The following is a 55,951-nucleotide window of genomic DNA, read 5'->3' on the forward strand; positions in this document are numbered from 1 at the left end:
CATTGACTTCGCGTTAATAAACTTGCGGACTTTTTCACGCGCCCCTTCATAACCGTCTGTCGCTCTGGTTCCAAGTGTATGGACGCCCCGGTGAACATTGGAATTGTAATGATTATAATACTTATCCAATGTTTCAATGACAGCACGCGGCTTCTGGGAAGTCGCCGCGCTGTCGAGATAAACGAGATCATGTCCGTTCACTTGCTGATGAAGGATCGGGAACTGTTCACGAATATCTGTGATATTCATTACTTCACTTTCCTTTCGATAACAGAAACCAATTGTTTCTTAACGCCTTCAATCGGAAGTTCGTTTACTACCGGCGCAAGGAATCCGTAGATGACTAAACGTTCTGCTTCTTCTTTCGCAATTCCGCGGCTCATCAGGTAGTAAAGCTGAATAGGGTCAACACGGCCGACAGATGCCGCATGTCCTGCAGTTACATCGTCTTCGTCAATTAAAAGAATAGGGTTTGCATCTCCGCGTGCTTTTTCGCTTAGCATCAGCACACGTGATTCTTGTTCCGCATTCGCTTTTGAAGCGCCATGTTCAATTTTTCCGACTCCGTTAAAGATAGAAGAAGCGGAATCCTTCATCACACCGTGCTTCAAGATATATCCTTCTGAAGCTTTACCGAAATGGATGATTTGTGTTGTGAAGTTCTCTGTTTGCTCTCCTCTTCCGACTACAACCGTTTTTGTATCGCCGTATGTGCCGTCACCGTAAAGGTTTGTTGTGTTTTCGGAGATCGTGTCGCCGTCATTCATCAGGCCGAGAGCCCACTCGATTTTGCTGTCGCGTCCGCGCGCGGCACCGCGGCGGTTCACATATGTGGTCACACCGCTGGACAGAGTATCAACCGCACCGTATGTCACGCTGGCATTATCACCTGTGATGACCTCACTGATAATGTTGAACACGGCATCTTTCGGATTTACAGTGCTGATGTAGTTTTCTACATATGTGACAGAGCTGTGGTCTTCAGCCACAATCAGCACGTGGTTGAACAGAGCCGTATCGTTGCTTTCGTGGACATAAACAGCCTGAACCGGCGTCTCCACCTGAACGTTTTTCGGAACATAAAGGAATGCTCCTCCGTTAACAAGAGCCGCGTGAAGCGCAGTTAATTTGTGCTCATCAACCTTCACGCCGTCTTTCATAAAGTATTTCTCCACTAAGTCACTGTGCTCGCGTGCAGCCGTCAGAATATCAGTGAAGATGACGCCTTTATCCTTCAATTCCTGAGAAAGAGAAAGGTATGCCGGCGTCTGGTCACGCTGCACGTATAATGTTTTATCTTCGTTTTCAATATCGATCAGCGCTTTTGCTTCATCAGTCAAGTCTTCTAATGAAGAAAGCGGTTCGTTATCAACTGTATGCTTCGCGAAGTTTGTGAAGTTCCAGTTTGTGATTTTTGTTTTATCAGGCTTCGGCATCGGCAGATCCTCAGCTTGTTCAAGAGCCTGTAAGCGCAAGTTTTTCAGCCAGGCAGGTTCTTGATGCTTTTCGGAAAAGCTTTTGAGATACTCCTGATCTACGGATAGTTTTGTATCTAGTGTCATGTTAATCCCCCTAACGCTTACGCTTCTTGGCCTACAGTTTCGTCTTCAATACCAAGTTCTTGTTTAATCCAGTCATAACCTTCTGCTTCGAGACGCTGTGCAAGCTCTGCACCGCCAGATTTCACCACGCGGCCTTGCATCATAACGTGAACAACATCCGGAGTGATGTAGTTTAACAGGCGCTGATAGTGAGTGATCATCAGGCAGCCGAAGTTTTCGCTGCGCATTCTGTTGATCCCTTTAGATACGACTTTCAGAGCATCAATATCAAGGCCTGAGTCGATTTCATCAAGGATGGCGATTTTCGGTTCAATCATCATTAATTGAAGGATTTCGTTGCGTTTTTTCTCCCCGCCTGAGAATCCTTCATTAAGGTAACGTTGTGCCATTTCAGGGTCCATTTCAAGGAACTCCATGTTTTCGTCCATTTTGCGGATGAATTTCATGAGAGAAATTTCATCGCCTTCTTCTCTGCGCGCATTGATTGCTGAACGAAGGAAGTCGGCATTTGTTACACCGCTGATTTCACTTGGATACTGCATGGCTAGGAATAAACCCGCCTGCGCGCGCTCGTCCACTTCCATCTCCAGTACATCTTTGCCGTCAAGCGTGATGCTGCCTTTTGTTACTTCATATTTAGGGTGCCCCATAATAGCAGCTGAAAGAGTGGATTTACCAGTTCCGTTTGGTCCCATTACTGCGTGGAACTCTCCACCTTTTATTTCAAGGTTTACACCCTTTAAGATCTCTTTCCCTTCGATTTCAACGTGAAGATCTTTGATCGTTAATGTTGAAGCAGCCATATCTATACCTCCAAAAATATATAATCATTATTCTCATTTTATTCTCATTCTAATTTTATAACAAATGAAAAGTAAATACAACTTTTTATCGTGCCTCGCACATTTCTCAAGTTTAACAAAGATCAGCACTTTATTAAAGCGATTGAAAAAGAAAAAGAGTGGATTCCCACCCTTTTTTAGAAGATTGATTTTCTCAATAAGCTCCCGCAGAAATCCGCTTGCTCTTTTTATAATCAAGCTCTCTCTGCCGCTCTACTCTCAGTCTTGTTTCCAGCCGGCGTCCGTATTCCTCGTATCCAATTCCGTGAGACAGCTGCATCGCTTTTTCCATTTCTGACGTATAATCGAGGTTCAGTCTATCCTGGCTGTTACAAATAATAAATCAATCCCTTCATTTATTTGCTTCTATTGTAACAACGCTGCGATGGAAGCTGCAAAAAGGAAACGGCTCGAAATAACGGCAGATGAGACGAAAGCATCCTTTCAGCTCAAATGAGAATGGTTTTTCGGAACATTCCTTCTCTTAATGCGTGGTGCTTCCAAATTCCTCTATGCACTGCTGGACGACTGTTACGCCTTGGCTAAGAGCCGCGCCGCCTCCGAATGCCGCTGCCACACTGACGGCTTCGAGAATATTCTCCTCTGTCGCTCCCTCATCAAGACAGCCTTTTGTATGATAGATCATGCAATATTCATCCTGGGCATTGATTGCGATTCCGAGGGCGATCAGCTGTTTTTCTCTCTCAGTCAGTGAATTCCCGGCAAAGCATTGTTCGGTAAACTCATTAAACTTTCTTCCCATCAGCGGCATCTTTTGTTCAAATGTGCCTAAACCTAATTTATATTCTTTTAGCGCGTCCTGCATGCTTCCTCTGTCTTGATTCAAAGAAAATCCCTCCATCTGTTTAACATTCCTTTTTATTATGAACAGCTTTTAGGAAAATACCCGAAAAAAACCCCGGATTTCTCATCCGGGGTTTCAGTCTTATTCAGAGACAGGAAGCACAGCTCCGTCGTATTTTTTCTCGATGAAGTCTTTGATCTCTTTAGAATGAAGAACTTCCATCAGCGCTTTAATCTTGTCAGAATCTTCTTCGCCTTTTCTTACTGCGACGATGTTAGCGTATGGGTTGTTTTTCGTTGCTTCCACTTCAATCGCGTCTTTTTTAGGGTTTAATTTATTTTGGATCGCATAGTTTACATTGATGAAGACCGCGTCTCCTTCTTTGTTTTCATATGCTTTTGCCGTTACTTCAGGCGCTACTTTTTTGAATTCAAGGTTTTTCGGGTTTTTCTTAATGTCTTTCAAAGTTGCGTCAACTGTTTCCACTTTAGAATCAAGTGTGATTAGCCCCGCATTTTCAAGCATTGCAAGCATACGGCCTTGTTCAGCCACGTTGTTTGTCAGAATAATTGTCGCACCCTTTGGAAGGTCTTTCAGCGATTTGTATGTTTTAGAGTAAATACCGAATGGCTCTAAGTGAACAGCGCCGGCATTCACAAGTTTGTAATCTGTGTTTTCTTTCATTTCTTGCTCAAGGTAAGGAATGTGCTGGAAGTAGTTCGCATCCACTTCTTTATCAGATAAAGCTTTGTTGTACATCTTGTAATCACTAAGCACTTTCACTTCCAGCGTATAGCCTTTTTCTTTCAACAGTGGTTCAGCTTCTTTTAAAATTTCCGCATGCGGTGTTTTTGTCGCAGCAACGACAATTTCTTTCTTGCCAGACTCTGCGCCTTTATTCGAACCGCAGGCAGCCAAAACTCCTGCAAATACAAGCAATAGTGCACCTAAAAATAGCTTTTTCATTGTAAATCCTCCCTTATCGTTTATCTATAATATTTGTTATGACATCACCGATGATTTGAATAATAAATACGATGATTAAAATAAACACAGTAGCAATGAAGGTAACATCAGCATTGTTCGACTGATAGCCTTCTACGTACGCAAGGTTTCCAAGGCCGCCTGAACCGATGGCCCCGGCGATTGCCGTTGAGCCGATCAAAGCGATCGCCGTCACCGTGATGCCAGAAATGAGAGCCGGCATAGATTCAGGAAGCAGCACTTTGAAAATAATCGTAGACGTCTTGGCTCCCATTGATTTGGCAGCTTCGATAACACCTTTGTCTACCTCGCGCAGCGCGATTTCAGCGAGGCGCGCGTAAAACGGTGCCGAGCCGATCACCAGCGCCGGCAATGCGGCGTTTGGCCCTAAGATCGTGCCGACTAAAAACTTCGTAAAACCAAGCAATAAAATAATTAGAATGAGGAACGGAATCGATCTGAATATGTTGACAACAGCCGCAATCACAGAGTTGACCGTTTTATTCTGCCAGAGGCTCCCTTTGCTTGTCAGAAAGAGCAGCAAGCCGAGAATCACCCCGATAACAAAAGCAAACAGCAGAGAGATCAGCGTCATATAAAGGGTTTCATATGTCGCGTTCCACAATTCAGTTAAATCAACATTCGGAAAATATGTTTCAAACATTCGTGATCACCTCTGCTTTTACCTGTTTGTCATTAATGAACCGGATCACGTTTTGCACTTCTTCCTCGTCACCGTCAATGTGGATGAACAGTGAACCGTAAGCTCCATCCTTCGTTTGCGAAATTTTCCCTTGCAAAATATTGACGCTGACATTAAAGTTTCTGATCATCTCTGTAATCAGAGGCTGTTCAGCCGAATCACCGACAAATGTGAGCTGAACCGTTTTTCCTGATGCTGTTTCATCAAGAAGGTGCTGAAGCGTTTCTTTCGTTTCTTCCGGCTCTGTCACCTGCTGAACAAACCGTTTTGTCATGTCTTCTTTCGGGTTTTTGAAGACATCAAGAACTTCGCCTTCTTCCACAACCTTTCCGTTTTCCATGACAGCGACTCTGTTGCAGATTTTGCGGATCACATGCATTTCATGCGTGATCAGCACAATTGTCAAACCGAGTCTATCATTAATATCGGACAATAGATCCAAAATTGAATCAGTCGTTTGCGGATCTAATGCTGATGTCGCTTCATCACAAAGGAGAACCTTCGGATTGTTTGCGAGCGCTCTGGCGATTCCGACACGCTGCTTTTGTCCGCCGCTCAGCTGAGAAGGATAAGATTTTTCTTTTCCTTCTAAACCTACCAGTTTAATCAGTTCATTGGCGCGCTTGATACGCTCGTTCTTTTTCACCCCGGCAATTTCCAGAGGAAACATGATATTATCTCTGACCGTCCGCGACCACAGCAAATTGAAATGCTGGAAAATCATGCTGATGTTATGGCGTGCTTTTCTTAACCCGCGTCCGTTTACTTCATTAATCTTGGTTCCCGCTACTTCCACGGTTCCTGAGGTTGGTTTCTCAAGGCCGTTCAGCAGACGGATTAAGGAACTTTTTCCAGCTCCGCTATATCCTATAATTCCAAAAATCTCACCTTTTTTGATGGAAAGCGAGACATTTTGGACAGCATTGACATCTCCATGTTTCGACTTATAGACTTTTGAAACATCTTGAAGATTGATCAAAGCAATCACCTGCCTTAACACTATTCTAAGAAATCTTCCGGGATTTTCTGCAAAAGAAAAACCTTTCTGCACATGTGAGCAGAAAGGCTTATATAAAACGCCTTTCTCTCATCTTTCAAAGCTGAACGCTTCGTGTGAATTGGCACCATTTCAACAGCGTTGATGGTTGCCGGGCTTCATAGGGCACTTCCCTCCACCTCTCTTGATAAGAGAAATATATAGTCTTTTTCGTCCGGAAATTCTTAATGTAGAATAGCATGGCGGATGTTTGCATGTCAATAAAATAAATGATGTCAACTTTTACTATTATAATAATTTGCTATTTTTTAATTCTTTGCAATCCTCTGAAAAAAACCATTCGTCAGCCAGAGAATCGCTTCTAGCTTTAACAGGGCTCTGAAGGACCCCTTAACTTTCAGGCTTCCGCTCTGAATCAGATGCTGAAGGGAAATATCTCCGTGCAATAAATGAATGATTTCGGATTGGTTTCCGTAAAAGGTCAGGTTGGACGTTTGGCGCTGAGAAATTTCTTTCATTTCTCCCTGTTCGTTTATTGAGACGGTTAAGGCTTCTGTTTCTCCTTGGAAGGTAATGAGCAATGTTGAAGCGCTCAAAAGGGGTCTTAAAAACAGATGCTGATACTCATCTTCTAAAACTTCCGCTTTCTCCATATGTACAACCTCCTATTTGTTGGTCATACATAGACATTTCTCTCTTTAGCATATGAACCCCTTTATAAAACGAACGACAATTTCATTGGAATGCGCTGAGAAATATGTCATAAATAGGATGCGGAAGATGATTTTTGTTTTATCAGCTCATATAAATAAGAAACGGAATGAAACGCATATCCTCTTTCGACCACTTTTCCGCCTTTAAACAGCAGAAAACAAGGAACGCTCTCAATTTGATACGCTTTTGCGAAAGTCGGAGAATAATTGACATTGTTTTGATAGAAGGCGACATCAGGGAGCATTTCTTTCACGACTGTCAGCATTTTGCTTGCAAGCTGGCAAGTGCCGCAAAATGGAGTATATAAATATAGAAGATACACATCATCAGAAATGTGCTCAAGTTCATATTCCTGGAGTTCTTTCATGCTATACACCTCGGGGCTTTCTTTCAAGAAAAATAGTATGGACATTCAAATTCGCGCGCAGCAATACAGAGGCGACATGGTGTCTGGGCGCAGCCTCGACTTCTTTATAGGCTCTGTCGATATGCAGATGGCAGGCTTCGTTAAACTCTCTTTTCAGCTGTTTTCTCAATTTCTCGCCTGATTCATCAGCATCAACCAATATATAGACGTCTTTATCGTAAAGCTCGTCAGCCAATTCTTCAAGCTTCAGCTGGCTGATTGTTCCGTTTGTGCAGATAATGCGCACCGGTTCATTCAAGACGCTTTCGATTTTCTCTTTATCTGATTTCCCTTCGACAATCAAAACCTTTTCCAGCTCATCCATTTTCTTCACCTGCCGCGTCAAATTTGAAACGTTCAGATTGTAAAAGAAGGCAGTGAAATTCACCGCCATCATTAACACCAGCCATTTTCGTAGTCACAGTCCACATATTTTGCGTCATTTCCTGAGACCACGTCAGCTGTCTTATAAAACTTCTCATTTTCAAAGGAATAACCGGATTTAAGCTCATATTCATTCATGCTTGTCATTTGTCCGATCCTCTCATTTTCATGATATAACGAGAGCCGGCCATTTTGAAAGCGGCCTGTCACATCATTGGTGACATCGAGCTTTTGTTTGCTGAAAGCCATATTGGACACCTCCCATAACGTTAGCGTGTCCAATTGCCTTTACAGCTATCCTGTTTTAGTCTTCCTGTGTCATCTCTTCGTATTGTTCTGCTGTCATCAGTTTTTCAATTTCAGAAGCGTCAGACGGCTCAACGACGATCATCCATGCTTTTTCGTACGGAGATTCATTGACGAATTCCGGACTGTCATCAAGATCTTCGTTTATTTCCACAACAGTTCCGTTAATCGGCGCATAAAGCTCAGATACCGTTTTAACGGATTCAACGCTGCCGAATGGCTCGTCCGCTTTGATTTCAGCACCCACTTCAGGAAGTTCGACAAACACGATATCACCTAGCTCGGACTGGGCAAAATGTGTAATCCCGATTCTGGCTTTTTCTCCTTCAACTTTTACCCACTCGTGTTCTCCTGAGTAACGCAAATCTTTAGGTATGCTCAATTGAATCCCTCCATTTTTTACAGCACTATAATAAGAAGATACCATACTTTTCAAAAAAAATTGACCTTAAGCCCAGTTTTCTTCAAATTGGTCTTCTTTAAAACCGACTGTCACTTTTTCGCCGTCTGTTGTAAGCGGGCGTTTGATCAGCATTCCGTCTGAAGCAAGCAGTTCAAGCTGTTCGTCCTCTGACATGTGATACAGCTTTTCCTTGAGATTCAGCTCACGGTATTTCATGCCGCTCGTGTTGAAAAATTTCTTGAGCTCCAGCCCGCTTTTTTCATAAAGCGCTTTTAGTTCTTCTTTGCTTGGAGGCTGCTCTGCAATATGTATTTCGTTTATTTCTTTTCCATGATCTTCAAGCCATTTCTTTGCTTTGCGGCACGTTCCGCACTTAGGGTACCAGTAAAAAGTTAACGACATCTCTTCTTCCCCCTCGATAAAATAATCGTGGTTATTTTAACACAGTTTGTTTTAAAAACCTAAAACAGTGCTTCTTAAAAAGAGCTCCGCGTACGCGGAGCTCTTCGCCAATCAAACAATATATTTTTCAGCTTCGAAAACGCCCGCTGCCGCTTCGCGTTTTTTCTGAATCACGTTTTTAGGTGTGACGCGCGTCAGCTTGCGCAGAGCGGAAAGCATCATGCGGAGTGAATCTCCTTCTTCCATTGCGATGAGGGATTCCTTCGCGTGCGCTTCAATTTCGTTAAAGGCCTCCTGAACGAAAATTTCAGTATACAGCACTTTTTGCGCCGCTTTTTCTCCGCCTTGCGCGGCAATGGCCTTTTCCGTTCTCAGCACGGCTGATTCCATTGCGTACACATTGCTGACGATATCCGCCACGTTGACAAGAATTTCTTGTTCGCGGTCGATGGCTTTTCCGTACTTCTGCGCGGCGAGACCGGCGGCGAACAGCGCGATTTTTTTCGCTTGCTTCACTATATATTTCTCCTGCTCTAAAACGCCGCTGCCAGGCTCTTCAGGCATAAGCATCATGAGTTCTTCTTGAAGCGACTGTGCTTTTTCAAATAGAGGCAATTCACCTTTAAGCGCTTTTTTCAGGAAGGTGCTTGGCACGATTAACCGGTTGATTTCGTTTGTGCCTTCAAAAATTCGATTGATCCTTGAATCCCTATAAGCCCTTTCCACTTCGTACTCCTGCATAAAACCGTAGCCTCCATGAATCTGCACGCCTTCATCAACGATATAATCAAGCGTTTCGGAGCCGAATACCTTATTTAGAGAGCATTCAATGGCGTATTCAGCAATTGACTTGGCGATTTGCCGGCCGTCCTTGAGGTTTTCGGCCGTAAACTGGCTCATATTATCTTCAAACAGTCCGACGGTTCTGTACACAGAGCTTTCCATCGCGTACAGCCTTGATGCCATTGTCGCGATTTTTTCCTGTGTCAGCGAAAAGCCCGCAATCGGCGTTTTGAATTGGCGGCGCTGATTTGCGTATGCCGCGGACAGCTCGATCACCCGCTTAGACGCGCCGATTGTGCCGACCGCCAGCTTATAACGGCCGATATTTAAAATATTAAAAGCGATCACATGCCCTTTGCCGATTTCGCCAAGCAGGTTTTCTTTTGGCACTTCAGCTTGATCTAAAATGAGGGTTCTTGTCGATGATCCTTTGATTCCCATTTTCTTTTCTTCCGGACCTGTAGATACACCCGGGTAATCTTTTTCTACAATAAAGGCTGAAAACTTGTCACCGTCTACCTTAGCGTACACAACAAACACATCAGCAAAGGCTGAGTTGGTAATCCACTGTTTTTCTCCGGTTAACACGTAATGCGTTCCCGCTTCATTCAGCACGGCAGTTGTTTTTGCCCCTAGCGCATCAGACCCAGAGCCCGGCTCAGTCAGTGCATATGCCGCGATCTTTTCGCCTGAAGCGAGCCCGGGCAGATATGTTTTCTTTTGTTCTTCTGTTCCAAAAAACACGATTGGCAAGGACCCGATGCCGACATGCGCGCCATAAGAAAGCGAAAAGCTTCCCGCACGCGAAAACTTTTCAGTGATGAGCGCGGAGCTGATTTTATCAAGGCCGAGCCCTCCGTATTCCTCAGGCACATCAGCCCCAAGCAGCCCAAGTTCGCCCGCTTTCTTTAACAGCCGGACTGAATGTTCAAATTTGTGGTTTTCGATATCATCTATATGAGGGAGAACATCTTGCTCAATATAGTCCTCTGTTGTTTTCGCGATCATTTTATGTTCGTCAGTGAAATCCTCTGGTGTATACATTTGCTCGTATGAAACATCCTCGATTAAGAAACCGCCGCCTTTTTGTACTTCAGCCGTTTTTTTCGCCATTTGCTTTTCCCCCTTTAGCATAATTCAAATACACCGGCCGCTCCCATCCCGCCGCCGATACACATTGTGACGACACCGAATTGCTCGTTTCTCCGTTTCATTTCATGAATAAGTGAGAGTGTAAGCTTTGTGCCTGTACAGCCAAGCGGGTGCCCAAGCGCGATTGCGCCCCCGTTGACATTCACTTTTTCTTCATCAATTCCGAGTACCCTGATCACTTGAATAGCCTGTGAAGCAAAAGCTTCGTTCAGTTCAAACAAGCCGATGTCCTGCAGCTGAAGCCCGGCAAGCTTTAAAGCACGCGGGATAGCTTCCACCGGCCCGATGCCCATCACTTCCGGCGGCACGCCTCCTACTGCAAAGGAGCGGAATTTCACAAGCGGGGCCAAGCCCAGCGCATCAGCTTTTTCCCGGTCCATCAGCATAACTGCCGCCGCTCCGTCACTCGTCTGCGAGGAATTGCCCGCAGTAACCGTTCCATCAACGGAAAAAGCCGGGCGCAATGTCGCTAAGATGTCTGTCGTCGTCTGCGGGCGAACGCCTTCATCCTGAGAAAACACAAACTGTTTTTCCCGCGGTTTATGGTTTTCTCCGATTTCTGTCACCGTCACTTCGACGGGAACAGTTTCATCTTTAAATTTCCCTTCTGCAAGGGCTTTCGCCGCATTTTGGTGGCTGCGAACGGCAAACGCATCCTGATCCTCGCGGGAGACGCCGTATTTTTTCGCGACCTGCTCGGCTGTGTGTCCCATGCTCATGTAATACTCCGGCGCCTTTTCTGCCAATGCGAGGTTCGGACGGGTCACATGCCCCATCATCGGAACCTGCGACATCGATTCTGCGCCGCCCGCGATCGCTGTATCATAAGCGCCGAGCATGATCTTTTCTGCCGCATATGCGATAGACTGAAGGCCAGATGAACAGTAGCGATTGACTGTAATCGCCGGAACCGTGTACGGCAGCCCCGCGAGCGCGCCGATATTTCTCGCCATATTTAATCCTTGTTCCGCTTCAGGTGTCGCACAGCCGATAATCAAGTCGTCAATATTGCCCTCGTAGCCGCCTGCCCGTTTCAGTGTTTCTTTGACGCAAATCGCTCCCAAATCATCCGGGCGAACGGTGGCCAGCGATCCTTTTTTTGCTTTCCCAACCGGTGTTCTTGCACCTGACACTATGACTGCCTCTTTCATAAGCTCCCTCCTAATTCCGTAAAGGTTTACCTTTCACAAGCATATGCTGCATTCTCGCTTGAGATTTCGCCTCTCCTGCCAAACTCAAAAACGCTTCTCTCTCGATCTCCAATAAATACTCTTCATCAACATCTGTACCGAACGGCACTTTTCCGCCGGCAATGACATAAGCGAGTTTTTTCGCGATCTTGAAATCATGCTCAGATATATAGCCGGACAGCTTCATTTGCTCGGCGCCAAGCAAGAGTGCCGCATAACCGTTTTCTCCCGCCACCTTCACCTTTTCTTTTACAGGCGGCCGCCAGCCGGTGTCGTATAAAGATGCGGCCATCCGCTTTGCATCGTACAGCAGGTGGTCCTGATTCACGCTGATGTGATCCGTTTCTTTTAAGATGTTCATCTCACGAGCCTCTTGAGCGGATGTGGACACTTTCGCCATCGCAATCGTTTCAAATGTGTTCATCGCCGCTTTCATTGGATCAAGACCTCGGCGAAGATGGTTGATGTACAGCTCTTTGTTTCCGCCTCCGCCAGGGATGAGGCCGATGCCGGATTCCACAAGCCCCATATAGGCTTCGCTTGCTGCTTGAATGCGCGCCGCCGGCAAGCACACTTCCGTTCCACCGCCGAGCGTCATGCCGAATGGAGCGGCGACAACCGGTTTCGCGCTGTATTTGATGTTCATCATCGTCTCTTGAAAGCGGCGTATCACAAAGTCCACTTCCAGAAAATTATCATCTTGGACTTCCATTAAGATCATGGCGAGATTTGCGCCGACGCAGAAATTTTTCCCTTGGTTGCCAATCACAAGTCCTTTGTAGTTCCGTTCTGTTTCCTCTAATGCTTTGTTAATCATTTGGATGATATCGAGGCCAATCGCATTGCTTTTCGAATGAAATTCAAGAAGGGCCACATCATCTCCAAGGTCGATCAGGCTTGCTCCGCTGTTTTTCGCAATCACGCCGTTCGTTTCCTTGAGCGTTTGTAAATGAATTCGTTTCTTGTTTTCTTTCACGGCTCTGTATTCGCCGCGGTCATAATAAAATACCGTTCCGTTTTCTCTGATGTAGAAGGTTTCATTTCCTTTGGCCAGCATGTCTTTGATCCAGCCGGGCATTTCTGCTCCAAGCTGCTCAAGCTTTTCCGCCGACTGTTTGAGGCCGATAGCGTCCCACATTTCAAACGGACCCAGCTCCCAGCCGAATCCCCACTTCATGGCTTGGTCAATCGAATGAATATCATCGGCAATCTCCCCAAGCAGTTCGGCTGAGTACAGCAGCGTTTGAGTTGTGATATTCCACAGCAGTCTGCCGGCTCTGTCATCCGAATAAATAAGCGCTTTCATTTTGGCTTTTGTCCCTTTTGCCTGTTTTGCCGCTTCAAGTGCCGGTGATTTCATTTTTGTCCGCTCGCCGTAAGTAAGCGTCACGGGGTCAAGCTCATAAATCGTTTTTCCTTCTTTTTTATAAAAGCCTTGGCCCGCCTTGCTTCCGATCCACCCTTTTTCAAGCATATCGTTCATGAAAACTGGCAGGCGGAACACTTCTTTCTCTTCCCCATCCGCTTTGTCATACACATTTCGGGCGACATGGGCGAATGTATCGAGCCCGACAACATCAAGCGTTCTAAAGGTCGCGCTTTTCGGCCTGCCGATCAGCGGGCCTGTGATCGAATCGACCTCCCCGACCTGATAACCGCCATTGAGCATTTCTTGGACTGTGACGAGAAGCCCGTACGTTCCGATGCGGTTTGCGATAAAGTTCGGTGTGTCCTTTGCTGTGACGACGCCTTTGCCGAGGACATTTTCGCCGAAAGCTGTCATAAACTTTACAATGTCAGGGTCCGTTTCCTTAATCGGAATGACCTCCAACAGTTTCAAATAGCGGGCGGGATTAAAAAAGTGCGTTCCGAGAAAATGGGCTTTAAAATCTGCCGATCGCCCTTCAGCCATCTCCTGCACAGATATGCCGGAGGTGTTGCTTGAGACAATGCTTCCAGGCTTTCGATGTTCATCCACAAGTGCGAAAATCTGCTTTTTGACTTCTAGATTTTCGACAACGACCTCAATGATCCAATCCGCTTCGTTCAGCTTCGCTGCATCATCCTCCAGATTGCCTGGCGTGATATAGGATGTATTTTCCGCTGATGTGAGGGGAGCGGGCTTTTGTTTCAGCAGTTTTTTCACCGCCTGCCGGCTCAGCCTGCTGCGCACCTCCGGACTGTCCATCGCCAGCCCCTTTTTTTCCTCTTCCTTTGTCAAATCGTTCGGCACAATATCAAGCAGCAGGACAGGAATGCCGATATTAGCCAAATGCGCCGCAATCCCGGAACCCATTACCCCCGATCCTAAAACGGCTGCCTTCCGAATATGTTTGTGCATGAGATATCCCCCTTGAACATTGAATGAATAGTCATTCATTTTTTGGCCAAAAAAAATGAAACCCGTTTCTTCTTTCATCTTAAAAGATTTCCGCTTCGACTTCAATAGCTAATTTGTATTTTTTGTATGAAGCTTATAAAAGACGGGCAACTTAAACCCGGAGGTGAAGGGAATGGTGCGAGAGAAAAAAAATCCGTCTTCAGCGGCAGTCAGCACGGCGAGCGTAAAGGGCGATGCCGGTCCGACACAGCATTACGGCGGCGGAAAACGGACAAGTCAAAATCAGCAGTATAAAAAACAAAACATGGATCAATCATGACGCAGCTGCTTCCCGCGGCTGCTTTCACTTTTTCAAGATCCCTTTTAACACAAACGCTGCATTGGCGGGCCGTTCGGCAATTCTTCTCATAAAGTAGCTGAACCAGTCCGTTCCATACGGGACATACACACGCATTCTGTACCCTTCCTTAGCCAGTTCCTTCTGCCGCTCCGGCCTGATGCCGTACAGCATTTGAAACTCAAATTGTGACGCTGGGATATGATGTTCAGCAACGAGTTGTTTCGTATACGCAATGATATCATCGTCATGTGTGGCGACAGCCGTGTAGTTTCCGCTTAACAGCTGCAGCTTTATTAAACTCTGAAAATGAAGGTCTGTTCCTTTTTTGTCAGGGAACGCGACCGCCGCAGATTCTTTATAAGCGCCTTTCACAAGTCTGAGATTTGGCTTTAAGCCGCGCATCAGCCTGATATCTTCTGCCGCCCGGTACAGATATGCCTGAATGACCGTGCCGAGCATCTCAAATTCTGGTTTGCATTGCCTGTAGATGGCGAGTGTCTGTTCATAATGAGAATAGTCTTCCATATCAATCGTCACAGCAACACCATATTGCTTCGCAGCAGATAGAATCGCTCGCAAATGAGAAAGGGCAAGTTCTTCTGAAAGATCGAGCCCGATTGAGGTCAGCTTGAGTGAGAGCTCTGAGTCCAATTGATGCTCGGCAATGGCTTGAATGGCTTTCTTGCATTCCTCTGCGACTTGCTTCGCTTCTTTTTCCGAAGCTGCATACTCGCCTAAATAATCAATTGTTGCGCGCAAACCGGATCTATTTAGCCTTTTGACCGCCTTAACCGCCGATTCAATTGTATCCCCTGCGACAAACCTTCGTGCTCCAAGCCGCGCCCCATATGCTTTTGCGAACTTGGTAAGTGCTTTATTTTGAGATAAAAATAAAAACACACGTCTCAACATCCGACTCCCTCCTGCCTTCATCTTCAAAACATCTGTATATAACTCCCAGACTGAAGGAAACTATACATGAACAAAAAACCAAAGGAGGATTACAATGGACAATCAGCAGCAATCCAATATGCCGCCTTCCGTCATTTCCACAAAAGATCATTTGTATCTGAAAGACATGTTGAACTGGAATTTGCTCGCAATGAAAAAAGCGCATTTCATGGCGCAGCAGTGCCAGGATCAATCGTTAAAACAAGAACTCGACCGCGTCGGACATATGCATCATGACCACTATCAAAGAATAGTAAAGCACCTGCAGCCAGGCCAGCAGCAGTCCGGCTATATCCAATAAGGAGGCGACAGAATGAATCAGCAAAATCAAAAAATCAGCAACCCGCAAACACCTGTACCGACAACTCCGGAGATGAATGACAGAGATTTCATCAACGAACTGCTGACAACAGAAAAATATATGACAACAGCTTATTGCACAGCCTTGAACGAATTCAGCCATGAGTCTCTCTATCAGGATATTCAGGCCATTTTTGATGAGTCACAAAAAACACAAAGAAAACTGTATGACCTTATGTTCCAATATGGATGGTATTCTGTTGAAGCGGAGGATGCCCAAAAGCTGCAGAAGTCTTATCAAAAATTCGACAAGACCATTCAGCAGCAGTCTCCTTATCAGCAATAAACATCGAGAAAAAGGATAGGATGTTCTTAAAGGGCATCTATCCTTTTTTTGTGTGAAATTGGTTGACTTTTTATTTATATTTATTTATATTTAATACACCTTAACTATTTTACTATCTTAAATATAAATGCAGTTTATGTAACAGGGGAGAAATGAATATGAAAAGTGCGGATCAGCTAATGTCCGATATTCAATTATCGCTTCAGGCGCTCTTTCAAAGGATACAGCCTGAAATGCTGGAAAGCATGGAGAAACAAGGAGTTACCCCAGCGCAGCTGTTTGTGCTGGCCAGCTTAAAAAAACACGGCAGCCTTAAAATTTCTGAAATCGCCGAGCGGATGGAGGTCAAGCCTAGCGCTGTGACGTTAATGGCAGATCGACTTGAACAAAAAAATCTTATCGCCAGAACACACAATACAAAAGACAGGCGAGTGATTGATATCAGTCTTACTGATGAAGGAGACAGAAAGTTCGAGGAGATTTTGGCAGGCAGAAAAGCCATTATGGCCCGATACCTTTCCTTCTTGACGGAGGAGGAAATGCTTCAGGCGGCACGTATCACAGAAAAACTCGCACAGGCTGCGGCTGAAGCGGATGAAAAGCAAAACATGAAAAGAGGAAACGGATGACATGAGTAATGAAGGCAAACAATCAAAACGGACGTTATTAATCACAGGCTTAGTGATTGCCATGTTTTTTTCAGCTCTTGACGGTACCATTGTCGGAACGGCCATGCCGAAAATTGTCGGTGATCTGGGCGGTTTGAGCATGATGACATGGCTGACAACAGCATACTTGTTAACCTCAACAACAGTCGTTCCGATTGCCGGTAAACTGGCCGATTTATTGGGACGGCGCATTGTCTATGTATCAGGTTTGATTATTTTTATGGCCGCTTCCGCTTTGTGCGGAATGGCCAACAATATGACAGAATTGATTATTTTCCGAGGGCTGCAGGGAATCGGCGGAGGCATTATGATGCCGATGGCGATGATTGTCATCGGTGACTTATTCACTGGAAAACAGCGTGCCAAATTCCAAGGGGTCTTTGGTGCGATTTACGGGCTGGCTTCAGTGATTGGGCCGCAAATCGGCGGCTGGATTGTAGACTCGCTCAACTGGAAATGGGTTTTCTATATTAACCTTCCAGTCGGAATTATTGCCGTTATTTTTATTGCCCGAGGATTGCAGGGCCGCCAGCAGACAGGTCCGATCAACTTCGATATCGCTGGGATTTTCACAATGATTGTCGGGGTTGTCAGCCTCCTGCTCGCCTTAAGCTTTGGCGGAAAAGATTATGCGTGGGGTTCGTGGCAGATTCTTGGCTTGTTTGCCCTCGCGCTGATCGGCATCGTCAGCTTTATTATCGTGGAATCAAAAGCAAAAGAACCGATCCTGCCCATGTATCTCTTTAAAAACAGAACGTTTACATTTTTAAACTTGATCGGTTTCTTTATGAGTATCGGCATGTTTGGTGCGATTACGTTTGTCCCTTTCTTTATGCAGGGAATTGTCGGTGTAAGTGCGTCTGAATCAGGCACGATTATGACACCGATGATGATCTCTATGATTATCACAAGCATTATCGGCGGCCAGCTGGTTTATAAAATCGGCATTAAACCGCAAATCATAACAGGCATGCTGATTATGGCCGGGGGATTCCTGCTGTTAACGACTTTGGATCTTGATACAAGCAAGCTTGTCGCTACATCGTATATGGCGATTATTGGTCTGGGAATGGGTCTGGTTATGCCGATTCTGACACTGGCTTTACAAGAAAGCTTTTCGAAGGAAGAGCTTGGGGTTGTCACCTCATCCAGCCAATTCTTCCGTTCTATCGGAGGAACATTCGGCATTACCATGCTGGGAGCTGTAATGAATGCGAGATCAGGAAACTTATTAACAGATAAACTTGTGCCGTATTTAGACTCACTTCCGGCACAGGCAAGCTCATTTGCCGACCAGCTAAAGAGTATGATTGATACTAATCCGCAAGGGCTGCTGCAATCACTGTTCAGTCCGGACGCATTGAAACAAATCCCTGCGGCTTTCTCATCACATATTATGCCGATTTTAAAAACATCGTTGATGGATTCGCTCCACAGCGTGTTTTATACAGGCTTGATCTTTATCGCAGTCGGAGCCGTTTTTACTTTGTTCTTAAAGCCAATCAAGCTATCGAACAAGAAAACGGATGAACAAGTAAAAGAAAAAGCGGCACAAGCCATTGAATCACCTTCGCATTAATAGAGCGCCCCGCGGGTACCAATCCGCGGGGTTTTTTTATTCGATCATCTGGGCCCTTCCATTTCCAAACGACCAATCCTCATCCTGGTTTCCGGCCAGCATGATAAACACATCTTCTTTTCTTATACCAAGCTTGGAATGAAGGCTGCTTGCGATTGAGCGGTAAAGCGCTTTTTTCTGTTCAGTGGTTCTTGAATCTTTCAACGTAAAATGAATGTATACCAGTTCATCAGTGCGCTCGACCCGCAGATAAGACGGATCATAAAAAAATTCGCTGTTATCATACTGCCTGATGACTTGAAAATAGTCATCTTCCGGCACATTGATTTCTTCGATCATCGATTGGTGGATGGTCCTGCTTAGGGTTTGAAGCCACGCTTCGCTTCTCCCCGCCCGCAAATGAATCTGTACAAATGGCATCTCCCGCATCTCCCCTCTTTATAGCGTCTGTCCGCTGTCAACTGTGATGATTTGGCCTGTGAGTGATTCCTGTTCAACAAGCGAACAAATCAATTTGGCGACATCATCCGATTCAGCCATTCGCTGCAGCGGCAAAGCGCCGATCATGCTCTTCATTTTCTCTTCCCGGCCAGCCCACCATCTCGTTGCGACAGCCCCCGGTGCTACACCGTTCACTCTGATTTCAGGCGCCAAGGCGTGCGCCAAAGATTTCGTTAAACCGTGTACAGCCGATTTTGACACAGCGTAAGGCATAGATGAGCCCGCCCCAGTTATCCCTGCGATGCTTCCGACATTTACGATTGCTCCAGCCTTGCTTTTTTTCATGAACGGGACCACTGCCCGCGCGCAGAAAAACATCCCTTTCACATTGACAGCATACAGTTCATCCCAGACATCTTCTGTCGCAGCTTCAAGATCATCCATTGGAATATGCCGTGTCATACTGGCATTATTGACTAAAACATCAATCGTGCCGTACGTTTTTACGATCGATTGAACCATATCCTGCACTTCGCGCTCTTTTGAGACATTCGTTCTGATGGCAAAGGCTTGCCCGCCAGCTTTTTGAATCATTTCGACTGTTTCCTCCGCTTCAGATTGCGAACGTGAATAATTCACCGCAACAATCGCTCCGCGTTTTGCCAATTCCATGCTGGCTGCTCTTCCGATTCCTGTGCCGCCCCCCGTTACGAGAGCTATTTTGTTCATGACATTCATTGCCTCCACTCCTTGCTGTTTATGAAATGATCTTGCTGATTCCATTGTAATCCAGGTTGGGTGTTACGTATAATGATTGTTAAAGATACTTGTTATCATTCAGATTGATATCAACAAACGAACGGAGGCATTCAAAATGGAAAGCGGAGATTTACGTGTGTTTCAAATGGTAGCCCGTGAAGGTTCCATTACGAAAGCGGCCAAGCAGCTTGGCTATGTGCAATCGAATGTCACGGCAAGAGTTCAGCAATTGGAAGCTGAGCTTGGCACCATTCTGTTTTTGCGCCATAATCGGGGCATGACACTTTCTGCAAGCGGAAAACTGCTGCTGGACTATGCGAATAAAATTATCGGCCTGCTGGATGAAGCGTCAAAAGCACTCTCATCCTCTGTCGAACCAAGCGGGCCGCTTATGATCGGCTCCACACAGACAACTGCCGCGGTAAGGCTTCCGAAGCTTTTGGCTTCTTATTATGAAGAATACCCAAACGTACAGCTGTCATTAACGACAGGGCATACTCAATTTCTCCTCGATAAAGTTCTTCGTTACGAATTGGATGGCGCGTTTATCGGATGTGAATGCAATCATCCTGAGCTCGAATCCTATCCCGCATTTGAGGAAGAACCAGTGGTTGTTTCGGCGGCTTCCGTGTCTGATGCAGAAGAAGCCGCCACAAAGCCGATTCTCGTTTACAGCACAGGCTGTTCATATCGTGAGACACTTGAAAAATGGCTGCGTTCCGTCGGTGTCACACAGCCGGTCATGATGGAATTTGGCACGCTTGAAGCGATTATCGGCGGGGTTACAGCGGGTCTTGGCATCTCATTGCTGCCGAGAACGGTTGTGCAGAAACACGAGGCTGAAGGGGCGATTCGCTTGTACCCGTTGCCTAAAGCGCTTAGCCAGATGAAAACAGAATTTGTTGTCCGTAAAGATTCGTTTATCAGCAGTGCGCTGCGGACCTTTATGGATTCCTTTGCGCCAGATCAAACGGCAGCATCACAAAAAAGCAGTCTGCTGTAATGGGCAGACTGCTTTTTTATTGTTTGTTTCGATGGGCTTCATTCAATTCCTTAATATGCTGAATAACATCTTTAATGCCCTGCTTCGCGTCAGGATATGTCGCATTCCAATGCTTAGCGAGCGGCGGCATGCTTTTGGCTATATGCGTGTACAAAATCCATTGCTTCACTTCTTCTTTTAGCTCATTGCTTGCTTCACCAAGCAGAAGCTCAGTATACTTCTCCAGCAATCCATCGAGCTGCTCCTGAAGTTTGTGATCCATTTTCCATCTTCCTTTCGAAAAAACAGCAAGGAGCTTTCTCAAATTGAAAGCTCCTTTCGCTGGCATTATTGATTACCCATGTGATGTGAAAGCCGCTTCCTGGACAATGCATCTGCCCCTGCCGTGAGGAATGCAAAGAGGCGTTCCGAACAGCGGATCCTGTGTAACCTGGCAGTTCATAGAAAACACATTTTGCACAAGGTCACAGGTGATAACCTCTTCCGGACGTCCTTCAGCATAAATCCGTTTATCTTTTATGGCTACAAGGTGATGCGCGTAGCGGCATGCCAAGTTTAAGTCATGAAGAACCATCACAATCGTCCGCTCTTCCTTTTCATTCAGCTCAAACAGCAAATCAAGGATTTCAATTTGGTGCGTCATGTCTAAATACGTTGTCGGCTCATCCAGAAGGATAATATCCGTTTCCTGCGCAAGCGTCATCGCGATCCAAGCCCGCTGGCGCTGTCCTCCTGACAAAGAGTCGACGGCGCGGTCAGCCATGTCCTCAAGTTTGGTTGCTTTAAGCGCTCTCTCAACCGCTGCCTCATCCTCTTTTGACCACTGTTTCAGCCAATTTTGGTAAGGGTACCTTCCTTGCTTCACCAGCTGATGCACCGTCAGCCCCTCTGGAGCCGAAGGGCCCTGCGGCAGGATTGCGAGCTCTTTTGCGACTTCCTTCGTCGGAAGCTTGGCAATCGCTCTTCCTTCCAGCAGCACTGAACCGCCTCTCGGCTTCATCAGGCGCGCTAATGAACGTAAAAGTGTCGATTTTCCGCAGCCGTTGCTGCCAATAAATACGGTAATTTCACCTTTTGGAATGGTTAAATTCAACTCATCAATAATAACGGCATCCCCGTATCCTAAGCTCAGCGTTTCTGTAGAAATTGCACTCATACCCATAACCGCTCCTTTTTGCTGGCTTTTTAGCAGCACTATGTATTACACGTTTTCTATATATATGCGTGTGAAGTCAATTGTCATCAATGCAAGTGATTCGATATTCAGCCATTTTCATATGACCATATATCCCTCATTGTAGCAGAAAACAGTGACTTTGAAAATCATTTTCAATTAGTATTTTGGACATAATTGGCGTTTATGGGTTTTTCATCACAAGATCATTTCTTAATTTCTCTGACTGAGCCGTCCTTCAGCTTTAGTTTTAAGTCGATATGATCATAATGGCTGTCCAGATTAAACGCTGCCAGCACACTGTGAATCACTTCAGATTCAGCCATTTGCTCTGTTACGGAAAGCTCGCTCAGAATCATTTTCATCTCATCTAAGGCTTCTTCCCCCTCCTGCTTGACACCGGAGAGCTTATCCTGGATTTCCGCTGTTTCCTGAGTCCCTTTTTTTGTATATATGCCTTCATACCGATTATGCTCACCATCTCCGTAGCTCACACGGAGCGAAAAATCGCTGTAAGGAACAGACTTCAGCTGGGTGACGGCTGTATTTTCTCCTTCTGCCTGCTGCTTGTCTTCGTTGAGACGGCAGCCAGCAATCAGAACCATTGCGAAGCAAATAGCCCCGGCTGCTCTGATCAAACGCATATGTCTCCCCCCTGTAGGATTCCATTTGTTTTAGGTATGTCCAGAGAATGGAATCCTCATTCAGAGATGGATTGAAAAAGCCGAGGCGTATAACGCCACGGCTTTTAAGATTCAGTCATTTCCAAAAAGGCTTCCGCATCCCGCACGGCCAGCTTGATGGCATTCTCCCAGAAATCTCGCTTCGTAATGTCAGCGCCCAAATGCTTCATCGCCAAATCCTCCACGGTCATAGAAGCCGTATCCCGCAATAGCGCGGTATATTTCTCTTCAAACGCGTTTTTTTCTTCAAGCGCCAGTGCGTAAATGCCGAGAGAAAACAGGTAGCCGAACGTATAAGGAAAATTGTAAAACGGCACTCTCGTAATATGGAAGTGGAGCTTCGACGCCCAAAAGAGCGGATGGTACTCTCCTAATGAGTTGCAGTATGCCTCTTTTTGCGCCTCTTCCATCAGTTCATTCAAACGGGCGGCCGGGACGGCTCCCCGCTTTCGTTCTTCGTAAAATCTCGTTTCGAATAGGAACCTGGCGTGGATATTCATGAAGAACGCAACGCTTCTTTGTACTTTATCCTCGAGAAGGACAAGCTTTTCTTCCTTCGTCTCCGCCTGCTGAACAGTCGCGTCCGCCACAATCATCTCGGCAAACGTTGAAGCCGTTTCCGCTACGTTCATCGCGTAGGACCGGTTTAACGGCCTGACGTTGAGCATCGCTTCCTGATGGAACGCGTGCCCGAGCTCATGTGCAAGCGTTGATACATTTGAGGCACTTCCCGAAAATGTCATGAAAATCCGCGATTCCCCGCTGTCCGGAAAGCTCGTGCAAAAACCGCCGACTCTTTTTCCGCTCCTGTCTTCCGCCTCAACCCAACGGTCCCGAAACGCTTTTTCTGTGAAAGCGGACAGCTTTTTGCCAAACGTGGAAAATTGGCTGACAATGACATTTGCGGCTTCATCATATGAATACACCTTTCCATCAGATCCGATTGGGGCCTCAACATCGTACCAGCTGAGCTTTTCAAGGCCGAGCATGGACGCTTTGCGGTTCAAAAACTGAACGAACGGCTGCTTGTTTTCAGTGATGACCTGCCACATCGTATCCAATGTTTCTTTTTTCATCCTGTTGATCTGCAGCGGCTCCTTCAGGACATTCTCCCAGCCGCGCGCTTTATAGGTTTCAAGCCGGAACCCCGCCAAATGATTGAGTGTGCTGCTGAATAGATCCTGCTTGCTTTCCCACGCTTGATGCAAACGTTCATATATTGTTTTTCTGACAGCGCGGTCTTGATGCCCCATCACATTTTCCGCCTGACCGACAGACAATTGCTTATTCTCACCGTTTTCCTCATATGGTATGGTCATTTTCCCGACAACCATATTGTATAAGTCACTCCAAGCGTGATATCCGTCCACCGCAAGGTTTCCAATCAGTTTTTCTTTACCCGGGCTGAGCTTTTCGGCAACCCTTTGTCTTCTTTCATTTAATATGTACGATACATCACGTAATCCCGGTTTTGTTAACAATTCATTCCACACATCTTGTTCAATGGCCACCAGTTTATGATCTAAGGTGACGAGGGACGATTGGAATTCTGCGTTAAGCCGATTCATGAGTGACTGATGCTCAGCAGCCTTTTGATCACTGATATTCTGGGCCTGAAGGCAAGCAACAAAAGCACCAGCCTGCTGAAGTTTGACAGAAGTCTGTTCGAATAAATCTAGCAAAGCAATCATCGCTTCAGCGTCTTCAGGCGATTCAGGCACCTGAAACCCATCAGTCATCTCTTGAAATGCACGCAGACTTTGTGAAAGCTTTTCAATATATCCTTTAAATTCTGCTGATTGGCTCCCGCCCTTAAAAAACGAATCCAGATCCCATCTTTGGTCTATCCCTTGCAGCGCCATTATACAAAACCCCTTTCCTCTTTCGTCTTATTATAGAACAATTCTGAATTATTGTATAAAAATTTCTTTTATAGGGGTCATTTTCCGTTCATGATTGTACAATAGCTGTAGCAGGTAAATAGGAGGTATACAATGAATAAAAAAATCGCGATCGTAACAGGAGCTTCAAAAGGCTTTGGCCAGCTGGCAGCCGTAAAGCTCGCCAAGACATTTTTTGTGATTGCCACAACAAGACAGCCTGAGAAAGCTGAACAGCTTCGGGAGTTGGCCGCAGCCCACCATGTAGCTGACTCTATCCACATTACCGCTCTCGACGTCACCGATGAACATTCGATAGCCTCATTCGGAAAAGCCATTAGCGCTTACGCTCCTATTGATCTTCTCGTCAACAACGCCGGAGCCGCTTATGGAGGATTTGTCGAGGATGTGCCGATGGACCATTTCAGACAACAATTTGAAACGAATGTCTTCGGAGTAATCCATGTGACAAAAACCATTCTGCCTTACATAAGAAAGCATGGCGGAGCAAAGATTATAAACGTGAGCAGCATCAGCGGCCTGACCGGATTTCCCGCACTGTCGCCTTATGCATCCTCCAAGCATGCATTGGAGGGTTTTTCTGAGAGCCTGCGTGTGGAGCTGCTTCCGTTCGGTATCCACACCGCTTTGGTCGAGCCCGGCTCATACAAAACGTCGATCTGGTCCACCTCTTTATCACATTATATGTCGGTGCCTGCTGACGATTCAGCCTATCATCAATACTATAAAAAGATCCTTTCCTACGTTGAAAAAAACGCGGACGAAAGCGGAGATCCCCAAGAAGTTGCCGACCTTATTTATCAATTGGCAACAAAACAGCACATAAAGAAATTGCGATATCCGATCGGAAAAGGCGTCAAGCTCACCTTGTTATTCCGAGCGCTTTTTCCTTGGTCTGCATGGGAGTCTATCCTAAAGAAAAAACTATTCAGATGATCCAAATTATAATTATTATAATTTAGTATTGATTTTTAATTGATACGTGGTATAATTAAATTAACAGATCACAAGGAGGACGTTATCTTATGAAAACTGAAAACGCAAAAACAAACCAAACATTAGTTGAGAATTCAATGAACACACAATTATCAAACTGGTTTCTTTTATACTCTAAGCTCCACCGTTTCCATTGGTATGTGAAAGGGCCGCATTTCTTCACATTGCATGAGAAATTTGAAGAATTGTACGACCATGCGGCGGAAACAGTTGATACTATCGCTGAGCGCCTGCTGGCAATCGGCGGCCAGCCTGTAGCCACATTGAAGGAATATACTGAGCATGCATCTATCACTGACAGCGGAAACGAAACATCAGCATCAGAAATGGTACAAGCATTGGTAAACGACTACAAACAAATCAGCAGCGAATCTAAATTCGTAATCGGCCTGGCTGAAGAAAATCAAGACAACGCGACAGCGGACTTGTTTGTCGGATTAATTGATGAAGTTGAAAAACAAGTGTGGATGCTTTCCGCTTACTTAGGATAAAAAAAAGCTGAACCCTTTTCGGGTTCAGCTTTTTGATTACTCCTAACTTGAGCTGCTTTCTGTCTGCTTGGTCAGAGTCACATTCAAGGTTTCGGTTTTTCCGTTTCGAAGGACTTGTATGGTTGTTTTGTCTCCGACTTTCAAGTCCTTGTAAAGGATCTGACGGATATCCGCGCTGCTTTCCACGTCTTTCCCGTTTAGTTTGACAATGACATCCTCAGATTTGATACCGGCTTTGGCCGCTGGTGAATGTCCTTGAACTTCTTTTACATACACACCTTTGCCTAATTGATCTCCAAACAGGCCAAGCGTATTTTCCTGATAGGTTTGAGGAACTTGTGACATGTCAATCATTTGCACGCCTAAAAACGGACGTTCTACCTTTCCATTTTCAAGCAGCTGGTCAACAATCGGCTCGACATCATTGCTCGGGATCGCAAATCCAAGTGATTCTACGCCGCTCTCGCTCACCTTTAAGCTGTTGATGCCGATCACTTGGCCGCTCGCGTTGATTAACGGGCCTCCGCTGTTCCCTGGATTGATCGCTGCGTCAGTTTGCAGCACGTTCATTTCCACCTTGCCTTGTGTGGTATCGACATCAATTGTCCGGTTCAGACCGCTGATGATGCCTTGTGTCACCGTACCGGAAAACTGCTGTCCGAGCGGATTTCCGATGGCGATGACCTTTTCGCCCGTGCGCAGCTGTGATGAGTCACCGAAGCTCGCGACTTTTTTGATGTTCTTGCCGCTGATCTCCAGAACAGCCAAATCGGTTATCGCATCGCTGCCGACAAGCTTGGCACTTTCCGTTTCTCCATTATATAACGTGACCGTCAGCTTATTCGCCCCTTCAACGACATGATTATTTGTAATGATATACGCTTTATCACCGTCTTTGTTGAAAATGACGCCTGATCCGGTTCCGCTTTCACTTTCCGAGCTGGAGCCGCCTCCTGTGCCGAAAGTGTTATTTTGCGAGGTTTGGATATTTGAGATTCCGACAATCGTCGGCTCTAAATCCTCTACCATATCAGCGACGTTTGAAGCGTTTGTGATCGGTGTCGTTGTAAAATGATCTGACTGTACCTGTTTATTCGCGGAAGCGGTCTCCGTCGTCTGATCTTGGTCTGACGGCAGATAAGGCGCGATGCCGAGCATCAGGCCGCCGCCGATAATCCCGCCCAAAATCGGGCTCAGCCATGCGGCTTTCCTTTTCTTTTCTTTTTTCACAGCTGTTTCTTTCTTCTCCATTTCTAAAGAGGAAGCCGTTTCTTTCCGTCCCGCTTCATACGAAACAGGCGCGTCAAGCAATTCCTGTTCAGGATGGTCAATCTGCTGCCGGTTTTCTGAATTCTGATGTTCTGTATGTGAATATTCTGTTTGATGTTGGTCGTTTTGATCATCACGTCGATAATCCATGTTCCTACACTCCTTTAACGGTTTTTCATTTATCGTTACATCGTCAACGCATGTACAAGTTCAATTGTCCCAATGATGAGGATAAAAGCAAAGCACCAAAATACAATATGTTTGATCATCCTGCATCTTCCTCGCTCTTTTTCTCTTCCTTTCTTCCCTTATACACATCATAAACAAACATTGTGGGATAAAAATGAAAAGAATATGTGAAATTATGAAAATGGCCTGCCGTATGTTAAAACTAGTTTATAATGACGTTGAAAGGATGTGAAGAGCCTTGTCATACACCATTTATCTAGTTGAAGATGAGGATAACCTGAACGAACTGCTGACGAAGTATTTAGAAAATGAGGGCTGGAACATTACATCTTTTACGAAAGGTGAAGACGCCCGAAAGAAAATGACGCCGTCTCCCCACCTCTGGATTCTCGATATCATGCTGCCGGATACCGACGGCTATACATTAATAAAAGAAATCAAAGCGAAAGACCCTGACGTGCCGGTCATTTTTATTTCCGCCCGAGATGCAGATATTGACAGAGTACTTGGTTTAGAGCTTGGCAGCAATGACTATATTTCAAAGCCATTCCTGCCGCGTGAGCTGATCATACGTGTCCAAAAGCTGCTTGAGCTCGTTTATAAGGAAGCTCCACCTGTACAAAAACATGAAATCGCCGTCTCCTCGTATCGGGTCGCTGAAGACGCCCGCGAGGTCTATGATGAAAACGGAAAGTTGATCAATTTGACAACGAAAGAATTTGATCTGCTCCTGTTATTTATCCATCATAAAGGACATCCATACTCGCGTGAGGATATTCTCGTAAAAGTATGGGGGCATGACTACTTTGGAACAGACCGGGTTGTTGATGACCTCGTCCGGAGACTGCGCAAAAAAATGCCTGAATTGAAGGTCGAGACGATTTACGGATTCGGCTACAGGATGATGACATCATGAAAAACAAGCCGCTTTCGTTTCAAATATGGGTTGTCATATCCGGCATCCTGTTAGGGATATCCATTTTGCTGCTTGTGTTATTTTCAAACACGCTGCGCGATTTCTTCACCAATGAAACGTATGCGACGATTGAAAATGAACAGCATGTTCTGACGGAGTACCGCCTGCCAGGTTCTATTGAAAGGCGCTATTACAGCGAGGAAGCCACGGCGCCGACAACCGTCCGCTCCGTCCAGCACGTGCTCCTGCCTGAAAATGAAGCTGCCTCCTCAGATAAGGATGTAAGCATTTTGTCGTCTTCGTTCATCCATAAGGTGTACAAGCTGGCCAATAAACAAGCGGCCGAAAAGAAACGGTACAGCGCAGACGTCAATGGAGAGAAAGTGTTTTTTGTCATCAAAAAGGGGCTTTCCGTTAATGGTCAATCAGCTATGATGCTCTCTTATGCGCTTGATTCTTATCGGGACGATCTGGCCTATACGCTATTCAAACAGCTTTTGTTTATTATAGCTGTTGTCATTTTATTAAGCTGGATTCCGGCCATTTGGCTTGCGAAGTATTTATCAAGGCCCCTCGTGTCATTTGAAAAGCACGTCAAACGGATTTCCGAACAAGATTGGGATGACCCAGTGAAAGTGGACCGGAAAGACGAGATCGGCAAGCTGGGCCATACCATCGAAGAGATGCGCCAAAAGCTTGTGCAAAAGGACGAAACGGAAAGAACCCTTTTGCAAAATATCTCTCACGATTTAAAAACACCGGTTATGGTCATCAGAGGCTACACACAATCGATTAAGGACGGGATTTTTCCTAAAGGGGATCTTGAAAATACAGTAGATGTCATTGAAGGCGAAGCCCTTAAGCTGGAGAAAAAAATAAAGGATTTATTATATTTAACGAAGCTGGATTATTTAGCGAAGCAAAAAGTGCAGTACGATATGTTCAGTATCGTGGAAGTGACAGAAGACGTCATCGAAAGACTGAAGTGGGCTCGAAAAGAGTTATCGTGGGAAACTGATGTAGAAAAAGACATTCTGATGCCGGGCGATCCGGAGCAATGGAATAAACTTCTCGAAAATATTTTGGAAAATCAAATCCGCTACGCTGAGACAAAAATAGAAATCAGCATGAAACAAGATGATCGGAATATTGTGATCACCATTAAAAATGACGGCCCGCATATTGAAGATGAGATGCTCTCCAGCCTCTATGAGCCTTTTAATAAAGGGAAGAAAGGCGAATTCGGCATTGGTCTCAGCATCGTAAAACGAATTTTAACTCTTCATAAGGCGTCTATCTCAATTGAAAACGACAAAACGGGTGTAACATACCGAATAGCAGTGCCAACTAGACTGTAATTGTTTTTGCAGTCTATTTTTTATGTGAAAGAGTAGCCGTTAAAATCTCTGTAATTTGTTTTGAGCGGCTGTTTGCACTGATGAACCCATTTTTTCTCTGACAATGTCTGCTTCGGATATTTGACTTTCTCCACTTTAATTCCTCTGTTTCGCAAGCGGCTGATCATTTCGTCCAATTCTCTCATTTTAGATTCACCCTTTCGCTTGAGCTTTGACCGTTTGGTCATCTCAATTTATAATATAAATAATACATCATAAAAAAACAAGTTACAATAAGGTTAATTTTATAACAGAAGGTGTGACTATATGGTCATATCCTCATGAGGCCTCCGGGCTCCGAAAGGGTGGAACCATTGAAGGAAAAAGAAAAGCTGATTATTGAAACAGCCTTAAAACTATTTGCCCAAAAAGGATACAATGCAACATCAGTTCAAGAAATCGCAAAAGCATGCAAAATATCCAAAGGCGCTTTTTATATTTATTTTCCTTCGAAAGAAGCGCTTCTTCTGTCTATGCTGAACTACTATTACGATAAAACGTTTACCCGAATTTTAGATATTCAAACGAAAGGCGACAGCCCAAGAACGGCTTACCGCAAACAGCTGACCGTGCTCTATGAAAACATTCTGGAACACAAGGATTTTATCAGCATGCAGATGAAGGAAGGCTCTCTGCCTTACACAGAGGAGGTGGAGCAATACGCCAAAAAAATCCGGCAGTCCTCACTTCAATTTCATATCGACAGCCTTCTGAACATTTACGGAAAAAAGGCGGAACCATATACTGCAGAACTTTGTTTCTTAATAGAGGGCATCAGCCAGATTTACCTGGAATGCTTAATCCTGCTCGGCTACACTGTGAAGCCTGACCAATTAGCTGATATCATGATGAATAGAATTGATGACATGGTAAAAGGCATGGCTGCACGAAACGATAAGCCTTTCATCACGTTGGAAGAAGCAAGCTCTTTATTTGGGCCTCTTACGCACGGACGGCCTGATCCGCTGACTGAATCGATTATGAAAAGCCTTCGTGACAAATTGAACAGCTTACACACAAACTCCTCTCTTGAATTATCGGAGAGCTTGGACATACTTGAAGCAGAAATGCAGAAAAAAACACCGAAGCTGGCGATCATAAAAGGAATGATCCATAATCTGACGGAGTGTGAAGCCCTCGCCAAAGATGCGGAGCAGCTGAAATATCTGTTACATCAGCAATATATTTAGAAGAACGGCTGCTTCAACAGCAGCCGTTTTTTCTGTCTATTACGCTTTTGGTTTTACCATATCTTCCGGCTTCACCATTTCGTTAAATTGCTCCTCTGTCAGCAATTCAAGCTTCAAAGCCGCTTCTTTCAGCGTCAATCCTTCTTTATGGGCAAGCTTGGCGATTTTCGCCGCGTTTTCATATCCGATATGCGGATTCAACGCCGTCACAAGCATTAATGAATTGGACAGGTTTTCCTGAATGGTTTCTTTGTCAGGCTCAATGCCGACCGCACATTTATCATGGAAGGAAGTCATGCCGTCGCTCAGCAGCTGCACAGATTGCAGGAAGTTGTAAATAATCACAGGCTTAAACACGTTCAGCTCAAAGTTCCCCTGACTCGCCGCAAAGCCGATTGTCGCATCGTTCCCCATGATTTGGGCAGCAATCATTGTCAATGCTTCACTTTGTGTCGGGTTGACTTTACCAGGCATAATGGAGCTGCCCGGTTCATTTTCAGGGATGGCGATCTCCCCGATGCCGCAGCGAGGTCCGCTCGCAAGCCATCTGACATCGTTTGCGATTTTCATTAAGTCAGCCGCAAGCGCTTTTAACGCACCGTGTGCATACGTGATTTCGTCATGGCTTGTCAGCGCGTGGAATTTATTCGGCGAGCTGGTGAACGCTTGGCCGGTCAGGTTTGAGATCTCTTCTGAGACAAGCTCTCCAAACTCTGGGTGAGCGTTAATTCCTGTTCCGACAGCCGTCCCGCCGATTGCAAGCGCACGCATTTTTTCTGTCGCTTCCAAAATCATTTCCTTCGAACGGTCCAGCATGAAAACCCATCCGCTGATTTCCTGTCCGAGCGTCAGAGGCGTAGCATCCTGAAGGTGCGTGCGTCCGATTTTAACAATATCGTTGTAGGCTTTCGCTTTTTCATCCAATGTATGGCGAAGCTGGTCAAGCGCCGGCACAAGCTGCTCGTAAACAGCCAAGACAGCGGCCACATGCATCGCAGTCGGGAATGTGTCGTTTGAGCTTTGGCTCCGGTTCACGTCATCATTTGGATGAATCGTTTGATCAGAGTTTTTTTCTTTTAATAGAGCAGTCGCGCGGTTGGCGACCACTTCATTCATGTTCATATTGCTTTGTGTGCCGCTTCCAGTCTGCCAAACGACTAGCGGGAAGTTGTCATCGTATTTGCCTTTGAGCACATCATCACAAACCGCTGCAATCGCCTCCGCTTTTTCCGCATCCAAATTGCCAAGGCGTTGATTAGCGAGTGCTGTGCTTCGTTTTAATATTGCAAACGCCTTCACAACACGCATCGGCATTTTTTCAGAACCGATCTTGAAGTTCTCCTTGCTTCGCTGTGTTTGGGCGCCCCAAAATTTATCAGCAGGAACTTTCACTTCTCCCATGGTGTCTCGTTCAATTCTGTATTCCATTTATGTATCCCTCCATAACGGTTGCTTCACTAGATCATAATTCGCCAGTGACACAAAAAATCCTTTTTTATTTTTCTATCTTGGCTGATTTTAATTTTAATTCGAGATATACACGGGAATCCTTTGAATATTTGTACTTTGGATTCGTCCTGCCGTACTCCTTTGATGTATAGGAAACTTCGTAATTTTTTTCAAAAGATTTGATGAGCTGTTCGATTTCTTCTAGTTTTCCTGCAAGTCTTACCTGTGCCACTATTCATATCCTCCGCTTTCATAAAAAACTTCTGCCACGAAATACTGTAACACAGTATATCATTTTTTTAACAGGAAAAGATAACCTCTACTAAGGTTTTAGACAAGAGGTGACCTCGTTGGAACAAACAGAGTTTAAGGAATATATACACGATAATTTGGCATTGGTGCTTCCTAAATTAAAAGAAAACGATGATCTCGTAAAAAACAAAAAAATGCTCTCCAACGGGCTTGTTTTTTACTATCTGTATTTTAGTGAATTGAATGATCAGCATAAGGTTGCAGAATCGATAAAAATCTTAATCAAAGATGAGGAGACTCTCACGCTTGACGAGGTCAAAAAACGACTTGACCAGCTAGATGCAAGACCCGTTAAAACCGCGAAAAAAGCGGTTGAATCTATTTTAAGCGGCAATTGCGCTGTGTTTATCAACGGATTGGACAATGTCTATATTCTGTCTACAGGAAAGAAAAAAACGAGAAGTTTGGCAGAGCCGACAACTGAAAAAGTCGTTCGCGGCCCAAAAGTGGCGTTTGTAGAAGATCTCAATACAAATCTCGCGCTGATCAGACAAAGAACCTCTCATCCGAAGTTAATCACCAAAAAAATCATGATCGGCGATAACAAGCTGAAACCTGCAGCCATTATGTACATAGAGGGGAAAGCAAAAAAGTCCGTCATAAAAGAAGTGAAAGCGCGGCTTAAAAATGTCCAGCTGGAGGATATCCAAGACAGCGGAACACTCGAGGAACTTATTGAAGATAATAAATATTCGCCGTTTCCGCAGATTCAAAATACGGAAAGGCCTGATAAGGTATCGTCAGCCCTGTTTAACGGCCGAGTGGCCATTTTGGTCGATAGTTCACCATTTGTCCTGCTGGTGCCGGTTTCTCTCGGCGTACTGATGCAATCCCCGGATGACTACTATGAGCGCTGGATATCAGCATCGCTGATCCGATTGCTGCGTTTTGCTTCTATCTTCATTACCTTGTTTTTGTCATCTATTTATATCGCGCTCGTGTCCTTCCATCAAGGGCTGCTGCCGACCGCGCTCGCCGTCACGATTTCGGCAAATAGGGAAAACGTGCCGTTCCCTCCGATATTTGAAGCTCTGCTGATGGAAGTAACCATCGAGCTGTTAAGGGAAGCCGGGCTCCGCCTTCCCAATCCGCTCGGCCAGACGATCGGCCTCGTCGGGGGTGTTGTTATCGGACAGGCGGCGGTAGAAGCGAGTCTCGTCAGTTCGATTATGGTGATCGTAGTCAGTGTCATTGCTCTTGCATCCTTTACCGTTCCTCAATACGGGATGGGCCTGTCTTTTCGGGTGCTGCGTTTTATTTCAATGTTTTGCGCCGCTATTCTTGGGCTGTACGGAATCATTTTATTTATGCTTGTCATTTATACACACCTAACGAGACAAACAAGCTTTGGATCTCCGTATTTTTCTCCAAACGGGTTCTTCAGTTTGAAAAATACGGATGATTCCATTATCCGTCTCCCAATTAAAAACAAACCAAAAGAGGCGAATAATCCAAATGAGCCAAAAACAGACTCCACTGAAACTTAATACTTTCCAGGGAATTTCGATTATCGCGAATACAATGCTAGGCGCCGGTCTATTAACATTGCCGAGAGCGCTGACGACTAAGGCCAACACCCCTGACGGCTGGATTACGCTCATTTTAGAAGGCGTTATATTCATTTTTTTCATTTATTTAAATACCCTCATTCAGAAAAAACATCAGTATTCTTCTCTGTTTGAATATTTGCGGGAAGGGCTCGGGAAATGGTTCGGCAGCATCATCAGTCTTTTGATCTGCTGTTATTTTATTGGGGTAGCCAGCTTTGAAAGCCGGGCGATGGCTGAAATGGTCAAATTTTTCCTGCTGGAGAGAACGCCGGTTCAGGTGATTATTTTGACGTTTATCGCTTGCGGCATCTATTTAATCGTCGGGGGATTAAGTGATGTATCGCGATTATTCCCCTTTTATTTAACCGTTACGATTATTATTTTGCTGATTGTATTCGGGATCAGCTTTAAAATTTTCGACATTAATAATTTGCGGCCTGTTTTAGGTGAAGGACTTGGCCCCATTGCCAATTCACTTACTGTCGTCTCCATCTCGTTTTTAGGTGTGGAAATTATGCTGTTTCTTCCCGAACATATGAAAAAAAAGAAATATACATTCAGATATGCATCTTTCGGCTTTTTGATTCCTATTGTGTTATATATCATTACGTATATTATCGTTGTCGGGGCTTTGACCGCTCCTGAGGTGAAGACGCTCATCTGGCCGACCATTTCTCTCTTTCAGTCCTTTGAGCTCAAGGGCGTATTCATTGAGCGGTTTGAATCGTTTTTACTGATCGTGTGGATTATTCAATTTTTCACAACGTTTGTCATTTATGGCTATTTTGCCGCTACTGGGTTGAAAAAGACGTTTGGACTATCGACTAAAAAAAGCATGGTTCTTATTGGCGTGGCTGTCTATTACTTTTCGCTATGGCCGGGTGACACAAATGAAGTCATGATGTACAGCGATTATCTCGGGTACATTTTCGTCGGCCTGTTCGTGCTCCCTTTCATTCTCTTTTTCATCGTCGCTCTCAAAAGGAGGATTACAGCAAAATGAAAATCCGGATTTTAAGTATGTTCATGTGCGTTCTTTTGCTGTCCGGATGCTGGGACAGCCGGAACATCGAGGAATTAAGCTTGGTGATTGGTGTGGGCTTAGATAAGCCGGATGATGAAAATTTAGAACTGACACAGCAGATTCTCGTGCCGAAAAAGATCAGCACCCAGGAAGGCTCTCCACCTGATCCAACACAGCTTTCTGTCACAAAGGGTGAAACTGTCCATCAAATGACCAGAACATCTGCATTAAAGCATAATCCTACGTTTCCTCAGCATTTGCGAGTCATTCTTTTTTCCAAGGACGTCATTTCTGACAATATCGGTATGGACGCGCTGATTAATCAGTTTGTCAGAGACAACGGGACCCGGCGAAGCTCGTATGTCTTTGTGACCGATGGCCGCACGAAGGATATATTTAAGATGAGTGATGGAGGAGAGCCCGCATCTAATGTGATTTATGATCTGACAGGAAATAATAACGTGACAATTAAAATGATGAACCCTGTTACATTGGGGGAGGTATCGGAGCATTTGACATCTGATGATTCGTTTCTCATTCCGCATGTCGGTGAGGAAAATGGCAAGCTTGCGATTAACGGGGCTTCGATCATTAAAAACAAATTTTGGGTGCGAAATTTAACACCGGGAGAAGTTCAAAATATTAACTTATTTACAGGCACAGTCGAAGGCGGTGTGATCGACTTGAAGCACAAAGGCAACTTCTTTTCTTATGAAGTGTATTCAAGCAATCGCAAGATCAAAACAATCTACAAAGACGGAAAGTTCAAATTTATCGTGACACGCAATATTGAAGGGCGTTTATCCGAGGACTGGAACCCCAATGAAGATTCGTTTAAGGATTCATATATAAAGGAAATTGAAAAGGCAGTCGTCAAACGATTAAATCAAACCGTAACGTCGTTTATTACAGGCAAGCTGCAAAAAGAGATCAAAGCAGACGTAACCGGTCTGGGAAACGAGGTCAGAATTCATTATCCTCAAAAGTGGAAAGAAATATCCAGAAAATGGGACGATGAATATTTCAGCAATGCGGAAATCGACTATCGCGTCAATGTCATTATCAGAGACTTTGGGACAAAAGGCGCGACCAAATAGCATTCGCCTATTTGACGAGATTGTTTCGGTGGGCGTACACCGCTGCCTGCGTCCGGTCACTGACATCCAGCTTTGATAGTAGATTGGTGATATGGGTTTTGACTGTTTTAATGGTGATAAACAGTTCTTCGCCGATTTCTTTGTTTGTCTTTCCTTCTGCGATCAGGCGGAGAATTTCGAGCTCCCGTTTTGTCAGTGATTCATGCGGGAGCGTGTGTTCACCAGAGTGGCGCAGCCGGGACAATACTTTTCCCGCCACTTTTGATTCCAGCTTTGGCTCTCCCTTGCTTGCGGCGCGGATCGCATCGGCGATATCCGCCGCTTTTGAGGTTTTCAATAAATAGCTGAGCGCGCCCGCTTCAATGACCGGATACACTTTGTCATCATCTATGAAGCTTGTGAGCACAATAATTTTCGGATCAGGAATCTCCCGGCAAATTTGCTTTGTAGCTTCAATTCCATCCATGCCCTCCATGACAAGATCCATTAAAATGACATCAGGCGACAGTTCGGCAGCAAGCCGCACGCCTTCGCGGCCGTCAGACGCTTCACCGATGACTTCAATATCAGGCTGCGCCTCTAAAAAAGCCGCTAGCCCCATTCTGACCATTTCATGATCATCAATCAATAATACTCGAATCACGTTCGTTCTCTCCTTTTTCTTCCGGGAAAATCGGAACCTTCACTTCGATTTGTGTACCTTTTCCTTCTACTGAAATGACTTCGGCAACCCCGCCAATTTCGCTTGCGCGTTCTTTCATAGAGTTCAAGCCATATGAGGATGCTTTCACCTGGTCCATTGTAAAGCCTTTTCCATTATCAATGACCTTCAGCCGGAGCTGATTGTTCTTTACACCCAGAATGACGGATACCTTTGAGGCTTTTGAATGTCTGAATACATTTGAAAGGGCCTCCTGAACGATCCTGAACAAATGGTCTTCCATCCCCTTGGATATCGGCGTGTCCTGAATATCCCACTCAATTTCCAGCGGCTGTTTCTTCCCGAACTCGTCCAAAAGCTCCGTAAGCCCCTCTTTCAATCCTTTTCCTTCCAGGGTAACAGGCCTTAAATGAAGCAGCAGCGCCCTCATTTCATTTTGGGCTTCCCCTGCCATATGCTCGACCAGCTTGATCCGTTTGACCGTTTTATCGTCAGCATCCTTGACGTGTTCCAATACAGCCGATGTCATCATCGATATCGCAAAGAGCTGCTGGCTGACCGCGTCATGAAGATCTCTTGCCAATCGCTGGCGTTCTTCTGATATCACCGATTTCTTCATTTGCGCCTGCCATTCCGCGCGTTCATTGGAAAGTTTCTGCAAGGAAGCGACTTGAAGCTCCACGCGCTTCGCCATTTCATTCAGCTGATCGGCAGCCAGGCCGATTTCATCATCTCCAAGCGGCGGTATTCGATAAGCGAAATTGCCGTTTTCAAAGGTTAAAATCGATTCGACTAATGTATCAACCCTTGTCTTCAGCCTGTTGCCGTACATATACCCCGAGGCAAAACCCACCGTCACGCTGATCAGCAGCAATATCAGGATAAACGGAATTCCAAACCAGCTTGAAGACAGCAAAACAAGCGGATCGAGCCGATAATATACCATCATAAAGGAGATCATGCAGGCAAAAAGGAGCAAGCTGATTCCCGTTGTCATGCGGATGGCACGCCACTGGAGACTGGCAAGCTGTTTTTTTCTCATACGTACTTCACATCCACATCACCGATAAATAAGGAGACGGATACCTTCACTCGGCGCTTTGATTCGCTGAAATCAGGTGACACGGTATATACCTTCGTGCTTAAACCGCTTTTCTTCGAGCCGATCAGATTAATATCACCGATAAAAACGGCCGAGCTGACAGCCACTTCAAGGTCTGACGGCACATAAACATCAACGTTTCCAATGACGCCGCTAATGACGATTGTACTTTCTCCTTCGGGAATCATCGCTTTAGACAAGTCGATTTTGATATCTCCGATAAAACCGGAGATATTGAGATCATTCAGGTCAAACGGCTGCTTCATCATTTGCAGCTCCCCGATAAAAAAGCTGCGCATGTCGGGATGTTTCTCATCTTTTGGCGGCTCGTGCCGTTCTTTTTTAGTGAGATCGACCCGTTTCTCATTCGGTTCAAATATCGGTTTTCCTTTGATAAGCCTATAGCCGGCGTAAATCAGAAAGGCGGCAAACGCATAGCCGAATAAATTAAAGGTGATGCTGAAGAGGTTTTTCAAAAATAAGAATGCGGCAAAGATGTACATGACGGAACCGAGCCAATCACGGGAATATTTTTTCAAGAAATAGCCGGCAATCAGAAAAAAGAGCGGCCAAAACAGCAGATCGCCTATTCCGATAATTTGCAAAAACATGCTGATGCCGAATAAAGCAATGATCAATCCGAGAAGCTGTTTTTTTGTCATTCCTGGTGTCCGCCTCCTTTCTTCTGCCTGGTGCTACCGTATCGTTAGATCCCCGCTGTCCGTTTTGATATCGATTGGATGCCGGCCGCTTCCTTGCGAGCCTGTGATGTGATGTTCTTCTTTATGTGCTGTATCAGCAAATGAATACGGCGAACTGACGTCACCACTCGATGATTTCGCGTTGACTGTAAAGCTGCCGCTTTCGGGAAGGCTCAGATCAGCGTCACCGCTTGTCAGCGTGACAGATACAGGACCCGATACCTTTTTCAGTGCGGCATCCAGGTCTCCGGAAGTCAGCTTCACATCAAGAGAGCCGGAGACATCAGCCAGATTGACGTCTCCGGAAGCTGAGTCAATACGGGCTGTGTTGGAGACCGTATTTGACATGGTGACATCACCGGATGATCCCTTTACTTTCATCTCTTGAAGGCGGACGTTCGTCACGCTCATATTTCCGCTCGCAGATGCTGCGTTCATCCCGGAAAGCGCCAGACGCTGATTCCCGTCCACTGATATGTCCCCGCTTGAGGTTCGCACCGTCAGATCCCCTTTATAATCATAAGGAAGCCGGACGACAAGAAAAGAACGGTTAAATCCACTCAAAAATTGAAACTCTTTTTCCTTTGCGTCCAGCTCCAGTTTCCTTCTGCTTTCAGTGACAAATAATTTTCCGGAGTCTCCTGAAATGCCTGCCGATATGTCATTTCGTTCTTCCGCTATGATTTGGACATCCTTGGTGTCCGACTCAATGACCACGCTATCGATGTCCCGCGGCGATGCGCTGGCTGAATCGGCTTCAGTGCCGCTTATGATTCCCAAGCCTGCAGCAAACACGTCTTTTACGATGACGCCAAAAAACACAAGAATACCGGCAGTGATTAACAGTTTGCCCAGCATTTTTTTCATTCGATTTCATCCTTCTCATTCATTCTATTATAAAGGAAAAGCCTGTGAATTGATACGTGCGGAAGGGAAGGACTTGACCGCGAATCCTTCCCCGTCCTGTTTATTCATTTGCTGCTTTTGATGTCTGATCTGATTTTTGCAGTGAGAGCGCCCTCATATGTTCAATCTCCGCCTCCACTTCGTCTGCAAATTCTTTGCGCGTGAGTTCTGTGCCGGCTTCAGCTGACTTTGAATCATTCGCGCGAATCTCCATTTCCTCAATGCGGTTTTCAATGCGCAAAAATTCACGATACGCGCTTTCGCTATCCATTTTGTCAAATGTCGTATTCATATGCTCTTTTGCTTTTGCCGCATTGGCCCGGGCAATCAGCGCCTGTTTTTTATCCTTTACGTCCTGCATCTTAGTTTCAAGCGCAGCCAGCTGTTCTTTCAGGTCAGCAAGCTGACTGTTCGCTTGTTCATACGACGCTTTATGCTCAGCCGCCTTCCCTTCTAGATATTTCATTTCAGTCAGTGCCTTTTTCGCCAGGTCTTCTTCACCTGCATCAAATGCGAGCTGCGCCTGGTTTTTGCGTTTGCCAGCCACTTCAGCTGCTTCTTCATATTTTTTCTTAAATTGATAGGCAATCGTGTGCTGTTTTACAATGGTTTGTTTTGCTTTTGCAATGTCACTTTCCATATCACGGACATATTGATTCAGCATCACCTTCGGGTTCTCCAGTTTATCAAGCCCTTCATGAACTGACGCAACAAACATATCTCTCATTCTTTTGAATACCATACCTGATTCCTCCTTATACACTGATATTATTTTTTCTTCAAAAATTCTTCCCACTCGGCATCAAAGTGAGATTGGTAGGCAGCCGAAGACGGTTCAGAACCAAAAGATGATGCATCGTTATCAGCTGATCCGTTTTTCATCAGCTTCCAGCCGTAATACACCATTGCTGCCGCCAGTGCGAGCCCGACAATAAATGGAAGTGAACAGATGAGCATGATCGCTCCGATACCGCCCACGATGATTCCTGTGATGGCTTTTCCTGCTGCAAATCTTTTGATTCCTGCGTATGTCATCAAGGCGCCGATGGCAAGCGGGATGATAAAGCCGAAGCTTCCTCCTCCAAAAAAGACGGAGATCCCAAATACAATGAATAAGAATCCGCCGATCGTTTTCATATTTATCTTCATGCAGATCCTCCTTTCGTTTTCCTTGTCTTCATCTTAAACAAATTGGCATTTGCGCAAAACGAATCAGAGATTGATTTTGATATAAGACCGGAGTCGTATTTTGTGCCGGACCCATAGATATAAAAAATACGCCATGCGCGAGGCATGGCGTTCAGATTGTTGACAAAATCCTAAAACGGTTATCGTTTTAGGATTTTGTCATCTATTCAGCGTGATTGAAAACCCTTGAAGTCTAGGAAGGACGAGCATTGGAGCAGACTTTCACAGGATGTGATGACGGCGGCGTTTAGGCAGGACGCCTAAGCATTTAGCCGCCGTTCCTTTCGTCATTCGTGAGCACCAACGCGCAGGACTGACAACGAATGCGAGGGTTTGTCGACACGCTGTACGCCATGCGCGAGGCATGGCGTTTCAAAATCCTTTATAGATGAATACTTGCTTCTCTTTCTTTGACCAAATCGGCCTGTTCTGCTTTGGCCAGCTTTGTAAACAGCAAGATGCCGATACCCGCGATAATTTCGACAATTCCTCCGACAGCAATCACAGGTCCTGAACCAAAAGCGTTTGCGGCGTACCCGCAAATGACAGCTCCGGCAGGAATCGAAATATTTGAGATCATATGTATAACGGCGTAGACTTGCGGCTGATCCTCACTGTCCACAGATGTCTGGATAATCGTGTACTCTGGTACATTAACAGCACTGACTGCGGCGCCAAAGGCAAACGCAGCAAGAAAAACGAGCGGCAAAAAGGTATTCATCCCGGTAATAAAGAACGCAGCCCCTTCTACAATGCCGGCAGTTACAAATAGCAAACCGTACCTGTTTACTTTGACTTTCGCCAGCACAAATCCCAATAGAAACGCGCCTACGGCGGTGGTGGCCTTTAAAAGTGAGTAAACGATCGGCTGGCCATTTAAATCTTCCGCCACGTAAACGGCTGAGAGAGCTTCCCAAGGGGCCGCCGCAAAATTCATAAAGATACAGTAAATGGCGAGCGGATATAAAACCTGATGTTTTCTGACGAGCGTAAAACCGCGTTTCAGCCTGCCGATATATGTGCCTCTCTGCGCAACGGCAGCAGACTCAGACTGAGATTTAACCGCAGTGTACTTAATAAAAAGGACGAGAAAGCCAGAAACCAAATAAAGTACAAGTGCGATCAGCATCGTATAAGAAGGGCTGACAAATGTAAGAATAGCGCCGCATAACGTGACAGCTCCGAGCCGGACAACCTGAGCGGAGGACTGCAGCACAGCATTTGCTTTTTGGATGCCCTGTTCATTTACAATTTGGGGAATTAAAGCTATGGAGGCGGGATTGTAGGCAGCCCCTGTAGCAGAATGCACAATCATTAGCGTCATGACAAACCACAGCGGAGAAAAGCCCGCAAAATGACAAAGAGGAATAATCAAGACAATCGCAGCCCTTGTCAGATCTGAAAAGTACATCCAAAATTTCAGCGTATTCTGCTTCATGAAAGGACCCGTCACAGGCGCCAGCACAGCTTCCGGCAAAAAGGTGACAGCTATCAATAATGCAGTTCCGATCGCGCCTTTGCCGCCATAAATTAAGAACCATAATATCGAATTAAATGCGAACATATCGCCGGATATCTTGACTATTCTTGAGAAAAAAAGATAATTAAAATTTCTCTTCCAGATGCTATCACTTTCAATTAAATTCACCATCCATCAGAGCCCCCCACTGCCTATTTTTTACATCTATTTTTAACAATATCTCATTTTTCCATTTTTGAGTCAATAATTCATAAGGTTCATTTTTTGTCGTAATATGGGAGATTGACAGAATGAAAAAAGCCGGCATGTATCGAACACGCCGGCTTCCGTTTTCTCTTTTTATGATTCGCTGCTGTTTCGATCCCGAAACACAATAGCGCTTCTTTCATATTCCACATCGGCTATGCCGCTTCTCACATTCACAACCCGTGCAGCCGCAAAGAAATAATCGGAAAGACGATTGAGATAACGCAGCACTGTTTCATGAATCTCCTCCGATTTCATCAGCGCCGCCACTCGGCGTTCCGCCCGCCTCGTAATGGTGCGCGCCGTATGGAGAAGCGCAGCGCCCTTCGTTCCGCCCGGGAGAATAAATTTCTTTAGTTCCGGCGCTTCTGCAGTATAGGCATCAATGCGCGTTTCTAAATAGAAAACGGATTCTTCCGTTAATGTATAGTCTTTTCTTTCTGTGACGATTGCCAGATCGCCACCGCAGTCAAACAGCTCATGCTGGATGGTGAGCAGCTCGGCTGTCAAATCCTCAAAGCCGGCCTGTCCGGATAGCTCTGCCAAAGCAAGCCCGACAAAGCTGTTCAGTTCGTCGATCGTGCCATAGCTCTCGACACGTAGGCTGTCCTTGCCGGTTCTGCCTCCGACTAAGCTTGTTTGGCCCTGATCGCCTGTTTTTGTATATAATTTCATGCTTATGTCTCCTTTACAGACTTATTCAAACAGCTTTGAAGCTTCTTTTACACATTCTGCTATGCCGACCTGTATCAATTGATTCAGCAGTTGATCTGTGTTTTTAAATTGCTGAGTTTGTGTCGCAGCGATGAGAATATCCCCCTCTGCCCGTCTGTCTCCCAACACTTTTACACGTTCTGCTTCAGCAGCCATAAGAGCTTTGACGAAGAATTGATCTGCCGCATAGCCATTGACCAAAATCCAGATCGAAAAGCCAGTCATGACGCAAATAAATACGGATAACTCCCCATCCTCATACGTTCGATACACCAAACGGTCAAGCCTTCCCGAAGAAGCCATCGCACAGGTTTCCGGCAGATGAAAACCGTTTTCCGTTAGGAAGGCTGTAAGCCCTCCGATAGGATCTGCCTGAACGGGAAGCCGTTTATGGATCAGCGTTCTGCTCCATGAAAACCCTCCACCGACAGGCGCGGAGGACAGGGTGCGAAGCGGAATTTCCGTTTGCACCAGAACGGCATCGCGCCTCGCTTGCAGCAAAGCCTCAAATGGGATAGACAACTGCTGCACCCTGTCTTGTTCAGGCTGAATCGCAATCATCGGTGTAGGTGAACTGTGATGGACCAAAGCGGTGACATCTGTATCGTACACCGCCTTGATGTGAGGTTCTGTGACAGCATATTCCGGTTTTTGCTTAGGTCCGGCTGTACCGTTTTTCATAAACAAGAGCTCATCACAGTACAGGCTTGCGGTGTTCAAATCATGAAAAACGCTGACAGCCGTCAATCCGTTTTCTTTTGTCAGGCGTTTGATGAGATCCAGCAGGTCTTTTTGATAAGCCAGATCGAGAAAATTTGTCGGCTCGTCCAGAAATAAAATACGCGGCTGCTGTGCCAAAGCTTGGGCCAAATACACCCGCTGCTGTTCTCCTCCGCTTAGATCACGAATCGATTGTTGCGCAAAAGCGGCCACTCCTGTTTGCTCCATTGCTTCCTGTACAATGGCTTGATCTTTTTCAGTCTGCTGTTTGAACAGCCCTGTCTGGAATGGGTATCTGCCAAAGGCTACCGTTTCTTGAACGGTAAAGGTAAAGGCTTGATCCGTTTTTTGCGGCAGGACGGCCATAATTTGCGCCAGTTCCTTTGGTTTATAGGCCGACAGCAGTTTGCCAGCCAAATAAACGCTGCCTTCCTTGGCCGGCAGCGTGCCTGTCAGCAAGTGCAGAAGCGTCGTTTTACCGCTTCCATTAGGGCCGAGAATACCGAGAAATTCGCCCTGATCTACTGTTAAGCTGACATTGTTGATCAGCCGCCTGTCTCCGTATCCTCCCGACAGCCTTTCTGCTCTCATCATAAGCTTTTCCCTCCGCGATGCTGCCGAATTAAAATAAGGGCAAAAACAGGCGCCCCCGCCAGGGACGTAATGATCCCGATCGGCAGTTCAACCGGCTCAATGATCGTTCTGGAAAGCAGATCGGCTAAAACGAGAAAACCAGCTCCGAGCAAGGCGGACAGCGGCGGTAAATGCCGATGGTCCGTTCCCCACAAAAGCCTTGTGATATGAGGAATGACAAGACCGACAAATCCGATCGTGCCAGATACAGCCACGGCGCTTCCCGTCAAAAGAGAGCCGGCTATTAAAATCTGCATTTTTTTCTGCTGAACGCTGACTCCGAGAAGCTTTGCTTTGTCTTCTCCATATGTCATCACGTTCAGCTCCCTTCCGTTTATGATCAGTAAAATCGTTCCCAAAAGAAAAAATGGGAGGAACAGAACAACATAGCTCCAGCCCCTCATCGAAACGCTGCCAAGCAGCCAATGCACAATCGGCAGCAGGTTGTCTCCTGTCAGGGCAATGATAAGAGAAATAAACGCGCCCAAAAAAGAATTGATGATGACACCGGTCAAAATGAGGGTGGAAACAGACATCGAAGCATGAACGAGGCGGCTGAAGGAAAGAACCGCCGCCATCGTGACAAGTGCCGAGGCTACACTCACAAGCGGGAGTGTAAACCCTCCGATGACAGGAAGCTGCAAGCCGAAGAACAGGGTCACAACCGCTCCGACTGAAGCACCGGATGATACACCGAGCGTGTATGGGTCGGCAAGCGGATTTTTCAACAGCCCCTGAAAAGCAGCCCCCGCGATAGAAAGAGCCGCCCCCACAAGGGCGGCCAGCACAACTCTCGGCAGTCTGATATTCATCATAATATTGGTGTACATCGGGTCATCAGGGCCGATAGAGCCGCCGAAACCTTCATGCCACAAGACACGAAGGATAGCGGAAATAGGAATTTGCAGGCTGCCGCAAGAAATTCCTAACATGATGCTCACAGCTAAAAATGAAAAACTGATGATATATGCGGCAAAACGGTTATTCCTTAAACGTATCCGGGTAAATGCTTTCCGCAAGTTCTTCGACCCCTTCGATCAGACGGGGACCGGAACGTGTCACGAGATCAGGGTCTACATCATACACGCGATGATGTTTCACAGCATTGATTTCGCTCCAGCCATCACGTTTTTCCACTGCTTTCACTTCCACTCCGTCTGTTGTCACGATAGCATCCGGATTGAGTTTTACGATCGCCTCGTCTGTCATTTGCACCCAGCCTGTTTGGTCTGCCGCTGCGTTTTTAGCATGGATGACATTCAGCATTTCATGCATAAACGTGTCTTTCCCTGTTGTGTAAATGTCGGGAGCAGGAGAAACCTCGATAAATACGCTTTTCTCCTCATCTTTTGAAATGGTTTTCGCTTTTTCTTGAATATCCTGCAAATCCGATTTCATGCTTTTTACGAGCTGATCGGCCTGTTTCTCAGCCCCGGAAGCTTCTCCGATCATTTCGATTGATTTGTAGACCTCGGAAAATGATTGCGCATCATTGACAGTCAGCACGGTGATGCCCGCGTCCTTCAGCTGTTTGATGGCATCCGCTGACGCTGACATGGAAGACTCGTGGGCAAGAACGAGATCCGGCTTAAGAGCAATGACTTTCTCAACGTTTACATTCATATCTCCGACCTTCTCGACCTTTTGGACTTCTTTCGGATATGTATCGTTTTTGGTGACACCGACCACTTTTTCACCGAGACCGAGAGCGTATGTGATTTCTGTGTTGCTCGGCATTAATGAAACAATCTTTTCCGGCTCCTTTTTGATGGTCACATCTTGATTTGACGCATCATCAATGGTGACAGGGAACGCTTCTGTCTGTTGCTTTGCCTTGGAATCCTTCTGATCTGCCGTATTCCCGCAGCCTGCCATCATAACGGCAGCCAACAGAAGCGCAGTCCATATTCCAGTTAGTTTTTTCATGATCTTTCCTCCTAAGTGAACTAAAAAAAGCATCCCTACGATGGTAAAGATGCTGTAAACAACACAAAAAAACCTATTGTTTACACATCATCTGTCCTCGCAGACTTCGTGCTGATCAAACAGGCAGGTATCCTGGCTCTTGGCGTATGGCCAATTACAGTGGCGGGACCGCACCGGCTTTTACCGGTTTCCCTATTAAGCCGGCTGTTGTTCACGGACCGGCACCCATTCGACATTCGTATCCTTTTTTCGGAGTAATTATACTATATGACTGACAGGCTTGTATATGCGTCCTGAATGACTTTCCCCCCGTTATGTGTATGAAAGCAAAATCCTCGTAAACACTAAATTTATTCTTGTATACTTAATACCATCATCTATTAAAAGGAATGATTTCTTATGGATTTACAACTAAAAGACAAACTCGTCTTCATCACCGGCTCGACTTCCGGCATCGGGAAAGCAACGGCAAAAAGCTTTCTGCAAGAGGGTGCGGCAGTGATTGTCAACGGACGCAAACAGGAGACTGTCAATCGAACGGTGGAAGAGCTTTCTGAATACGGAACGGTGCACGGGGCGGCTGCCGATTTGTCAAAAACAGATGAAGCAGCGGCACTTATTGAAAAAGTTAATGAAATCGGTGATATCGATATCCTTGTCAACAACCTTGGTTTCTTCGAAGTAAAAGACTTTGCCGATGTGACAGATGAAGAGTGGAATCAATATTTTGAAGTGAATGTGATGAGCGCGGTGCGGACAAGCCGCCACTTCCTTCCAAAAATGCTTGCCAAAAACAGCGGCCGCATTTTAAATATCGCAAGTGAAGCAGGCGTCAAACCGCTTCCAACAATGATTCCCTACTCCATGACAAAAACGGCGCTGATCAGCCTTTCAAGAGGCATGGCTGAAATGACAAAAGGCACGAATGTGACGGTCAACTCAGTGCTTCCGGGACCTACTTGGACAGAGGGCGTGGCATCCTACATGGAAGGCGCCGCACAAGCTGCCGGGCAGGATACAGATACATTCATCAAAGACTATTTTAACGTCAATGAGCCGACTTCTCTTATTCAGCGATACGCGACAGCAGATGAAGTCGCCAACACAATCGTCTTCCTCGCATCAGACGCCGCATCCGCCATTAACGGCACGGCACAGCGTGTAGAAGGCGGCATTATCCGTTCTCTGTAATATGCAAAAAACGCATCCGTGTTTCGGATGCGTTCTTTTATACATCTCCAGCGAAGGAAACCGGCTGGTATCCGCCTGTTTCCAGTTTTGCTGAAAAAAGTCCTCCCGCGTGAGGCTGCTCGTATCTTTCCGTCTCTGTCATTTGTTCAGTCGCCGTTGTGATGTAAAGGGTTTTTAAATCTCTGCCGCCGAACGCGCAGCATGTGACGTATTTGGCCGGCACGCTGATTGAATCGATTTCTTTCTGCTGAAACGGGTCAATGTGAACAACGCGGCTTCCGCCAAACAGTGCCACCCACAGCATGCCGTTTTTGTCGATTGTCATGCCGTCCGGCAATCCGTCCGTTTGATTAAACCGATAGACGGATTCTGGGTTTGAGATATCTCCGCTTTCAGGGTCGTAGCTGTAGCGCACAACCTCCTGCGTCGGCGTGTCGATGTAATACATCAAATTCCGCTCGCGATCCCAATCCAAACCGTTCGAGGTTGAGACTTGGCCTTTGATTTTGACAAGACTGCCATTTGGATCCAATCGGTATAGCGAGGCCTGTTTTTGTTCGCCTTCCATGCTCATCGTCCCCGCCCAAAGCCTTCCATACGGATCACATTTCGCGTCATTAAAACGCAGGCTCTCATGCATGTCCTTCGGCTGTTTGATTTTCTTCAAGCTGTCATCCTGAAGATGGTATAGGTAAAACCCATCCTTCATCGTCATCATCAGTTCATCCTTTGAATATTTCGCAAGCGCCGTCACAAAGGAGTTGAACTTGATCGACCGGTTGACTTTTTCTTCAGGGTCGAAGATGTGGAGCTCGCTCCCTAAGATATCAACCCAATATAAACGTCCGTTTTTTTCATCCCATAATGGGCCTTCACCAATGACTGCCCGAGTGTCTGCTTCCAATACTGCATCCATGTTTTACACCTCTTTAGCTTCAGTCTATATATTCTTATTCCCGGCTAAGAGGCGGCCAAACCACATGTTTATTGCTTTTCGAAAAGGATGGTAATGACCGTTCCCATATTCATTCTGCTGTTCACATGAATCGTCCCATTATGCAGATGGACAAGCTCCTTGGCAATGGCGAGTCCGAGGCCCGTTCCGGCAGATGAATCTTTTGTGTTCGTCCCCCTGTAATAACGGTTAAACAAATGGGTGATCGTTTCTTCATCCATTCCCTTCCCATTGTCCTTCACTTTCAAGGAAATATGATTTTTCGTTTGTTCGAGAAGAACCTGAATCTCTGTTCCTTTGTCGTTGTGCTTTACCGCATTCCCAAGGAGATTTTCTAATATACGCCTGAACCACGCTTCATCCAGCGCAAATTCAATATGCTCTTCTTTGGACACAAAGGAGATATCATACCCTTCAGAAAACGGATTTTTCTTGAAATCTTCAATGACATTTTTAAAAAACGGGATCAGGCTTGTCAGATTTCTCTTGATAGGAAGGGCATCATTTTTCAGCCGATACGTTAAATTTAAATCTTCAATCAGCTTGGACATGTATTCAGATTTTTCTCTGACAACCTGTCCCATTTCTTTCACTTCTTCCGGCGACCAGTCATATTGCTTAGATTCAAGCATCATGCTGTAGCCGTAAATGCTGCTGAGCGGCGTTTTTAAATCGTGCGACAAACCGGCAATCCATTCTTCTCTTGTCGCCTGGATTTTTTCTCTATTTCGCTTATCCCGTCTCAGCGTTTCAGTCAGCTGATCCATCGATTCAAAAATCTCACCGAAGAAGCGGTACGGCTGTTTGATTTTCCCCTTTTTGTTTTTGCTGACAGGAAGGCCTTTTCGGTTTTTCGGCTCCTCGAGCTTTCCTTTTGATAGATTGACCAGCCATTTAATGGTGTGAAAAATCGGCAGCCCGAAGCGGAACATATACCAAACCGTCATCCAAATGATATACAGGAACAGAACAGCCATAATCAGGAACATCGCCTTTAGAACAACCTTCAGAAATGATTTGTTAAACTCCTGATCGGTGACATAGACAGGGTTTGGCACCGTAGCGACCATCCATCTGTCTTTATCGAGGATCTTAACGGAAATTTCCCGCTTATAGTTCCATGGTTTAGAGCTGTATTTGAGCAGCTCCAGCTGGTTCATCATTTTTCTTTCGCTTTTTGTGCCGTTGACGCTGTCCAGAATGTTTCCATTGCTGTCCAATAGGTAAATGGCGCCTTTTTCCTTCTTGATATAGTCGATGGTACTTGATTGATAATGTGCTGGAGCGTCTATTTCTTGTTCACGCTTTCCAATGGAAGTCAGCAGCTGTTCGCTTTTTAGTTTCCAGCCCGATAATAAAAGATAGGACTTGTCTTCAATATTGATGGCCCAATAATTCACCTTATACTGATTGAACTTTTTGGTTTTATAAATCGATAAAAGCTCTTTCTTGGCATGGGTTTTGGGCACGTCTTTCGGCACACTGTAGGAATAAACGGTCTTTCCTTTGGAATCAATGATTTGCATCCAGCCGTCCTGTTTATCGACAGATTTCTTCAGAAAATTATCGACTTCCCATGTCCCGTCTTCATTTACATCGAGATATGCCTCGAGTGTGTCGGTCGTTGCCTTCGTCAGTCCTGAATTGGATTCCGCGTCGCTAAATCGCGAATCTAAGTAGAAAAACGAAGCAACCAGCATAACCGTGAGCAGCAGGATTACAATCAGCATCTGCCCGAAAAAATGGAACAAAAACTTCCATCTTAACCTCATGACCGCTTGCCTTCAGGATTCGGGATAAAACGGTATCCGAGACCGCGAACCGTTACAATATACTCCGGATTGCTCGGATCACGCTCAATTTTTTCCCTGAGCTTGCGGATATGAACCATGACGGTGTTGTTGTCGCCGTAGGAAGGGTAACCCCACACTTTTTCATAAATTTGATCCTTCGAAAGCACCACATTAGGGTGTTCACAAAAATACTGCAAAAGCTGCAAAAGCTGGGCTGAACAAGCGACGGCTGCACCGCCTACAATCAGCTCGGCATTTTGCGGAGAAAATGTAAAATAATCATATGTATAGGTTTGGTTTGAATTCGTTTCTTTCGACTGATATGTGCGCTTAAGATGCGCTCTGATCCGCGCCGCTAATTCCAGCGGATTAAATGGTTTTGTGATATAGTCATCAGCCCCAACCGCAAAGCCCGACAATTTGTCCGCGTCGGATGATCTTGCCGTCAGGAAAAAAATCGGAGCCTCTGAATACTCTCTGATCATTGTGCAGGCTTCAAAACCGGACATTCCGCCCATCATGACATCCAGCACGATCAAATCTACCTTATTGGCCTTCACAACCGGAATCGCTTCCTCTGCGCTTGCCGCATCCAGTAAATTTCGGTAACCTTCTTTTTCGAGAACGCGTTTGATCATATCCACAATCGCTTTCTCATCGTCTACGATTAAAATTGATGCATTTTCCACTTTTATGTTCCTTTCTGTCACTGTTTTTTTCATCTTATCATTATATCGATTATTTTTGGTACATTTTTGAATAGAGTCGTCTTGCCCTGGCAGGACAAATAAAAAACGGGAACGTGGCAGTTCCCGTTTTACGTATGTTCAGATGATAAATGATTATGAGTTCTCGTCTACCATATACAAAATAAACTCCCAAAACCCCGGAACGTCCTGACACAAAAGCATATCAGCCTTTTCAAACATCTTAATCCTCAGCTCTTGCTCTAAATCTTCTCTTTCTTGAAAGGACGTATTGCTGAGTTTTTTTCTGATCATCGGTGAAAAGCATGCAATCAGATGTTCAATGTCATACATGTCGTCTTTTTGTTTCTTTTGATCAAACTGGCCGTTCACAGCTTACTTTCCCCCTTTTTTTGCGCCGCTAGCTGCTTTCTGATATTCTCAAGCCCCTTTTTATGAATGTTAGAGATGTTTTGCCGGGACTCCCCTAGCGAATCTGCAATCTCCTGCATCGTAGCACCGTGAAGATAGACTTTCGTCAACACGCTTTTTTGTTTGTCAGTCAGCTTCTGGATCGCTTGGTAGAGCTGATAATCCTGGACGTGCTGGCTCAGATCATCCTGCCGGTCTAAAAATGCTTCAAACGCATCGCTTCCCGTTTCAGAAGGAAGCCGTTCCCCCACTTCCGGATGATCGACCGTCAGCGGATACCGTTTTTGGTTTTTACGAACCCGCTTATCAAAATCAATAGAAAAGATGCGAATCATTGAATTCATATACTTAACGATGCGGATTTCCTTATAAAATTGCTTGAATTGCTCGTCCAATGATTTTGCATCTTTCTCGTTCGGGCTTTCCATGACGTTTTTGAACAAACGGTAATGCTGAGGATTGCTCAAAAAATGCTTCACGATGGGATGCTTCATTATCTCCTTACATTTTGATCGCAAAAGACCTTGATAGTCCATCAAACCGCCTCCCTATAAATTAAATGAAAGAAAGCAAAAAAAAGTAAACTACTACTTTCTGACTAGCGCTTGCCTTCATTACGCCAGCCGCAGTTTACGTTTTCATGGATTTCCTTCACTTACATACATGACTGCAAAAAAAGAAGGGAGGTATTTTCCATGGATCAGGTTTTTATAGAAGAAGTCGTAAAACAGATTGGCAATCTAGGGTTTCCTGCGCTGATTGCAATGTACCTGCTGACCCGATTTGAGAAAAAGTTCGATCAGCTTATCGAACTGATGACAGAACTGAAAGATCAGAAAGCAAAAAAATAATTTTTAATCGAAGTTGACTTTTCACTGTTTTTTTTCACTTAACAAGACAGAAGGGAAAACGAAAGGCCTTTCACCTTCTCTTTCAGTATCACATTTCAATTTTAAGGAGGAAACATTCATGAAAAAACAAAACGACATTCCGCAGCCAATCAGAGGAGACAAAGGAGCAACAGTAAAAATCCCGCGTAATATTGAAAGAGACCGCCAAAATCCTGATATGCTTGTTCCGCCGGAAACCGATCACGGCACCGTCAGCAATATGAAGTTTTCATTCTCTGATACTCACAACCGATTAGAAAAAGGCGGATATGCCCGTGAAGTTACCGTACGTGAGCTGCCGATTTCAGAAAACCTTGCTTCTGTCAATATGCGGCTGAAACCAGGTGCCATTCGCGAGCTGCATTGGCATAAAGAAGCCGAGTGGGCTTATATGATTTACGGTCGTGCAAGAGTTACCATTGTGGATGAACAGGGCCGCAGCTTTATTGATGATGTAGGCGAAGGAGATCTTTGGTACTTCCCGTCAGGCCTGCCGCACTCCATTCAAGCACTGGATGAAGGAGCCGAGTTCCTGCTCGTGTTTGACGATGGCTCATTCTCTGAAAACAGCACGTTCCAGCTGACAGACTGGCTTGCCCACACGCCTAAAGAAGTCATTGCTGCAAACTTTGGCGTCACACAAGAAGAGATTGCCAATTTGCCAGGCAAAGAGAAATATATATTTGAAGAACCAGTCCCAGGAAGTTTAAAAGATGACATTGTAAAAGGGCCGAACGGTGAAGCGCCTTATCCGTTTACTTACCGCCTTCTTGAACAGAAGCCAATTGAATCAGAAGGAGGAAAAGTATACATTGCAGATTCAACAAACTTCAAAGTGTCTAAAACGATCGCATCCGCGCTCGTGACGGTGGAACCCGGTGCCATTCGCGAGCTGCATTGGCATCCGAATACGCACGAGTGGCAATACTACATCTCCGGCCAAGCAAGAATGACCGTTTTTGCATCTGACGGCCATGCGAGAACGTTTGACTACCAAGCCGGTGATGTCGGGTATGTTCCGTTTGCAATGGGGCATTACGTTGAAAACACTGGAGATGAACCGCTAGTCTTTTTAGAGATCTTCAAAGACGACCACTATGCCGATGTATCTTTAAACCAATGGCTTGCAATGCTTCCTGAGACACTTGTTCAACAGCACCTTGAATTAGGCAAGGACTTTACCGATATCCTTTCAAAAGAAAAACATCCGGTTGTGAAAAAGAAATACAATAAATAAAAAACTGCCAGCCTGCAGAGAGCGTTAGTTCTCTGCAGGCCTTTATAAGGAGATAAACCCGTGAAACATCAAATGTCTTCAAAACGATTATTGCGGCTCTCTATAAAATACTGTTTGGCCGCGGCGGCAGTGGTGTTGACCTATTTTGCCGTCATCTATATATTGTTTTCGATAGCAGGAACGAGCTGCCGCTCAGCGGCTCATGTCCTGCTTTTTACCGTGTTGTTTCTTGTCCTCGGCCTATTCTTAGAACCATTGGAACGCCTGATGATACATAGCTTTACATTTTTCAAGACAGACAAACGCTTATTCATTCTTCTTGCCGGCATCGTACAGCTGCTGTTTTTGTGGATGACTGCCCATACGACAGACCAATTGATGAGCGACATTTGGCTGTCCACTACAGAAGAAATGATCGTCGCAGCCGTTTTTCTGATTTTAGACAAATGCAACTCAGCTCTTCCAAGCTAAAAAAAGAACGCATTCCAAATGGATGCGTTCTTTTTATTCATAGCGTAGCGCGTCTACAGGTTGAAGCTTCGATGCCTTGATGGACGGAAGCAAGCCGAAAATAATGCCGACTGCCATTGAAAAGATGAGTGCTCCGACCACAGCCGGGACGGAGACGATAAAAGGCATTGGAAAAACGACCGTCAGCAGCTTAGCGATGCCGAAGCCCGCCAGCACACCGAGTATTCCGCCAATGCTTGTCAGCACGACCGCCTCGGTTAAAAATTGAAATAAAATCACACGCCGCTTAGCACCGAGCGCTTTTTTAATTCCGATTTCCCTCGTGCGCTCCGTAACGGAAACGAGCATGATATTCATAACGCCGATGCCGCCAACCAATAGTGAAATACTGGCGATTCCGCCAAGCAGCAGTGCAAATGACTGATTAAAGGACTCCACTTCCTGTGCGATCTCCTGAAGATCCATCACACTATACTCTGCTTTTGCCAACTCAGCATCTGACAGCCCTTGGTTTAAAAGATCAGCAGCCATCACGCCGGCTTCTTGGATATGCTCAGAAGAATCGGCCTGCACAGCGATCTGTGTCGGCGCGTCAAATCCTTCGATGAGCGGCCACACCTTTTTCGGCACGTACAAAACCGGGTTCGCGTAATCACCTTCAAACATGCTTTCCTGCTGATTTTTTTCTGTAAAAACACCGGCAACCTTAAACGGCACACCATTCATCTCAATCTTTTTATGCAGAGCGTCTCCGTCTGGAAACAGTTCATCTCTGGCGGCTTCATTGATCATCACCACTTGGCGTGTGCTGTTCAATTCATTTTCCGCCAGCTTCCTCCCTTCGGTTATACGGACTGGGAACATATCAAAGTAGTCACCGTCAACTCCGTACACTTGGGGGTACGAAACGTTTGTCAAATGAAAGACGCTCGAACCTTCAGACAAGTAATATAAGGATAATCCTTTGACCATAGGATCAGATTTAATTGCCTTTACTGTTTCGTCAGTGACAGGCGGCGCGGACGTGTACGAAACCTGATAGCCGATGCCCTCCTCTTCTCCGCCTGACGGCTGGTAGACAACATTGATCGAGTTATTTCCCATGCCGATCATGCTTTGCTTTAATTGTTCGCTTTGTCCCTTCAGCATCGACACAATCGCAATAATTGCCGCTATGCCGATAATGACACCGAGCATGGTCAGAATGGATCTTAATTTATGAGAGAAAATGGATTGAAAGGAGATTCGAATATGCTCAAGCATGGCTGATATCCCCTCTCTCATCTAATACCAATTCTCCGTCTCTGATAAAAACGGTTCTGTCAGCTTTTTTGGCAACATCCGGGTCGTGGGTAATCATAATAATGGTCTTGCCTTCCTGATGCAATTCAGAAAACAGCGCCAAAATTTGTTCGCTTGATTTGGTATCAAGCGCCCCGGTCGGTTCATCAGCCAAAATAAATCTCGGCTGATTGACTAAGGCTCTCGCGATCGCCACCCGTTGCTTTTGCCCGCCTGACAGCTTCGGAGGCTTGTAGGAGACCCTGTTTTTTAGTCCGACCTTTTCCAGCGCTTCATAGGCTCTCTGCCTTCTCTCTTTTTTCTTCACTTTATTGTAGATCATCGGCAGCTCGACATTTTGCAGCGCGGTGAGACGCGGCAGCAGATGAAAGGTTTGAAACACAAACCCGATTGATTCGTTGCGGATTTCGGCTAAGGCACCGTCTTTCCCTTTCAAAATATCGATCTGGTCAAGCGTATAGGTTCCCGAGGTTGGCCTGTCCAAACAGCCGATGATATTCATTAACGTTGACTTTCCAGAACCCGAAGGCCCCATAATCGCCAGAAACTCGCCGGCTTGGACCGTCAGATTAATATGTTTCAAGATCGGAACTTCTTCTTTTCCCAGCTTGTACGATTTTGAAATATTATTCAGTGTCAGCATTGACTGTAACCTGCTTTCCTTCCTTGACCGCGGGATCAGGATAGATCACATAATCGTCCGGCGTCAGGCCGCTCT

At 45.6% G+C, this 55,951-nt stretch carries 65 protein-coding genes and 2 riboswitches (2 of these 67 cut by a window edge); of the genes, 18 read left to right on the forward strand and 47 right to left on the reverse strand.

Features of this window, described 5'->3' with window-relative positions:
* The 17 genes from sufS to M1D98_RS15700 all read right to left on the reverse strand — a co-directional run.
* Positions 1-249 carry the start of a cysteine desulfurase SufS gene (sufS, locus tag M1D98_RS15620; RefSeq protein WP_268559474.1) on the reverse strand. Its footprint begins 972 nt before the window's first position, so only the first 249 of its 1,221 coding nucleotides appear in the window; it begins with the start codon at positions 247-249; its stop codon lies beyond the left edge, outside the window.
* On the reverse strand, positions 249-1,562 hold the full coding sequence (gene sufD / locus M1D98_RS15625) for a Fe-S cluster assembly protein SufD (RefSeq protein WP_010330000.1): 1,314 nt from the start codon (positions 1,560-1,562) through the stop codon (positions 249-251). The genes sufS and sufD overlap by 1 nt, the downstream gene beginning before the upstream one ends.
* A gap of 17 nt (positions 1,563-1,579) precedes the next feature.
* Complete coding sequence (sufC, locus tag M1D98_RS15630) at positions 1,580-2,365, reverse strand: Fe-S cluster assembly ATPase SufC (RefSeq protein ID WP_003327022.1); 786 nt, start codon at positions 2,363-2,365, stop codon at positions 1,580-1,582.
* Between the two features lie 193 nt (positions 2,366-2,558).
* Positions 2,559-2,696 carry a hypothetical protein gene (locus M1D98_RS15635; protein ID WP_052245606.1) on the reverse strand — a complete coding sequence of 46 codons (138 nt, stop codon included), beginning with the start codon at positions 2,694-2,696 and terminating at the stop codon, positions 2,559-2,561.
* A gap of 192 nt (positions 2,697-2,888) precedes the next feature.
* Positions 2,889-3,266 carry a carboxymuconolactone decarboxylase family protein gene (locus tag M1D98_RS15640; protein WP_268522271.1) on the reverse strand — a complete coding sequence of 126 codons (378 nt, stop codon included), beginning with the start codon at positions 3,264-3,266 and terminating at the stop codon, positions 2,889-2,891.
* 84 nt (positions 3,267-3,350) lie between these two features.
* Entirely contained in the window at positions 3,351-4,175 is an 825-nt protein-coding gene (gene metQ / locus M1D98_RS15645; RefSeq protein WP_121643242.1) for a methionine ABC transporter substrate-binding lipoprotein MetQ, read from the reverse strand.
* Between the two features lie 13 nt (positions 4,176-4,188).
* Positions 4,189-4,857 (reverse strand): methionine ABC transporter permease MetP, encoded by a 669-nt coding sequence (gene metP, locus M1D98_RS15650; RefSeq protein WP_010330004.1) that lies wholly within the window; start codon positions 4,855-4,857, stop codon positions 4,189-4,191.
* Positions 4,850-5,875 carry a methionine ABC transporter ATP-binding protein MetN gene (metN, locus tag M1D98_RS15655; RefSeq protein WP_010330005.1) on the reverse strand — a complete coding sequence of 342 codons (1,026 nt, stop codon included), beginning with the start codon at positions 5,873-5,875 and terminating at the stop codon, positions 4,850-4,852. The genes metP and metN overlap by 8 nt, the downstream gene beginning before the upstream one ends.
* A gap of 105 nt (positions 5,876-5,980) precedes the next feature.
* Positions 5,981-6,087, reverse strand: a riboswitch (SAM riboswitch).
* Positions 6,088-6,201: 114 nt separating this feature from the next.
* On the reverse strand, positions 6,202-6,546 hold the full coding sequence (locus M1D98_RS15660; RefSeq protein WP_010330006.1) for an SCP2 sterol-binding domain-containing protein: 345 nt from the start codon (positions 6,544-6,546) through the stop codon (positions 6,202-6,204).
* 107 nt (positions 6,547-6,653) lie between these two features.
* Complete coding sequence (locus M1D98_RS15665; protein WP_456279706.1) at positions 6,654-6,974, reverse strand: thioredoxin family protein; 321 nt, start codon at positions 6,972-6,974, stop codon at positions 6,654-6,656.
* 1 nt (position 6,975) lies between these two features.
* Entirely contained in the window at positions 6,976-7,338 is a 363-nt protein-coding gene (locus tag M1D98_RS15670) for a toprim domain-containing protein (RefSeq protein ID WP_026014508.1), read from the reverse strand.
* Positions 7,339-7,409: 71 nt separating this feature from the next.
* Positions 7,410-7,646, reverse strand: coding sequence for a YusG family protein (locus tag M1D98_RS15675; RefSeq protein ID WP_010330010.1), 237 nt, complete (start codon positions 7,644-7,646; stop codon positions 7,410-7,412).
* Positions 7,647-7,701: 55 nt separating this feature from the next.
* Positions 7,702-8,085: a glycine cleavage system protein GcvH gene (gene gcvH / locus M1D98_RS15680; protein WP_010330011.1), complete on the reverse strand. Its 384-nt coding sequence runs from the start codon at positions 8,083-8,085 to the stop codon at positions 7,702-7,704.
* A 66-nt stretch (positions 8,086-8,151) separates the two neighbouring features.
* The gene (locus M1D98_RS15685) at positions 8,152-8,508 is read right to left on the reverse strand and encodes an arsenate reductase family protein (protein WP_010330012.1); all 357 of its coding nucleotides are present in this window, start codon (positions 8,506-8,508) and stop codon (positions 8,152-8,154) included.
* Between the two features lie 111 nt (positions 8,509-8,619).
* Complete coding sequence (gene fadE, locus M1D98_RS15690) at positions 8,620-10,404, reverse strand: acyl-CoA dehydrogenase FadE (protein ID WP_268558811.1); 1,785 nt, start codon at positions 10,402-10,404, stop codon at positions 8,620-8,622.
* Positions 10,405-10,418: 14 nt separating this feature from the next.
* Entirely contained in the window at positions 10,419-11,594 is a 1,176-nt protein-coding gene (locus M1D98_RS15695; protein ID WP_121643245.1) for an acetyl-CoA C-acetyltransferase, read from the reverse strand.
* 10 nt (positions 11,595-11,604) lie between these two features.
* On the reverse strand, positions 11,605-13,974 hold the full coding sequence (locus M1D98_RS15700; protein WP_268558812.1) for a 3-hydroxyacyl-CoA dehydrogenase/enoyl-CoA hydratase family protein: 2,370 nt from the start codon (positions 13,972-13,974) through the stop codon (positions 11,605-11,607).
* A gap of 172 nt (positions 13,975-14,146) precedes the next feature.
* On the opposite strand from M1D98_RS15700, the gene M1D98_RS15705 reads away from it, so the two are divergent.
* Positions 14,147-14,293 (forward strand): YuzL family protein, encoded by a 147-nt coding sequence (locus tag M1D98_RS15705; RefSeq protein WP_456279707.1) that lies wholly within the window; start codon positions 14,147-14,149, stop codon positions 14,291-14,293.
* Between the two features lie 24 nt (positions 14,294-14,317).
* On the opposite strand, the gene M1D98_RS15710 is transcribed toward M1D98_RS15705, so the two are convergent.
* Complete coding sequence (locus M1D98_RS15710; protein WP_121643246.1) at positions 14,318-15,226, reverse strand: proline dehydrogenase family protein; 909 nt, start codon at positions 15,224-15,226, stop codon at positions 14,318-14,320.
* A gap of 94 nt (positions 15,227-15,320) precedes the next feature.
* Here M1D98_RS15710 and M1D98_RS15715 point away from each other — a divergent pair, with 94 nt between their 5' ends.
* From M1D98_RS15715 to mdtP, 4 genes are all read left to right on the forward strand, one after another.
* Positions 15,321-15,566: a hypothetical protein gene (locus M1D98_RS15715; protein ID WP_121643247.1), complete on the forward strand. Its 246-nt coding sequence runs from the start codon at positions 15,321-15,323 to the stop codon at positions 15,564-15,566.
* Positions 15,567-15,578: 12 nt separating this feature from the next.
* Complete coding sequence (locus M1D98_RS15720; RefSeq protein ID WP_039075560.1) at positions 15,579-15,911, forward strand: spore coat protein; 333 nt, start codon at positions 15,579-15,581, stop codon at positions 15,909-15,911.
* Positions 15,912-16,069: 158 nt separating this feature from the next.
* Entirely contained in the window at positions 16,070-16,540 is a 471-nt protein-coding gene (mdtR, locus tag M1D98_RS15725) for a MarR family transcriptional regulator MdtR (protein ID WP_010330019.1), read from the forward strand.
* A gap of 1 nt (position 16,541) precedes the next feature.
* Positions 16,542-18,158 carry a multidrug efflux MFS transporter MdtP gene (gene mdtP, locus M1D98_RS15730; protein WP_010330020.1) on the forward strand — a complete coding sequence of 539 codons (1,617 nt, stop codon included), beginning with the start codon at positions 16,542-16,544 and terminating at the stop codon, positions 18,156-18,158.
* Between the two features lie 36 nt (positions 18,159-18,194).
* On the opposite strand, the gene M1D98_RS15735 is transcribed toward mdtP, so the two are convergent.
* Together M1D98_RS15735 and M1D98_RS15740 are read right to left on the reverse strand one after the other, a co-directional pair.
* Positions 18,195-18,578 carry a tautomerase family protein gene (locus M1D98_RS15735; protein WP_039075702.1) on the reverse strand — a complete coding sequence of 128 codons (384 nt, stop codon included), beginning with the start codon at positions 18,576-18,578 and terminating at the stop codon, positions 18,195-18,197.
* 18 nt (positions 18,579-18,596) lie between these two features.
* On the reverse strand, positions 18,597-19,337 hold the full coding sequence (locus tag M1D98_RS15740) for an SDR family NAD(P)-dependent oxidoreductase (RefSeq protein WP_121643249.1): 741 nt from the start codon (positions 19,335-19,337) through the stop codon (positions 18,597-18,599).
* Positions 19,338-19,473: 136 nt separating this feature from the next.
* Between M1D98_RS15740 and M1D98_RS15745 the strand changes: the two genes are divergently transcribed.
* Positions 19,474-20,361 carry a LysR family transcriptional regulator gene (locus M1D98_RS15745; RefSeq protein WP_121643250.1) on the forward strand — a complete coding sequence of 296 codons (888 nt, stop codon included), beginning with the start codon at positions 19,474-19,476 and terminating at the stop codon, positions 20,359-20,361.
* 16 nt (positions 20,362-20,377) lie between these two features.
* Here the strand turns inward: M1D98_RS15745 and M1D98_RS15750 are convergent, their stop codons facing one another.
* The 4 genes from M1D98_RS15750 to M1D98_RS15765 all read right to left on the reverse strand — a co-directional run bounded on the left by M1D98_RS15750 (position 20,378) and on the right by M1D98_RS15765 (position 24,080).
* Complete coding sequence (locus M1D98_RS15750) at positions 20,378-20,665, reverse strand: YusU family protein (protein ID WP_082246360.1); 288 nt, start codon at positions 20,663-20,665, stop codon at positions 20,378-20,380.
* Positions 20,666-20,695: 30 nt separating this feature from the next.
* Positions 20,696-21,523: an ABC transporter ATP-binding protein gene (locus M1D98_RS15755; protein ID WP_082246356.1), complete on the reverse strand. Its 828-nt coding sequence runs from the start codon at positions 21,521-21,523 to the stop codon at positions 20,696-20,698.
* A 218-nt stretch (positions 21,524-21,741) separates the two neighbouring features.
* Positions 21,742-22,179 (reverse strand): YusW family protein, encoded by a 438-nt coding sequence (locus tag M1D98_RS15760; protein WP_010330026.1) that lies wholly within the window; start codon positions 22,177-22,179, stop codon positions 21,742-21,744.
* Between the two features lie 104 nt (positions 22,180-22,283).
* Positions 22,284-24,080 carry a M3 family oligoendopeptidase gene (locus M1D98_RS15765; protein ID WP_010330027.1) on the reverse strand — a complete coding sequence of 599 codons (1,797 nt, stop codon included), beginning with the start codon at positions 24,078-24,080 and terminating at the stop codon, positions 22,284-22,286.
* A 132-nt stretch (positions 24,081-24,212) separates the two neighbouring features.
* On the opposite strand from M1D98_RS15765, the gene M1D98_RS15770 reads away from it, so the two are divergent.
* Together M1D98_RS15770 and mrgA are read left to right on the forward strand one after the other, a co-directional pair.
* Positions 24,213-25,055, forward strand: coding sequence for an oxidoreductase (locus M1D98_RS15770; RefSeq protein ID WP_010330028.1), 843 nt, complete (start codon positions 24,213-24,215; stop codon positions 25,053-25,055).
* An 89-nt stretch (positions 25,056-25,144) separates the two neighbouring features.
* Positions 25,145-25,606, forward strand: a complete 462-nt coding sequence (mrgA, locus tag M1D98_RS15775; protein ID WP_010330029.1) for a metalloregulation DNA-binding stress protein MgrA — start codon at positions 25,145-25,147, stop codon at positions 25,604-25,606.
* A gap of 42 nt (positions 25,607-25,648) precedes the next feature.
* Here mrgA and M1D98_RS15780 read toward each other — a convergent pair whose 3' ends face one another.
* The gene (locus tag M1D98_RS15780) at positions 25,649-27,025 is read right to left on the reverse strand and encodes a S1C family serine protease (RefSeq protein ID WP_121643252.1); all 1,377 of its coding nucleotides are present in this window, start codon (positions 27,023-27,025) and stop codon (positions 25,649-25,651) included.
* Positions 27,026-27,302: 277 nt separating this feature from the next.
* Here M1D98_RS15780 and cssR point away from each other — a divergent pair, with 277 nt between their 5' ends.
* Together cssR and cssS are read left to right on the forward strand one after the other, a co-directional pair.
* Positions 27,303-27,980, forward strand: coding sequence for a secretion stress-responsive two-component system response regulator CssR (gene cssR, locus M1D98_RS15785; protein WP_010330031.1), 678 nt, complete (start codon positions 27,303-27,305; stop codon positions 27,978-27,980).
* Positions 27,977-29,338, forward strand: coding sequence for a secretion stress-responsive two-component system sensor histidine kinase CssS (gene cssS, locus M1D98_RS15790; protein WP_010330032.1), 1,362 nt, complete (start codon positions 27,977-27,979; stop codon positions 29,336-29,338). Before cssR ends, cssS begins: the two co-directional genes overlap by 4 nt.
* A 20-nt stretch (positions 29,339-29,358) precedes the next feature.
* On the opposite strand, the gene spxO is transcribed toward cssS, so the two are convergent.
* Entirely contained in the window at positions 29,359-29,523 is a 165-nt protein-coding gene (spxO, locus tag M1D98_RS15795; protein ID WP_003221681.1) for an anti-adapter protein SpxO, read from the reverse strand.
* Between the two features lie 168 nt (positions 29,524-29,691).
* Between spxO and M1D98_RS15800 the strand changes: the two genes are divergently transcribed.
* Complete coding sequence (locus M1D98_RS15800; RefSeq protein WP_121643254.1) at positions 29,692-30,567, forward strand: TetR/AcrR family transcriptional regulator; 876 nt, start codon at positions 29,692-29,694, stop codon at positions 30,565-30,567.
* Between the two features lie 39 nt (positions 30,568-30,606).
* Here the strand turns inward: M1D98_RS15800 and fumC are convergent, their stop codons facing one another.
* Both fumC and M1D98_RS15810 read right to left on the reverse strand, forming a co-directional pair.
* Positions 30,607-31,995, reverse strand: coding sequence for a class II fumarate hydratase (fumC, locus tag M1D98_RS15805; RefSeq protein WP_121643255.1), 1,389 nt, complete (start codon positions 31,993-31,995; stop codon positions 30,607-30,609).
* 67 nt (positions 31,996-32,062) lie between these two features.
* Positions 32,063-32,248, reverse strand: a complete 186-nt coding sequence (locus M1D98_RS15810) for a YvzF family protein (RefSeq protein WP_456279708.1) — start codon at positions 32,246-32,248, stop codon at positions 32,063-32,065.
* A gap of 118 nt (positions 32,249-32,366) precedes the next feature.
* Between M1D98_RS15810 and M1D98_RS15815 the strand changes: the two genes are divergently transcribed.
* From M1D98_RS15815 to M1D98_RS15825, 3 genes are read left to right on the forward strand one after another with little or no spacing between them, the layout of a single operon-like run.
* A complete protein-coding gene (locus M1D98_RS15815; RefSeq protein ID WP_121643256.1) occupies positions 32,367-33,815 on the forward strand; it encodes a spore germination protein in 1,449 nt (482 codons plus the stop codon).
* Positions 33,784-34,881 carry a spore germination protein gene (locus M1D98_RS15820; RefSeq protein ID WP_456279709.1) on the forward strand — a complete coding sequence of 366 codons (1,098 nt, stop codon included), beginning with the start codon at positions 33,784-33,786 and terminating at the stop codon, positions 34,879-34,881. The genes M1D98_RS15815 and M1D98_RS15820 overlap by 32 nt, the downstream gene beginning before the upstream one ends.
* A complete protein-coding gene (locus tag M1D98_RS15825; protein ID WP_268523044.1) occupies positions 34,878-35,999 on the forward strand; it encodes a Ger(x)C family spore germination protein in 1,122 nt (373 codons plus the stop codon). The genes M1D98_RS15820 and M1D98_RS15825 overlap by 4 nt, the downstream gene beginning before the upstream one ends.
* Before the next feature lie 7 nt (positions 36,000-36,006).
* On the opposite strand, the gene liaR is transcribed toward M1D98_RS15825, so the two are convergent.
* The 11 genes from liaR to M1D98_RS15880 all read right to left on the reverse strand — a co-directional run bounded on the left by liaR (position 36,007) and on the right by M1D98_RS15880 (position 46,276).
* Positions 36,007-36,642, reverse strand: coding sequence for a two-component system response regulator LiaR (gene liaR / locus M1D98_RS15830; RefSeq protein WP_268523045.1), 636 nt, complete (start codon positions 36,640-36,642; stop codon positions 36,007-36,009).
* Positions 36,620-37,702, reverse strand: a complete 1,083-nt coding sequence (gene liaS, locus M1D98_RS15835; protein WP_456279710.1) for a two-component system sensor histidine kinase LiaS — start codon at positions 37,700-37,702, stop codon at positions 36,620-36,622. The genes liaR and liaS overlap by 23 nt, the downstream gene beginning before the upstream one ends.
* A complete protein-coding gene (gene liaF, locus M1D98_RS15840; RefSeq protein WP_456279711.1) occupies positions 37,699-38,424 on the reverse strand; it encodes a LiaRS two-component regulatory system accessory protein LiaF in 726 nt (241 codons plus the stop codon). The genes liaS and liaF overlap by 4 nt, the downstream gene beginning before the upstream one ends.
* Positions 38,425-38,457: 33 nt before the next feature.
* Entirely contained in the window at positions 38,458-39,330 is an 873-nt protein-coding gene (gene liaG / locus M1D98_RS15845; protein ID WP_010330042.1) for a LiaG family protein, read from the reverse strand.
* A 100-nt stretch (positions 39,331-39,430) separates the two neighbouring features.
* Positions 39,431-40,111, reverse strand: a complete 681-nt coding sequence (gene liaH / locus M1D98_RS15850) for a stress responsive protein LiaH (protein ID WP_456279712.1) — start codon at positions 40,109-40,111, stop codon at positions 39,431-39,433.
* A 26-nt stretch (positions 40,112-40,137) separates the two neighbouring features.
* On the reverse strand, positions 40,138-40,518 hold the full coding sequence (gene liaI, locus M1D98_RS15855) for a cell envelope stress-induced membrane anchor protein LiaI (protein WP_121643263.1): 381 nt from the start codon (positions 40,516-40,518) through the stop codon (positions 40,138-40,140).
* A 421-nt stretch (positions 40,519-40,939) separates the two neighbouring features.
* A complete protein-coding gene (locus M1D98_RS15860; protein WP_456279713.1) occupies positions 40,940-42,208 on the reverse strand; it encodes an MFS transporter in 1,269 nt (422 codons plus the stop codon).
* A gap of 168 nt (positions 42,209-42,376) precedes the next feature.
* Entirely contained in the window at positions 42,377-42,958 is a 582-nt protein-coding gene (locus M1D98_RS15865) for a cob(I)yrinic acid a,c-diamide adenosyltransferase (RefSeq protein ID WP_010330047.1), read from the reverse strand.
* A gap of 21 nt (positions 42,959-42,979) precedes the next feature.
* Positions 42,980-44,308 carry an ABC transporter ATP-binding protein gene (locus tag M1D98_RS15870; RefSeq protein WP_082246361.1) on the reverse strand — a complete coding sequence of 443 codons (1,329 nt, stop codon included), beginning with the start codon at positions 44,306-44,308 and terminating at the stop codon, positions 42,980-42,982.
* Positions 44,308-45,369, reverse strand: coding sequence for a FecCD family ABC transporter permease (locus M1D98_RS15875; RefSeq protein WP_456279714.1), 1,062 nt, complete (start codon positions 45,367-45,369; stop codon positions 44,308-44,310). The genes M1D98_RS15870 and M1D98_RS15875 overlap by 1 nt, the downstream gene beginning before the upstream one ends.
* Complete coding sequence (locus M1D98_RS15880) at positions 45,332-46,276, reverse strand: ABC transporter substrate-binding protein (RefSeq protein ID WP_456279715.1); 945 nt, start codon at positions 46,274-46,276, stop codon at positions 45,332-45,334. The genes M1D98_RS15875 and M1D98_RS15880 overlap by 38 nt, the downstream gene beginning before the upstream one ends.
* Positions 46,277-46,381: 105 nt before the next feature.
* Positions 46,382-46,520, reverse strand: a riboswitch (cobalamin riboswitch).
* 155 nt (positions 46,521-46,675) lie between these two features.
* Here M1D98_RS15880 and M1D98_RS15885 point away from each other — a divergent pair.
* Complete coding sequence (locus tag M1D98_RS15885; RefSeq protein ID WP_456279716.1) at positions 46,676-47,467, forward strand: SDR family NAD(P)-dependent oxidoreductase; 792 nt, start codon at positions 46,676-46,678, stop codon at positions 47,465-47,467.
* A gap of 37 nt (positions 47,468-47,504) precedes the next feature.
* Here M1D98_RS15885 and M1D98_RS15890 read toward each other — a convergent pair whose 3' ends face one another.
* The 5 genes from M1D98_RS15890 to sigO form a co-directional block, all read right to left on the reverse strand.
* A complete protein-coding gene (locus tag M1D98_RS15890) occupies positions 47,505-48,383 on the reverse strand; it encodes an SMP-30/gluconolactonase/LRE family protein (protein ID WP_456279717.1) in 879 nt (292 codons plus the stop codon).
* A gap of 68 nt (positions 48,384-48,451) precedes the next feature.
* Positions 48,452-50,194: an ATP-binding response regulator gene (locus tag M1D98_RS15895; protein WP_121643265.1), complete on the reverse strand. Its 1,743-nt coding sequence runs from the start codon at positions 50,192-50,194 to the stop codon at positions 48,452-48,454.
* Positions 50,191-50,904, reverse strand: a complete 714-nt coding sequence (gene yvrH, locus M1D98_RS15900; protein WP_082022705.1) for a two-component system response regulator YvrH — start codon at positions 50,902-50,904, stop codon at positions 50,191-50,193. Before yvrH ends, M1D98_RS15895 begins: the two co-directional genes overlap by 4 nt.
* 153 nt (positions 50,905-51,057) lie before the next feature.
* Positions 51,058-51,294, reverse strand: coding sequence for a sigma-O factor regulator RsoA (rsoA, locus tag M1D98_RS15905; protein WP_010330057.1), 237 nt, complete (start codon positions 51,292-51,294; stop codon positions 51,058-51,060).
* A complete protein-coding gene (gene sigO, locus M1D98_RS15910; protein ID WP_082246362.1) occupies positions 51,291-51,827 on the reverse strand; it encodes an RNA polymerase sigma factor SigO in 537 nt (178 codons plus the stop codon). The genes rsoA and sigO overlap by 4 nt, the downstream gene beginning before the upstream one ends.
* Before the next feature lie 201 nt (positions 51,828-52,028).
* Between sigO and M1D98_RS15915 the strand changes: the two genes are divergently transcribed.
* The 3 genes from M1D98_RS15915 to M1D98_RS15925 all read left to right on the forward strand — a co-directional run bounded on the left by M1D98_RS15915 (position 52,029) and on the right by M1D98_RS15925 (position 53,931).
* Positions 52,029-52,184: a YvrJ family protein gene (locus M1D98_RS15915; RefSeq protein ID WP_010330059.1), complete on the forward strand. Its 156-nt coding sequence runs from the start codon at positions 52,029-52,031 to the stop codon at positions 52,182-52,184.
* Positions 52,185-52,302: 118 nt separating this feature from the next.
* Positions 52,303-53,460 (forward strand): oxalate decarboxylase, encoded by a 1,158-nt coding sequence (gene oxdC / locus M1D98_RS15920; RefSeq protein WP_121643266.1) that lies wholly within the window; start codon positions 52,303-52,305, stop codon positions 53,458-53,460.
* 60 nt (positions 53,461-53,520) lie between these two features.
* Positions 53,521-53,931, forward strand: coding sequence for a regulatory YrvL family protein (locus M1D98_RS15925; RefSeq protein ID WP_010330061.1), 411 nt, complete (start codon positions 53,521-53,523; stop codon positions 53,929-53,931).
* A 33-nt stretch (positions 53,932-53,964) separates the two neighbouring features.
* On the opposite strand, the gene M1D98_RS15930 is transcribed toward M1D98_RS15925, so the two are convergent.
* The 3 genes in view from M1D98_RS15930 to M1D98_RS15940 are tightly spaced (each overlapping or abutting the next) and all read right to left on the reverse strand, a layout consistent with a single transcriptional unit that may run on beyond the window.
* Entirely contained in the window at positions 53,965-55,194 is a 1,230-nt protein-coding gene (locus M1D98_RS15930) for an ABC transporter permease (RefSeq protein ID WP_268559712.1), read from the reverse strand.
* Positions 55,187-55,876 (reverse strand): ABC transporter ATP-binding protein, encoded by a 690-nt coding sequence (locus M1D98_RS15935; RefSeq protein WP_121643268.1) that lies wholly within the window; start codon positions 55,874-55,876, stop codon positions 55,187-55,189. The genes M1D98_RS15930 and M1D98_RS15935 overlap by 8 nt, the downstream gene beginning before the upstream one ends.
* Positions 55,860-55,951, reverse strand: the end of a protein-coding gene (locus tag M1D98_RS15940) for an efflux RND transporter periplasmic adaptor subunit (RefSeq protein WP_010330064.1). The gene runs 1,099 nt beyond the window's last position; only the last 92 of its 1,191 coding nucleotides appear in the window; its start codon lies beyond the right edge, outside the window; it ends in the stop codon at positions 55,860-55,862. The genes M1D98_RS15935 and M1D98_RS15940 overlap by 17 nt, the downstream gene beginning before the upstream one ends.

The sequence above is a fragment of the Bacillus sp. K7 genome (genome assembly GCF_053903245.1).

Bases quoted from the DNA above. Each gene is read 5' to 3' on its own strand.
- M1D98_RS15880 (WP_456279715.1), bottom strand. From the start codon at position 46,276: ATGAAAAAACTAACTGGAATATGGACTGCGCTTCTGTTGGCTGCCGTT.
- M1D98_RS15890 (WP_456279717.1), bottom strand. From the start codon at position 48,383: ATGGATGCAGTATTGGAAGCAGACACTCGGGCAGTCATTGGTGAAGGC.
- oxdC (WP_121643266.1), top strand. From the start codon at position 52,303: ATGAAAAAACAAAACGACATTCCGCAGCCAATCAGAGGAGACAAAGGA.
- spxO (WP_003221681.1), bottom strand. From the start codon at position 29,523: ATGAGAGAATTGGACGAAATGATCAGCCGCTTGCGAAACAGAGGAATT.
- M1D98_RS15660 (WP_010330006.1), bottom strand. From the start codon at position 6,546: ATGGAGAAAGCGGAAGTTTTAGAAGATGAGTATCAGCATCTGTTTTTA.
- M1D98_RS15870 (WP_082246361.1), bottom strand. From the start codon at position 44,308: ATGAGAGCAGAAAGGCTGTCGGGAGGATACGGAGACAGGCGGCTGATC.
- M1D98_RS15720 (WP_039075560.1), top strand. From the start codon at position 15,579: ATGAATCAGCAAAATCAAAAAATCAGCAACCCGCAAACACCTGTACCG.
- sufD (WP_010330000.1), bottom strand. From the start codon at position 1,562: ATGACACTAGATACAAAACTATCCGTAGATCAGGAGTATCTCAAAAGC.
- M1D98_RS15715 (WP_121643247.1), top strand. From the start codon at position 15,321: ATGGACAATCAGCAGCAATCCAATATGCCGCCTTCCGTCATTTCCACA.
- mdtP (WP_010330020.1), top strand. From the start codon at position 16,542: ATGAGTAATGAAGGCAAACAATCAAAACGGACGTTATTAATCACAGGC.
- metP (WP_010330004.1), bottom strand. From the start codon at position 4,857: ATGTTTGAAACATATTTTCCGAATGTTGATTTAACTGAATTGTGGAAC.
- M1D98_RS15705 (WP_456279707.1), top strand. From the start codon at position 14,147: ATGGTGCGAGAGAAAAAAAATCCGTCTTCAGCGGCAGTCAGCACGGCG.
- liaS (WP_456279710.1), bottom strand. From the start codon at position 37,702: ATGAGAAAAAAACAGCTTGCCAGTCTCCAGTGGCGTGCCATCCGCATG.
- M1D98_RS15765 (WP_010330027.1), bottom strand. From the start codon at position 24,080: ATGGCGCTGCAAGGGATAGACCAAAGATGGGATCTGGATTCGTTTTTT.
- M1D98_RS15675 (WP_010330010.1), bottom strand. From the start codon at position 7,646: ATGGCTTTCAGCAAACAAAAGCTCGATGTCACCAATGATGTGACAGGC.
- M1D98_RS15865 (WP_010330047.1), bottom strand. From the start codon at position 42,958: ATGAAATTATATACAAAAACAGGCGATCAGGGCCAAACAAGCTTAGTC.
- M1D98_RS15710 (WP_121643246.1), bottom strand. From the start codon at position 15,226: ATGTTGAGACGTGTGTTTTTATTTTTATCTCAAAATAAAGCACTTACC.
- M1D98_RS15695 (WP_121643245.1), bottom strand. From the start codon at position 11,594: ATGAAAGAGGCAGTCATAGTGTCAGGTGCAAGAACACCGGTTGGGAAA.
- liaI (WP_121643263.1), bottom strand. From the start codon at position 40,518: ATGAAGATAAATATGAAAACGATCGGCGGATTCTTATTCATTGTATTT.
- M1D98_RS15860 (WP_456279713.1), bottom strand. From the start codon at position 42,208: ATGGTGAATTTAATTGAAAGTGATAGCATCTGGAAGAGAAATTTTAAT.
- liaG (WP_010330042.1), bottom strand. From the start codon at position 39,330: ATGAAAAAAATGCTGGGCAAACTGTTAATCACTGCCGGTATTCTTGTG.
- M1D98_RS15670 (WP_026014508.1), bottom strand. From the start codon at position 7,338: ATGGATGAGCTGGAAAAGGTTTTGATTGTCGAAGGGAAATCAGATAAA.
- fadE (WP_268558811.1), bottom strand. From the start codon at position 10,404: ATGGCGAAAAAAACGGCTGAAGTACAAAAAGGCGGCGGTTTCTTAATC.
- M1D98_RS15735 (WP_039075702.1), bottom strand. From the start codon at position 18,578: ATGCCATTTGTACAGATTCATTTGCGGGCGGGGAGAAGCGAAGCGTGG.
- sigO (WP_082246362.1), bottom strand. From the start codon at position 51,827: ATGAAGCATCCCATCGTGAAGCATTTTTTGAGCAATCCTCAGCATTAC.
- M1D98_RS15700 (WP_268558812.1), bottom strand. From the start codon at position 13,974: ATGCACAAACATATTCGGAAGGCAGCCGTTTTAGGATCGGGGGTAATG.
- fumC (WP_121643255.1), bottom strand. From the start codon at position 31,995: ATGGAATACAGAATTGAACGAGACACCATGGGAGAAGTGAAAGTTCCT.
- M1D98_RS15935 (WP_121643268.1), bottom strand. From the start codon at position 55,876: ATGCTGACACTGAATAATATTTCAAAATCGTACAAGCTGGGAAAAGAA.
- M1D98_RS15820 (WP_456279709.1), top strand. From the start codon at position 33,784: ATGAGCCAAAAACAGACTCCACTGAAACTTAATACTTTCCAGGGAATT.
- M1D98_RS15745 (WP_121643250.1), top strand. From the start codon at position 19,474: ATGGAAAGCGGAGATTTACGTGTGTTTCAAATGGTAGCCCGTGAAGGT.
- M1D98_RS15635 (WP_052245606.1), bottom strand. From the start codon at position 2,696: ATGGAAAAAGCGATGCAGCTGTCTCACGGAATTGGATACGAGGAATAC.
- M1D98_RS15885 (WP_456279716.1), top strand. From the start codon at position 46,676: ATGGATTTACAACTAAAAGACAAACTCGTCTTCATCACCGGCTCGACT.
- M1D98_RS15915 (WP_010330059.1), top strand. From the start codon at position 52,029: ATGGATCAGGTTTTTATAGAAGAAGTCGTAAAACAGATTGGCAATCTA.
- M1D98_RS15895 (WP_121643265.1), bottom strand. From the start codon at position 50,194: ATGAGGTTAAGATGGAAGTTTTTGTTCCATTTTTTCGGGCAGATGCTG.
- M1D98_RS15930 (WP_268559712.1), bottom strand. From the start codon at position 55,194: ATGCTTGAGCATATTCGAATCTCCTTTCAATCCATTTTCTCTCATAAA.
- sufC (WP_003327022.1), bottom strand. From the start codon at position 2,365: ATGGCTGCTTCAACATTAACGATCAAAGATCTTCACGTTGAAATCGAA.
- liaH (WP_456279712.1), bottom strand. From the start codon at position 40,111: ATGGTATTCAAAAGAATGAGAGATATGTTTGTTGCGTCAGTTCATGAA.
- metQ (WP_121643242.1), bottom strand. From the start codon at position 4,175: ATGAAAAAGCTATTTTTAGGTGCACTATTGCTTGTATTTGCAGGAGTT.
- M1D98_RS15740 (WP_121643249.1), bottom strand. From the start codon at position 19,337: ATGAATGTCATGAACAAAATAGCTCTCGTAACGGGGGGCGGCACAGGA.
- M1D98_RS15780 (WP_121643252.1), bottom strand. From the start codon at position 27,025: ATGGATTATCGACGTGATGATCAAAACGACCAACATCAAACAGAATAT.
- M1D98_RS15770 (WP_010330028.1), top strand. From the start codon at position 24,213: ATGAATAAAAAAATCGCGATCGTAACAGGAGCTTCAAAAGGCTTTGGC.
- M1D98_RS15760 (WP_010330026.1), bottom strand. From the start codon at position 22,179: ATGCGTTTGATCAGAGCAGCCGGGGCTATTTGCTTCGCAATGGTTCTG.
- liaF (WP_456279711.1), bottom strand. From the start codon at position 38,424: ATGACAAAAAAACAGCTTCTCGGATTGATCATTGCTTTATTCGGCATC.
- cssS (WP_010330032.1), top strand. From the start codon at position 27,977: ATGAAAAACAAGCCGCTTTCGTTTCAAATATGGGTTGTCATATCCGGC.
- M1D98_RS15685 (WP_010330012.1), bottom strand. From the start codon at position 8,508: ATGTCGTTAACTTTTTACTGGTACCCTAAGTGCGGAACGTGCCGCAAA.
- M1D98_RS15755 (WP_082246356.1), bottom strand. From the start codon at position 21,523: ATGGGTATGAGTGCAATTTCTACAGAAACGCTGAGCTTAGGATACGGG.
- mdtR (WP_010330019.1), top strand. From the start codon at position 16,070: ATGAAAAGTGCGGATCAGCTAATGTCCGATATTCAATTATCGCTTCAG.
- M1D98_RS15825 (WP_268523044.1), top strand. From the start codon at position 34,878: ATGAAAATCCGGATTTTAAGTATGTTCATGTGCGTTCTTTTGCTGTCC.
- M1D98_RS15665 (WP_456279706.1), bottom strand. From the start codon at position 6,974: ATGAAAGAACTCCAGGAATATGAACTTGAGCACATTTCTGATGATGTG.
- M1D98_RS15640 (WP_268522271.1), bottom strand. From the start codon at position 3,266: ATGGAGGGATTTTCTTTGAATCAAGACAGAGGAAGCATGCAGGACGCG.
- mrgA (WP_010330029.1), top strand. From the start codon at position 25,145: ATGAAAACTGAAAACGCAAAAACAAACCAAACATTAGTTGAGAATTCA.